Source organism: Ruegeria sp. BG11, assembly GCF_056538565.1.
Map to the genome: position 1 here is coordinate 280,468 of NZ_JBQFTH010000002.1, position 56,732 is coordinate 337,199.

Annotated in this window: 51 protein-coding genes (2 of these 51 only partly in view); 17 read left to right on the forward strand and 34 right to left on the reverse strand. The window is 59.3% G+C overall.

Annotated elements, in window-relative coordinates:
• The 5 genes from ACR0JF_RS05545 to ACR0JF_RS05565 form a co-directional block, all read left to right on the forward strand.
• Positions 1-368, forward strand: the end of a protein-coding gene (locus tag ACR0JF_RS05545) for an ABC transporter permease (RefSeq protein ID WP_170660395.1). 478 nt of this gene lie to the left of the window's left edge; the window shows 368 of its 846 coding nt (coding positions 479-846); its start codon lies beyond the left edge, outside the window; its stop codon occupies positions 366-368.
• A 56-nt stretch (positions 369-424) separates the two neighbouring features.
• On the forward strand, positions 425-1,414 hold the full coding sequence (locus tag ACR0JF_RS05550) for an ABC transporter substrate-binding protein (RefSeq protein WP_170376562.1): 990 nt from the start codon (positions 425-427) through the stop codon (positions 1,412-1,414).
• 158 nt (positions 1,415-1,572) lie between these two features.
• Positions 1,573-2,286: an ABC transporter permease gene (locus tag ACR0JF_RS05555; protein WP_170660394.1), complete on the forward strand. Its 714-nt coding sequence runs from the start codon at positions 1,573-1,575 to the stop codon at positions 2,284-2,286.
• Positions 2,279-3,013, forward strand: coding sequence for an ATP-binding cassette domain-containing protein (locus tag ACR0JF_RS05560; RefSeq protein WP_170660393.1), 735 nt, complete (start codon positions 2,279-2,281; stop codon positions 3,011-3,013). The genes ACR0JF_RS05555 and ACR0JF_RS05560 overlap by 8 nt, the downstream gene beginning before the upstream one ends.
• Before the next feature lie 20 nt (positions 3,014-3,033).
• Complete coding sequence (locus tag ACR0JF_RS05565; protein WP_170660392.1) at positions 3,034-3,849, forward strand: substrate-binding domain-containing protein; 816 nt, start codon at positions 3,034-3,036, stop codon at positions 3,847-3,849.
• Between the two features lie 52 nt (positions 3,850-3,901).
• On the opposite strand, the gene ACR0JF_RS05570 is transcribed toward ACR0JF_RS05565, so the two are convergent.
• The 10 genes from ACR0JF_RS05570 to ACR0JF_RS05615 form a co-directional block, all read right to left on the reverse strand.
• Complete coding sequence (locus tag ACR0JF_RS05570; protein WP_170660391.1) at positions 3,902-4,774, reverse strand: helix-turn-helix transcriptional regulator; 873 nt, start codon at positions 4,772-4,774, stop codon at positions 3,902-3,904.
• Positions 4,775-4,900 (reverse strand): hypothetical protein, encoded by a 126-nt coding sequence (locus ACR0JF_RS05575; protein WP_256439764.1) that lies wholly within the window; start codon positions 4,898-4,900, stop codon positions 4,775-4,777.
• A gap of 13 nt (positions 4,901-4,913) precedes the next feature.
• On the reverse strand, positions 4,914-6,176 hold the full coding sequence (locus ACR0JF_RS05580) for a c-type cytochrome (RefSeq protein WP_170660390.1): 1,263 nt from the start codon (positions 6,174-6,176) through the stop codon (positions 4,914-4,916).
• Entirely contained in the window at positions 6,177-7,382 is a 1,206-nt protein-coding gene (locus ACR0JF_RS05585; RefSeq protein WP_170660389.1) for a formate dehydrogenase subunit gamma, read from the reverse strand.
• A 71-nt stretch (positions 7,383-7,453) separates the two neighbouring features.
• Entirely contained in the window at positions 7,454-8,050 is a 597-nt protein-coding gene (gene fdh3B / locus ACR0JF_RS05590; protein WP_170376582.1) for a formate dehydrogenase FDH3 subunit beta, read from the reverse strand.
• A gap of 16 nt (positions 8,051-8,066) precedes the next feature.
• Entirely contained in the window at positions 8,067-10,961 is a 2,895-nt protein-coding gene (locus ACR0JF_RS05595) for a formate dehydrogenase subunit alpha (protein WP_170526480.1), read from the reverse strand.
• Positions 10,962-11,094: 133 nt separating this feature from the next.
• A complete protein-coding gene (locus ACR0JF_RS05600) occupies positions 11,095-11,283 on the reverse strand; it encodes a ubiquinol-cytochrome c reductase iron-sulfur subunit N-terminal domain-containing protein (protein WP_170376587.1) in 189 nt (62 codons plus the stop codon).
• A 58-nt stretch (positions 11,284-11,341) separates the two neighbouring features.
• Positions 11,342-11,953 (reverse strand): molecular chaperone TorD family protein, encoded by a 612-nt coding sequence (locus ACR0JF_RS05605; RefSeq protein ID WP_170660388.1) that lies wholly within the window; start codon positions 11,951-11,953, stop codon positions 11,342-11,344.
• Positions 11,954-11,956: 3 nt separating this feature from the next.
• On the reverse strand, positions 11,957-12,529 hold the full coding sequence (locus ACR0JF_RS05610) for a DUF3306 domain-containing protein (protein WP_170660387.1): 573 nt from the start codon (positions 12,527-12,529) through the stop codon (positions 11,957-11,959).
• The gene (locus ACR0JF_RS05615) at positions 12,526-13,080 is read right to left on the reverse strand and encodes a DUF3305 domain-containing protein (RefSeq protein ID WP_170660386.1); all 555 of its coding nucleotides are present in this window, start codon (positions 13,078-13,080) and stop codon (positions 12,526-12,528) included. The genes ACR0JF_RS05610 and ACR0JF_RS05615 overlap by 4 nt, the downstream gene beginning before the upstream one ends.
• Before the next feature lie 262 nt (positions 13,081-13,342).
• Here ACR0JF_RS05615 and ACR0JF_RS05620 point away from each other — a divergent pair, with 262 nt between their 5' ends.
• Positions 13,343-15,298 carry a 4Fe-4S binding protein gene (locus tag ACR0JF_RS05620; protein WP_170660385.1) on the forward strand — a complete coding sequence of 652 codons (1,956 nt, stop codon included), beginning with the start codon at positions 13,343-13,345 and terminating at the stop codon, positions 15,296-15,298.
• Here the strand turns inward: ACR0JF_RS05620 and ACR0JF_RS05625 are convergent.
• The gene (locus ACR0JF_RS05625) at positions 15,292-16,020 is read right to left on the reverse strand and encodes a hypothetical protein (protein ID WP_170660384.1); all 729 of its coding nucleotides are present in this window, start codon (positions 16,018-16,020) and stop codon (positions 15,292-15,294) included. The two genes, ACR0JF_RS05620 and ACR0JF_RS05625, sit on opposite strands and share 7 nt — an antisense overlap.
• A gap of 108 nt (positions 16,021-16,128) precedes the next feature.
• Here ACR0JF_RS05625 and ACR0JF_RS05630 point away from each other — a divergent pair, with 108 nt between their 5' ends.
• The 3 genes from ACR0JF_RS05630 to ACR0JF_RS05640 are packed head-to-tail and all read left to right on the forward strand — an operon-like array spanning position 16,129 to position 18,361.
• Positions 16,129-17,190 carry an Mrp/NBP35 family ATP-binding protein gene (locus ACR0JF_RS05630; RefSeq protein ID WP_170660383.1) on the forward strand — a complete coding sequence of 354 codons (1,062 nt, stop codon included), beginning with the start codon at positions 16,129-16,131 and terminating at the stop codon, positions 17,188-17,190.
• Entirely contained in the window at positions 17,187-17,885 is a 699-nt protein-coding gene (locus ACR0JF_RS05635; RefSeq protein ID WP_170660382.1) for a biotin/lipoate--protein ligase family protein, read from the forward strand. The genes ACR0JF_RS05630 and ACR0JF_RS05635 overlap by 4 nt, the downstream gene beginning before the upstream one ends.
• Complete coding sequence (locus ACR0JF_RS05640) at positions 17,882-18,361, forward strand: DUF6505 family protein (RefSeq protein WP_170660381.1); 480 nt, start codon at positions 17,882-17,884, stop codon at positions 18,359-18,361. Before ACR0JF_RS05635 ends, ACR0JF_RS05640 begins: the two co-directional genes overlap by 4 nt.
• A gap of 6 nt (positions 18,362-18,367) precedes the next feature.
• Here the strand turns inward: ACR0JF_RS05640 and ACR0JF_RS05645 are convergent, their stop codons facing one another.
• From ACR0JF_RS05645 to acs, 8 genes are all read right to left on the reverse strand, one after another.
• Positions 18,368-18,868 carry a flavin reductase family protein gene (locus ACR0JF_RS05645; RefSeq protein ID WP_170660380.1) on the reverse strand — a complete coding sequence of 167 codons (501 nt, stop codon included), beginning with the start codon at positions 18,866-18,868 and terminating at the stop codon, positions 18,368-18,370.
• A gap of 89 nt (positions 18,869-18,957) precedes the next feature.
• Positions 18,958-20,370 (reverse strand): exonuclease domain-containing protein, encoded by a 1,413-nt coding sequence (locus ACR0JF_RS05650; protein ID WP_170660379.1) that lies wholly within the window; start codon positions 20,368-20,370, stop codon positions 18,958-18,960.
• A 2-nt stretch (positions 20,371-20,372) separates the two neighbouring features.
• Positions 20,373-20,891 (reverse strand): hypothetical protein, encoded by a 519-nt coding sequence (locus ACR0JF_RS05655; RefSeq protein WP_170376630.1) that lies wholly within the window; start codon positions 20,889-20,891, stop codon positions 20,373-20,375.
• A gap of 84 nt (positions 20,892-20,975) precedes the next feature.
• Positions 20,976-22,799, reverse strand: coding sequence for a DUF294 nucleotidyltransferase-like domain-containing protein (locus tag ACR0JF_RS05660; RefSeq protein WP_170660378.1), 1,824 nt, complete (start codon positions 22,797-22,799; stop codon positions 20,976-20,978).
• 102 nt (positions 22,800-22,901) lie between these two features.
• Positions 22,902-24,686 carry a sodium:solute symporter family protein gene (locus tag ACR0JF_RS05665; RefSeq protein ID WP_170376637.1) on the reverse strand — a complete coding sequence of 595 codons (1,785 nt, stop codon included), beginning with the start codon at positions 24,684-24,686 and terminating at the stop codon, positions 22,902-22,904.
• 15 nt (positions 24,687-24,701) lie between these two features.
• Positions 24,702-24,986, reverse strand: a complete 285-nt coding sequence (locus ACR0JF_RS05670) for a DUF4212 domain-containing protein (protein WP_170376639.1) — start codon at positions 24,984-24,986, stop codon at positions 24,702-24,704.
• A gap of 181 nt (positions 24,987-25,167) precedes the next feature.
• Positions 25,168-25,851 carry an adenylate kinase gene (locus ACR0JF_RS05675; RefSeq protein WP_170660549.1) on the reverse strand — a complete coding sequence of 228 codons (684 nt, stop codon included), beginning with the start codon at positions 25,849-25,851 and terminating at the stop codon, positions 25,168-25,170.
• Between the two features lie 7 nt (positions 25,852-25,858).
• Positions 25,859-27,823, reverse strand: coding sequence for an acetate--CoA ligase (acs, locus tag ACR0JF_RS05680; RefSeq protein ID WP_170660377.1), 1,965 nt, complete (start codon positions 27,821-27,823; stop codon positions 25,859-25,861).
• Positions 27,824-28,238: 415 nt separating this feature from the next.
• On the opposite strand from acs, the gene dctP reads away from it, so the two are divergent.
• From dctP to ACR0JF_RS05695, 3 genes are read left to right on the forward strand one after another with little or no spacing between them, the layout of a single operon-like run.
• Positions 28,239-29,255 carry a TRAP transporter substrate-binding protein DctP gene (gene dctP, locus ACR0JF_RS05685; protein ID WP_170660376.1) on the forward strand — a complete coding sequence of 339 codons (1,017 nt, stop codon included), beginning with the start codon at positions 28,239-28,241 and terminating at the stop codon, positions 29,253-29,255.
• Positions 29,256-29,313: 58 nt separating this feature from the next.
• Positions 29,314-29,943 (forward strand): TRAP transporter small permease, encoded by a 630-nt coding sequence (locus ACR0JF_RS05690; protein ID WP_170660375.1) that lies wholly within the window; start codon positions 29,314-29,316, stop codon positions 29,941-29,943.
• Between the two features lie 3 nt (positions 29,944-29,946).
• Positions 29,947-31,350 (forward strand): TRAP transporter large permease, encoded by a 1,404-nt coding sequence (locus tag ACR0JF_RS05695; protein WP_170376654.1) that lies wholly within the window; start codon positions 29,947-29,949, stop codon positions 31,348-31,350.
• A 262-nt stretch (positions 31,351-31,612) separates the two neighbouring features.
• Here ACR0JF_RS05695 and ACR0JF_RS05700 read toward each other — a convergent pair whose 3' ends face one another.
• Complete coding sequence (locus ACR0JF_RS05700) at positions 31,613-32,656, reverse strand: ornithine cyclodeaminase (RefSeq protein WP_170660374.1); 1,044 nt, start codon at positions 32,654-32,656, stop codon at positions 31,613-31,615.
• Positions 32,656-33,576: an arginase gene (gene rocF / locus ACR0JF_RS05705; protein WP_170660373.1), complete on the reverse strand. Its 921-nt coding sequence runs from the start codon at positions 33,574-33,576 to the stop codon at positions 32,656-32,658. The genes ACR0JF_RS05700 and rocF overlap by 1 nt, the downstream gene beginning before the upstream one ends.
• An 87-nt stretch (positions 33,577-33,663) precedes the next feature.
• Here rocF and ACR0JF_RS05710 point away from each other — a divergent pair, with 87 nt between their 5' ends.
• Together ACR0JF_RS05710 and mprF are read left to right on the forward strand one after the other, a co-directional pair.
• Positions 33,664-34,092, forward strand: coding sequence for an Lrp/AsnC family transcriptional regulator (locus ACR0JF_RS05710; protein ID WP_170469819.1), 429 nt, complete (start codon positions 33,664-33,666; stop codon positions 34,090-34,092).
• Positions 34,093-34,179: 87 nt separating this feature from the next.
• Complete coding sequence (gene mprF, locus ACR0JF_RS05715; protein WP_170660372.1) at positions 34,180-36,783, forward strand: bifunctional lysylphosphatidylglycerol flippase/synthetase MprF; 2,604 nt, start codon at positions 34,180-34,182, stop codon at positions 36,781-36,783.
• Between the two features lie 3 nt (positions 36,784-36,786).
• Here the strand turns inward: mprF and ACR0JF_RS05720 are convergent, their stop codons facing one another.
• From ACR0JF_RS05720 to ACR0JF_RS05735, 4 genes are all read right to left on the reverse strand, one after another.
• The gene (locus tag ACR0JF_RS05720) at positions 36,787-38,349 is read right to left on the reverse strand and encodes an efflux transporter outer membrane subunit (RefSeq protein WP_170660371.1); all 1,563 of its coding nucleotides are present in this window, start codon (positions 38,347-38,349) and stop codon (positions 36,787-36,789) included.
• An 11-nt stretch (positions 38,350-38,360) separates the two neighbouring features.
• The gene (locus ACR0JF_RS05725; protein ID WP_170638894.1) at positions 38,361-39,506 is read right to left on the reverse strand and encodes an HlyD family secretion protein; all 1,146 of its coding nucleotides are present in this window, start codon (positions 39,504-39,506) and stop codon (positions 38,361-38,363) included.
• A 21-nt stretch (positions 39,507-39,527) separates the two neighbouring features.
• Entirely contained in the window at positions 39,528-39,884 is a 357-nt protein-coding gene (locus ACR0JF_RS05730; RefSeq protein WP_170660370.1) for a DUF3302 domain-containing protein, read from the reverse strand.
• A 108-nt stretch (positions 39,885-39,992) separates the two neighbouring features.
• Positions 39,993-40,757: a DeoR/GlpR family DNA-binding transcription regulator gene (locus ACR0JF_RS05735; RefSeq protein ID WP_170660369.1), complete on the reverse strand. Its 765-nt coding sequence runs from the start codon at positions 40,755-40,757 to the stop codon at positions 39,993-39,995.
• Between the two features lie 178 nt (positions 40,758-40,935).
• Between ACR0JF_RS05735 and glpD the strand changes: the two genes are divergently transcribed.
• Complete coding sequence (gene glpD / locus ACR0JF_RS05740) at positions 40,936-42,525, forward strand: glycerol-3-phosphate dehydrogenase (protein ID WP_170660368.1); 1,590 nt, start codon at positions 40,936-40,938, stop codon at positions 42,523-42,525.
• Positions 42,526-42,561: 36 nt separating this feature from the next.
• On the opposite strand, the gene ACR0JF_RS05745 is transcribed toward glpD, so the two are convergent.
• The 3 genes from ACR0JF_RS05745 to metG form a co-directional block, all read right to left on the reverse strand.
• Positions 42,562-45,699 (reverse strand): efflux RND transporter permease subunit, encoded by a 3,138-nt coding sequence (locus ACR0JF_RS05745; RefSeq protein WP_170660367.1) that lies wholly within the window; start codon positions 45,697-45,699, stop codon positions 42,562-42,564.
• 3 nt (positions 45,700-45,702) lie between these two features.
• Entirely contained in the window at positions 45,703-46,881 is a 1,179-nt protein-coding gene (locus ACR0JF_RS05750; RefSeq protein WP_170660366.1) for an efflux RND transporter periplasmic adaptor subunit, read from the reverse strand.
• A gap of 247 nt (positions 46,882-47,128) precedes the next feature.
• Complete coding sequence (metG, locus tag ACR0JF_RS05755; protein ID WP_170660365.1) at positions 47,129-48,847, reverse strand: methionine--tRNA ligase; 1,719 nt, start codon at positions 48,845-48,847, stop codon at positions 47,129-47,131.
• Positions 48,848-49,104: 257 nt separating this feature from the next.
• On the opposite strand from metG, the gene ACR0JF_RS05760 reads away from it, so the two are divergent.
• Positions 49,105-49,839 carry an OB-fold-containig protein gene (locus ACR0JF_RS05760; RefSeq protein ID WP_170660364.1) on the forward strand — a complete coding sequence of 245 codons (735 nt, stop codon included), beginning with the start codon at positions 49,105-49,107 and terminating at the stop codon, positions 49,837-49,839.
• Positions 49,840-49,864: 25 nt separating this feature from the next.
• Here ACR0JF_RS05760 and ACR0JF_RS05765 read toward each other — a convergent pair whose 3' ends face one another.
• From ACR0JF_RS05765 to ACR0JF_RS05790, 6 genes are all read right to left on the reverse strand, one after another.
• On the reverse strand, positions 49,865-51,085 hold the full coding sequence (locus tag ACR0JF_RS05765; RefSeq protein ID WP_170660363.1) for an MFS transporter: 1,221 nt from the start codon (positions 51,083-51,085) through the stop codon (positions 49,865-49,867).
• Positions 51,086-51,168: 83 nt separating this feature from the next.
• On the reverse strand, positions 51,169-51,762 hold the full coding sequence (locus tag ACR0JF_RS05770) for a YceI family protein (protein WP_170660362.1): 594 nt from the start codon (positions 51,760-51,762) through the stop codon (positions 51,169-51,171).
• 60 nt (positions 51,763-51,822) lie between these two features.
• Positions 51,823-52,434 carry a hypothetical protein gene (locus ACR0JF_RS05775; protein ID WP_170660361.1) on the reverse strand — a complete coding sequence of 204 codons (612 nt, stop codon included), beginning with the start codon at positions 52,432-52,434 and terminating at the stop codon, positions 51,823-51,825.
• Between the two features lie 48 nt (positions 52,435-52,482).
• The gene (locus tag ACR0JF_RS05780) at positions 52,483-53,064 is read right to left on the reverse strand and encodes a retropepsin-like aspartic protease family protein (RefSeq protein WP_170660360.1); all 582 of its coding nucleotides are present in this window, start codon (positions 53,062-53,064) and stop codon (positions 52,483-52,485) included.
• A 39-nt stretch (positions 53,065-53,103) separates the two neighbouring features.
• Positions 53,104-53,724, reverse strand: coding sequence for a MarC family protein (locus ACR0JF_RS05785; RefSeq protein WP_170469775.1), 621 nt, complete (start codon positions 53,722-53,724; stop codon positions 53,104-53,106).
• On the reverse strand, positions 53,721-55,574 hold the full coding sequence (locus ACR0JF_RS05790) for an ABC-F family ATP-binding cassette domain-containing protein (RefSeq protein ID WP_170660359.1): 1,854 nt from the start codon (positions 55,572-55,574) through the stop codon (positions 53,721-53,723). The genes ACR0JF_RS05785 and ACR0JF_RS05790 overlap by 4 nt, the downstream gene beginning before the upstream one ends.
• Before the next feature lie 108 nt (positions 55,575-55,682).
• Here ACR0JF_RS05790 and ACR0JF_RS05795 point away from each other — a divergent pair, with 108 nt between their 5' ends.
• Positions 55,683-56,732, forward strand: the 5' portion of a protein-coding gene (locus tag ACR0JF_RS05795; protein ID WP_170660358.1) for a multidrug effflux MFS transporter. Its footprint extends 153 nt past the window's final position; only the first 1,050 of its 1,203 coding nucleotides appear in the window; the start codon lies at positions 55,683-55,685; its stop codon lies off the right edge, out of view.

Genomic DNA, 56,732 nt, shown 5'->3' on the forward strand with positions numbered 1-56,732 from the left:
CGATCCTCGTGAATACGGTGCAAGGTCTGCGTGAGGCGGACGCGATGCAACGCGACCTGATGCGGACCTATGCGGCCAGCTATACACAAACGCTGATTAAACTGCGACTGCCTGCGGCGATGCCGTTCATATTCAATGGCCTCAAGATCGCCACCACACTTGCGCTGATCGGGGCGATTGTCGCCGAGTATTTCGGCTCCCCCACACGCGGCATGGGCTTTCGGATATCAACCGGGGTGGGCAGCCTTTCGATCGACCTCGTCTGGGCCGAAATCGCAGTGGCGGCAGTCGCCGGAACAGTGTTCTATGCTTTGGTCGCAGGGCTCGAAAAAATGGTAACCTTTTGGCATCCCTCACAACGCAGATAACAAGACCAACCAGACCCCGAAAACGGGGCGCAATTCGTAACAAGGAGAAGATGAAGATGAAAAAGCTACTCAGCGGGGCGGTTGCCGCCTTTAGCCTGGCCGCCAGTGCATCACTGGCCGCCGATGAGGTGACGTTGCAGCTCAAATGGGTCACGCAGGCGCAGTTTGCAGGCTACTACGTCGCGAAGGACAAGGGGTTCTACGAGGAAGAAGATCTGGACGTTACCATCCTGCCGGGCGGTCCCGATATCGCGCCCACTCAGGTGATTGCGGGTGGCGGTGCGGATGTGACTGTCGAATGGATGCCGGCCGCATTGGCCGCGCGCGAAAAAGGCTTGCCGCTGGTCAATATCGCTCAGCCTTTCAAAAGCTCGGGCATGATGCTGACCTGCTGGAAGGACGCGGGTATTTCTTCACCCGAGGATCTGAAGAACCGCACCCTCGGCGTTTGGTTCTTTGGCAACGAATTTCCGTTCATGAGCTGGATGAGCCAGTTGGGCATCGACACGGGCGGAAAGGCTGAAAACGGTGTTGAAGTGCTGAAGCAGGGTTTCAACGTTGATCCCTTGCTGCAGCGTCAAGCCGATTGCATCAGCACTATGACCTACAATGAATACTGGCAGGTCATTGATGCAGGCGTGAATCCGGATGAGCTGGTGACCTTCAAGTACGAGGATCAGGGCGTTGCGACTTTGGAAGATGGTCTCTACGTGCTGGAAGAGAACCTGAGCGATGAAGCCTTTGTTGAGAAAATGCAGCGCTTTGTGCGGGCCTCGATGAAGGGCTGGAAATATGCCGAAGAAAACCCGGATGAGGCCGCTCTGATCGTTCTTGATAATGACGCAACCGGTGCGCAGACCGAAGAACATCAAAAACGCATGATGGGCGAGATTGCTAAACTGACCGCAGGATCGAACGGGGCGCTGGACCCGGCTGATTTTGAGCGGACGGTGAGCACACTGCTTGCAGGTGGTTCCGATCCGGTCATCACCGCGAAGCCGGAAGGTGCATGGACACATCAGGTGACCGACGCAGCGCTCAACTAAACCACCAAGACTTTTCTTAAACAAAGACGCGGTCTCAAACGGGGCCGCGTTTTCTATTCTGACTGTCGGTTTCGTGTATGTACTCTTGGTGAATCTATAGTAGTATTTCCTTGTAATTTAACGCAAATCATCCATCTTGGCGCGTTTAGAAGGATAAAATGCAAGGATTTGCAGAAGAATTCAGTCACGCCTTCTCTCTCATCCTCGATGGGGATGCGGAGCTATGGGCGATTGTCTTCCTGTCTCTGAAAGTATCCGTATTCGCGGTGCTGATCTCGGCGCTGATTGGGATGCCCGTTGGGGCAGCGCTGGCCGTGGCGCGCTTTCCCGGCCGCCGAGCGTTGATCGTGCTGATGAATGCTCTGATGGGGTTCCCGCCGGTAGTGGTCGGCCTGCTAGTCTACCTGATGCTGTCCCGTTCGGGACCTTTGGGAGTGTTGGAACTGCTCTATACGCCCACCGCCATGATCATCGCGCAGGTGGTTTTGGTCACGCCCATCGTCGCCGCACTGACCCGGCAAGTGGTCGAGATGCTGGCCGAGGAGTATTCAGAACAACTCCGTTCACTTGGAGTGTCGCGTTTGGCCTCGGTTCCGGTGTTGTTGTGGGATGCGCGCTTGGCTTTGATCACCGCGCTTCTGGCCGGGTTCGGACGTGCCATTGCCGAGGTGGGCGCCGTGATCATCGTTGGCGGCAACATCAATCACGTAACGCGGGTCATGACGACGACAATTGCGCTCGAGACTTCGAAAGGGAACCTGGCTTTGGCGCTGGCGCTGGGTACGATCCTGATCGGTATCGCGGTGGCTGTGAACGCCATGGTCAGCGCTGCCAGCCTCCGCGCCGAACGAGAAGGGTTGCGCCATGCGTGATCTGACCTTCGAGATGACACAGTCCCTGCAGGTCCGCGATCTGGTCATCCGACGCAACGGACAGGTCTTGTTGGATGTGGCCGATCTGACGCTGGGCGGACCTGGTCCAACACTGTTGCTGGGTCCGAACGGCGCGGGCAAAAGCCTGCTTTTGCGGTGTCTGCATGGGTTGATCTCACCAGATCAGGGACAGGTTGTTCAAGATGGCACTCCGCTAAATGCCTCTCATACAGCGCGGCAGGCAATGGTGTTTCAACAACCCGTTCTTCTGCGTCGATCGGTGTCCGCCAATCTGGACTTTGTGCTAAAACGGCAGGGGCTGGCGCGTCGCGCGCGCAAACTTCGGATTGCCGAGCTGTTGGCCGAAGGTGGCCTTGAGGGCAAGGCCCGCCAGCCCGCGCGGTCTTTGTCGGGCGGGGAGGCGCAACGGCTGGCGATCCTGCGGGCTTTGGCGATGACTCCTGAGACCCTTTTTCTGGATGAGCCGACCAGCGCACTAGACCCAAGCGCTGTGCAGATGATTGAACGTATGATCCTGCGAGCCTCGGCGCGTGGGGTGCGGATCGTTATGGTGACACATGATATCGGACAGGCGCGGCGGTTGGCTGCGGATATTGTCATGATGCAGGGCGGGCGTGTGGTGGAACACGGACCTGCCAAACAGGTTCTGGATGCCCCAGAAAGCGACGCATCACGTCGCTATCTCTCGGGCGCATTGGTTACATAACAAAAACATTGGAGCATGTGATGAGACGGGCAATTTTGCGCGCTGCGGCGCTTGGGCTTGGGATGATGGCCGGCATAGCCACAGCGGAAGAGCCATTTATCGTGGTGCAATCCACGACCTCGACCCAGAATTCGGGGTTGCTGGACTATCTGTTGCCGGGCTTTGAGGCGGAAAGCGGTATTGATGTCCGCGTCGTGGCCGTTGGCACTGGTCAGGCCATTCGCAATGCGGTGAATGGCGATGGGGATGTGTTGCTGGTCCACTCCAAGCCTGCGGAAGAGAAGTTCGTCGCAGATGGTTGGGGCGTTGAGCGTTTGGATCTGATGTATAATGACTTTGTTCTGGTCGGGCCAAAATCGGACCCGGCGGGCGTCAAAGGAGGGGCGGATATCCTCTCCGCGCTTTCTGCGATCGAGGCGGCAGAGGCCGTATTTGCCTCGCGCGGGGATGACAGTGGAACGCACAAAGCTGAGATGAGCCACTGGGCGGATGCTGGTTTGGATCCGACAAGCGCGTCGGGCGAATGGTATCGCGAGACCGGATCCGGCATGGGGGCCACGCTGAACATCGCCAGCGGCATGGGGGCTTATGCGCTGACCGACCGAGCGACTTGGCTGTCCTTTGGCAACCGAGGCGATCTGGAAATTCTGGTCGAGGGCGATCCGCGGTTGTTCAACCAATATGGCGTAATCCTGGTGAATCCCGAGCGGCATCCGAAAACGCGCGCCAATGCCGGGCAGAGGTTCATTGATTGGCTGACGGGGCCGGACGGGCAGGCGGCGATTGCGGATTTCCGGCTGGAAGGGCAGCAGGTGTTTTTCCCTAATGCGCAGTAGATTGGCCTGCGGCCAATGCCTTCGGCGAGAGTATTTTTGAAAAGATGAAGCGCTAGCCGCTGGCGCCGTTGTGGTGGACCTGGCCCAAGCCGGTCAGGTCGTACCCACCAAATTCAGAGGCGCGGGTGCGGAACTGATCCGAGCGTATGAAGCGCAGCAGTTTCTGCATTGGCTCGTCGAAAAAGGCCCTCCGCCAAATTGCCAGATCCAGCCGTTCCGAGTGGGTCGGCACGAAGCGCAGGTTGTAGAGGCTGGCCAATGCGCCCAGACCAAAACCGGCCTCGGCCTTGTTGTCGTGCAGAGTGATGGCCAGTTCTTCCTCGGTGCGGGCGCAGGTGGGTAGGGCGGTCAGGTCGTCTCGGGTCAGACCATGGGTTGTGAGTTCGGCATCGAACAGACGTTGGCTGGCGGCGCTGTTCTGGCGCAAGACGACGCGGCGACCTCTGAGGTCGTCAAAACCTGCAATGTCTGAGGTTTCCGGAGACAGCAAGAGTCCGCGTTGTCGTTGCGCAATCTCGATCAGGACCACAGGGGCCTCGCCCAAAGCATCGCGCAGGGATTGGGTGTTGAAGCCTTCGTCCTCATGGATATGCAGCGCTGCTGCCTGTGCGCTGCGACTGCCAAGGCGGATAAGACCGTCGAATGAGCCGTCGTAATACGTCGCAAGGCCAGATCCGCTCTCCCGCAGTGCCCAGTCCAGCAGTGGATCATGGCTGCCGGCAACGATTGGGGGCAGGGGCGGTTCCGCCACCTGTGGACCGAAGCGGGAGGCGTTGAGCCATGCAATCACCTCGGACCGGGGAAACAGCAGCTTGCCCATGGCGCGGACGCAAGGCACCTCGCCCGAGGAAGCGAGATCATAGGCTTTCCGCTCGCCGATCCGCAACAGGTCGGCCAGCTCCTTCGTCGTCAGGTATTCGGACATTCAGTCGAGGCGCACAGCAGGGCCAGAGGTCGCCTGTTCCGCGCTGAAACCGATCTGGTTCAGCGCAAAGGGGGCGGCAACAGTGATGACGACCATTGCAGTTGCGGCGGCAAGAAAGGCTTTCATCGTTTCCTCCGGTTCAGTTCGGATCAACCGTTGCGCGGCGCAGAAATGCGATCAGGTCGTCCCGGTCCTGTTCTTGCGTGATCCGCTGCATCGGCATCTTTGATCCTGGAATGTAGTGATCCGGCCCCTCATCGAAAAGGGCATTTATCGTCTCGTCATTCCAAATGATATCAGAGTCTTGCAGCGTTTCCGAGTAGAAATAACCGGGCAGGGTTCCGGCTTGCCGTCCGAACAACTCGTAGAGTGTCGGACCTGCACGGCGTTGCCCGTCCGGTGTCAGGCTGTGGCAGATCGAGCATTTTCGGGCGAATTGCCGTTCGCCGTTGCTCATCTGATCAGGGTCTTTCAAAAAGCTGGGTTCAGCAGTGGCCATCTGCTCCTGATCCCTCAGGGCGGAGACCGGCCAACTATACATGGCCTCATCAATTCCCCCCGCGTGGATGTTTTGCCCGTCAGCCGAGAACGCCAGCGCCCAGACCGGCCCACGCAACGTGGCGCGAAAATCTTGGGCAATACGCCAGTCCACAGTGTCGATCACCATGATGTAGCCTTCGCCATCGCCGACGGCCAAAAGGCTGCGATCGGGGCTGAGGGCCAGCGCCAGAATGGGGCGTCGGTCCAGGGTGAAATCCCTCTCTTCACCCGTGCTGAGGTCGCGGATACGGGTCCCGCCGTCCACAGCGCCATAGGCGATCCAGCCGTCTTGTTCGTTCAGGGCCAGTTCATTTATGCCGAAGCCATGTTCGACCACGCGCCGGGTTTCCTGACCGCTAGCCACGTCCCATTCGCGTAGGCTGCCATCCACGCCGGCCGAAAACAGCCGGGTTCCATCCTGTGAAAACACCACCGCGTTCACGCCGCCACCAGTCGGGCCCAGCATTTGTGGGGTCGAGCCGTCCACCGGCCACAACCCTATAGTGCCGTCCCAGCTGGCTGTGGCGACATGGGCTTTTGAGGCTGCAAGGCCCACGATTTTGCCTTTGTGCTGGCCAACAACCTCTCCGCCCGGCCAGCGGCGCAGGGTGAAGTCGTCTCCGGCGGAGTAGATAGCGGTGCCGTTGAAGACGACGGAGTTGACGGCGGCTTCATGGCCCTCCAACCATTCGGGCATTTGGTCTGACCACAGGCCTACTGAATTGTCGAAACTGGCCGTGGCAATCCGCCCGTCAGGTGCGGTGGCGATGCCCATTATAGGCCCGCCATGGCCCTTGAGCGTAAAGAACTCGGACCATGCGGGCAGGGGGATCAGGGCCAGCGCGACGGCGAGCCAGCGCATCTATTCAGCGGGAGAGGCCGCTGCTTTACCCGCCTCTTTTTCCTGCACCTCTTCCAGCCAGAGCGAGTGATGCTCACGCGCCCACTGCTCTTCAACCTCGCCGGTACCCATGGCGTCAAACGCGCCCTCCATCCCGACCGAGCCGAGGTAAATATGGGCGATGATGATGGCGATGAAGACATAGGCGACCATGACGTGCCAGACTTGGGCGTATTGCATTTCCTCCTGCGGCGACATTTGGACGGGAAGGTTTAAGCCAAGTGCCTGTGGAATGCCGGTGGAGTTGGCGATCGAGAAGGTTTTGGCGAACATGGGCAGTTCGAACGGGAATAGCAGCGACAGGCCTGACAGGCTGATTGAGATACCCAGTAGGATACAGGCCCAGAAGATGATTTTCTGGCCCGCGTTGAACTTCTTGGCGGGCGGATGGCTGCCTTTGGTGAATAACCCCCCTCCGGCGGCCAGCCATTTCAGGTCGGTTTTGTTGGGAATGTTATGGGCGATCCAGTTCACGGTGACGATGATCAAGCCCAGCATGAAGGCCCAGGCGAGATTGTTGTGAAGCCATTTACAGCCCTGCGCGATTGTGGCGAAACCTTCCTTGCCGAAGATCGGGATTAGGAAGTCGCGGCCATAAAGCGTCAGAAGACCGGTGATACCAAGGATCAGGAACGAGCCGGCAAACAGCCAGTGCCCGAACCGTTCAAAACTGTTGAAGCGTAGAACAGTGCGGCCTGTCTTTTCGCCATCAATGCGGATTTTACCGCGGATCAGGAAGAACAGCAGAATGACGGCTGCCATCCCAGCAATGATGTAGCTGCCGTATTCACGCAGTGGACCCGTTCGGAAGTTCCACCACCACATGCCGCCATCCTGAATCAGGACACCGGCGGCAGGGCCTTGCGAGGAAACCGTTGTATCGGCCGAGCCAAAGCGAATAGCCCGATATACATCGCTGTCCGAGGCAACGCCGCTTGTTCCAAATTGGCCCAGCAGACCCTCGACATTGCCCTGACCGGTGTTTTCCGAGCGATAGGCGTTGTCCACTTTCTCACCCCGCTGTCGCGCCAGAATATCTTCGAGCGTCGTGGCACCGCCAGTCGAGGCGCGCGCGTCTTCGGCAGGGGCCTCGGTCTCGGTGCTTTGGGCCAGGGTAAACTGAGTCAGCCCAAGGGTGAACAGAAGGGCTAAGAGTAGACGGAACATCTGAACCTCGGTCAAAATGCCAAATGCAGGTGACCCACATGTGCGGGTCACCTGTTTCTTATGCAGACGGATCAGCCGTCTTTCTGGTCGTAGGCAGTGCCCCAACCCCACGCGCCCGAGCCAAACCCGCGCGCGACGACGCGCTCGCGGTAGATGGCCGAGACCACGTCGCCGTCACCGGCGAGCAGGGCTTTGGTGGAACACATCTCGGCACAGATGGGCAGTTTGCCCTCGGCGATCCGGTTGCGACCATATTTGGCGAACTCTGCGGTCGAGTGCGTTTCTTCGGGGCCGCCGGCGCAGAAGGTACATTTGTCCATCTTGCCGCGCGATCCGAAGTTGCCCGCCTGCGGGTATTGCGGCGCGCCGAAGGGGCACGCGTAGAAGCAATAGCCGCAGCCAATGCACAGGTCCTTGGAGTGCAGGACGACGCCTTCTTCGTTCTGATAGAAGCAGTCGACCGGGCACACCGCCATGCAAGGCGCATCCGAACAATGCATACAGGCCACCGAGATCGAGCGTTCGCCCGGGTTGCCGTCATTGATCGTTACCACCCTGCGGCGGTTGATGCCCCATGGCACCTCGTGTTCGTTCTTACACGCGGTGACACAGGCGTTGCACTCGATACAGCGTTCAGCGTCGCAGAGAAATTTTGCTCTTGCTGCCATTTTTCTCTTCTCCTCCTTACGCTGACCAGATCTTGCAGAGAGTCGCTTTGGTCTCCTGCATCTGGGTCACTGAATCATAGCCATAGGTCTGGGCAGTGTTGGTGCTTTCACCCAGCACATAGGGATCGGCGCCTTTGGGATATTTATCCCTCCGGTCCTCGCCCTGGAAATGGCCGCCAAAGTGGAATGGCATGAAGGCCACGCCGGCACCGACCCTGTTGGTCAGCATCGCCATCACCTTGACCTTGCCGCCCTCAGGACCTTCGACCCAGACCTGTGATCCGTCCCGAATACCAAGGTTGTTGGCATCGCGCGGATTGATCTCGACGAACATGTCCTGCTGAAGCTCGGCCAGCCACGGGTTGGACCGCGTCTCATCGCCGCCACCTTCATATTCGACCAGACGACCTGACGTGAGGATTATCGGGTAATCCTTTGAAAAGTCGTTCTTTTGGATCGAAGCGTAAAGGGTGGGTAGACGATAGGCCTGACGGTCCTCGTAGGTTGGATAGTCCTCCACCAGATCGCGCCGGTTCGTGTAGAGCGGCTCGCGGTGCAGTGGGATCGGATCCGGGAAGGTCCAGACAACCGCGCGTGCCTTTGCGTTCCCGAAGGGCGCACAGCCATGAGCGATCGCGACCCGCTGGATACCGCCGGAAAGGTCGGTTTTCCAGTTGGTCTCTGGTCCCGCAACGGCGTCGATTGCCGCGCGTTCCTCAGCCGTCAGGTCTCCATCCCAGCCAAGGTCCATCAGCATCTGCATCGTGAATTCGGGATAACCATCCTGAATTTCCGATCCGACGCTATAGACCCCTTCGGCCAGCAGGTTGTCACCATCGCGTTCCACCCCGAAACGGGCGCGGAAGGTCAGGCCGCCTTCGGCCACCGGTTTGGACATGTCATAGAGGTTCGGTGTCCCTGTATGACCCATCTCAGGCGTTCCCCAGCAAGGCCAGGGCAGACCATAATACTCGCCGTCGTTGGGTCCACCAATGGCTTGCAGCGTGGTTCTGTCGAACGTGTGCTGGTTGGCCATGTGGCTTTTCAGACGTTCTGGCGACTGACCGGTATAGCCGATGGTCCAGAGGCCCGAGTTGAACTCACGCGTGATGCTTTCAACATTCGGGGTTTCCGGGTCGTCCATCTCGATGTTGCGGAACAGACGATCCGCCCAGCCGAACTTATTGGCGAATTTGGCCATGATGACCTCGTCCGGCAAGCTTTCGAACAGGGGATCCACCACCTTGTCGCGCCATTGCAGCGAGCGGTTCGAGGCCGTGACCGAGCCACGTGTTTCGAACTGGGTACAGGCTGGCAACAGGTAGACGCCATCAGTGCGGTCCTGCAGAACGGCCGAGACGGTGGGATACGGGTCGATCACGACCAGCATGTCCAGCTTCTCCATCGCCGTCTTCATTTCCGTCATCCGGGTCTGCGAGTTGGGCGCGTGGCCCCACAGAACCATGGCGCGGACGTTGTTGTCCTGATCCATGTTGGCGGGATCTTCCAGAACACCGTCGATCCAGCGTGAGACCGGGATGCCGCGCTCGTTCTGGAGCGGTTTATCCTTGCCTTCCTTGTCCTTGATCGTGGCGAACTGACCGGCCAGCCATTCAGGATCTTCACCCCAGACGCGGGCCCAGTGACCCCATGCCCCTTTCGACAGACCATAGTAGCCGGGCAGGGTGTGGGACAGAACACCAAGGTCTGTCGCGCCCTGCACGTTGTCATGCCCGCGGAAGATGTTGGTGCCACCGCCCGTGGTGCCCATGTTGCCGAGCGCAAGCTGAAGCACACAGTAGGCGCGGGTGTTGTTGTTGCCGTTGGTGTGCTGAGTACCACCCATACACCAGACAACGGTGCCGGGACGGTTGTTCACCATGGTCCGGGCGACGCGGCGCAGCTGCGAGCCGGGTGTGCCGGTGACGCGCTCAACCTCGTCCGGGGTCCACTTGGCAACCTCTTCCTTGATCTGGTCCATCCCCCAGACACGGGTGCGGATGAACTCTTTGTCTTCCCATCCGTTGTCGAAGATGTGCCACAGGATACCCCAGACCAATGCGACGTCGGTGCCGGGACGGAAGCGGACATATTCATCCGCATGCGCTGCGGTGCGCGTAAAGCGCGGATCGCAGACGATCAGAGGCGCGTTGTTCTGCTCTTTCGCACGCAGGATATGCAGCAGCGAGACGGGGTGCGCCTCGGCAGGGTTACCACCGATGATAAAGATGGCCCGGCTGTTGTGCATGTCGTTATACGAGTTGGTCATGGCGCCGTAGCCCCATGTGTTCGCAACGCCAGCAACTGTGGTCGAGTGGCAGATACGGGCCTGATGGTCCACGTTGTTCGTGCCCCAGTAGGCGGCGAACTTGCGGAACAGATAGGCCTGTTCGTTATTGTGCTTCGCAGAACCCAGCCAGTACACGCTGTCCGGCCCGGATTCCTGACGGATGTTCATCATGCCGTCGCCGATCTCATTGATCGCCTCGTCCCAGCTGATGCGCTTCCACTCTCCGCCTTCCTTTTTCATCGGGTACTTCAGGCGGCGTTCGCCATGGGCGTGTTCGCGGACAGCAGCCCCCTTGGCGCAGTGTGCACCCAGATTGAACGGGCTGTCCCAACCGGGTTCCTGACCGACCCAGACACCGTTTTGCACTTCGGCAACAACTGTACAGCCGACCGAGCAGTGAGTGCAGACGGATTTGATATTCTCAACGGCTTGGTTTGCCGCTGTCTGGGCGCTGGCTTGCGTCACGGTTCCACCCGTGGCGCTAATCGCGGCAAGGCCGCCGATCGTCAGGCCCGAGCCACGCAGGAATGCGCGGCGATCGACGGTTTTCTCGCCGACCTGGGACAGGATACTTGTCCGCTGGGGGCGTCTCGCAACCCCGTTGGTCTTTTTCCTAAGCATTGTTTTCCTCCCTTGCGCGCCGTGTCAGCCACGGCTGGCTTGGTACTTCGCGAACCGACATCAGGGCCAATCGCAACCGTCCGTCGGGTAGATGACATCGTCCGGCGGCGAGGCCGGGCGCAGTCGAGGCGGCTTAGAAGCGCGCGCTTTCCAGATACGCGCGGGTATGCGCGGTGTCCTGCATGCGGGTCTCGTCCGTCGGCAGCTCGGCTGCTTCGGCTTGACCGCTCAGGCTGGCGGCGGCGACAGCAGCGGGCGCTGCGGTTCCGGCCAGTTTGAGGAAGTCGCGGCGGGTTGCGCCTTCTTCCTTGGTCTTGCTCATGGGTGTCTCCTCTCCCATTTGCGATCTAGCACCTGCTTGGGCGCTGGTGAGTGGCGGGTTATACCGCCGTCATTCGGAAGGCCTCACGCTCGATCTCCATGAACACCCGACCGGCCGTCCCGACCGAGGCATAGAGAACCGAAGCTTCGGCAGCTTCCAAATCCGAATAGAAATGTGCGGCCCAAGGGCCGATATGTTTGTTCCAGAACGCTTTTTGATCGTCGAGTGGGGCAGCGGTTCCGAACCGGCCGACGATCATGCCAGCCATAATCTCCATCAGCGAGGCGATGTTATCTTCGGGCTCGAACACGTTCTTGGCACGGGTTATGCCGCGCACGGCCATATCGTTGCGCAAGTGAGCCAGAGGCTTTTCATTCAGGAACCCGGTCAAGTAAAAGCTGGCATAGGGCAGGAGCTCACCGCGCCCCAAACCTATGAACAGCGCGTTGAACTCGCGTTCTGCGGCCGCGGGTTTTGTCACCTTTGCCACCCGTGCCATGGCTTGAATGGCCTGCCCCAGATCGGTGTCATCGCCGCTTAGTCCGGCCATCTGATCCAACAGCAATTGATCCGGCGGGCCAGCCAGCAGCAGGCCCAGGAAGTTGTAGAAATCCGCGCGCAGCCGATCCTCGGCCGAGATATCCATGTGTTGCGCGTTGCTTGCGGTCATTCGTTATCCTTCGAATTCAAATCTCATGCGGCGCGGGGCCGGGGTATATGGCTCGTCCTCAGGCTCTTCCGCTGCGGCCAGAGCCATCGGTTCCGGGGCTGGTTCAGGCTCGGCGAGGGTGACAGGTTCTTCTTCCTCGACAGGCTCGGGGGTGTCGATTTCAGGCTCATCCTCTTCGGCTGCCAAAGCCTCGATATGCGCCAACATCCCTTTGCCGACCTGATAGGCGGTCTGGAGGTTTTCGATTACACAGGCGGCATCGGTAAAGTCCTCGCCGTAGTCAACCAGCCCATCCACGTTGGCCAGCACCGGGTTCAGCCGCCACAACCGACGCAGGGCGCGGCGGCGCAAGCGGTCGGGGACTGCCTTGGCCATGAAGCCCGACACATCATCGCCAACTTGCAACTGATCGGGGTCGGGCAAGTTGAACTCGGCCAGAATTTCGGCGTCGCTCTTTTCTTCCAACTCGGCCTGTTGCGCGGCAATGGTTTGTTGTTCCACCGCGATCGCTTCGGCCTCAGTTTCGGCCTGAACGGCTGCCTTGCGGCGGGACCAGAAATCGTGGGGTTGGGTCATTGCAGCACCTTCCTCGGTGCGCGGTAGACGTCCGAGGTCTGCCGAATACGCGCATCGCCTTTGCCGTCGTCCACAAGGTCCGTGCGTTTCTTGTCACGGCGGCGCTTGATGAAAACCTCATCACGGTGGTGTTCTAAGGTGAAATCCCGAACCCAGGCGATCAGGCCTTCAGTCATTGGGATTTTCTCAACGATCTCCTCGCCAGTATCTGCATAATCCTGCCCCTCGAACGGCGAAGCAGTGATTAGCGCCGCATCCATCGGGCGGTTGCCGTCCAGATCATTGCGCAGAACCAGATAAACGGAAGGCTGCCCATCGGAGAGGTTAACCATATAAGCTTCTGTCTCATCGGCCCAGAGGGTCAGGGGCAGGGTGGCGGCGTGGTATTCTACGGCATCGCCTTCGCGCCGAAGCTCGACCCAATCAGCAGGGCCAGCGCCGGGCAGCACGGCAACCGCGCGCCAGTTCCACTTCGCCCAGCGAGTAACGCCGGGTGTTTTGCGCACGATGACGCCAACAGGCATTTCAATACGGCTTGCGGCCTTGGCCACTGGCTCCTCCCCGTAAGGCTCTCCCCTGCCTTACCCTAGGTCTACTATGGTACACATAGGGCGGCTCTGCCAAGTCTCAATCGCGTGAAAAACCACGTGTACGACTAAAGTTTAACAAGTGAAATTCCGAGCGTTTGTGTCAGGAAAAACAGGCGCTCCCAAAGAATTTAATGTGCGATCCTTAGTGTTTGACAAAGACTGGATTGCCAGCCGAGCGATACCATCTAAGGTAACAAGTCAGGAAGCTGTCCGGGGGAGGGACATGGCCACCAAACTTATTCTATGTAACTGCGAAGGCTCACAGCAGGTGGACGCCGACCGCATTGGCGCGGCCACCGAGCTGGAGTGCAGCAAAACACACACCGCACTTTGCACACGAGAGCTGGGTGTCGTTGCAGAGTTTATGAAGGGGGATGACCAACTGCTGATTGCCTGCGGGCAGGAGCAAGAGGTGTTTCGCGATCTGGCCGAGGATCTTGAGGTTGAGCCACCCGCCTTTGTTGATCTGAGGGACCGCGCGGGCTGGTCAGACCAATCTGGCGACGCGGCCCCCAAGATGGCGGCCCTGGCGGCTGAGGCGTTGCTGCCGATGCCTATCTCGCCCAGTGTTGATGTAGTTAGCGAGGGCACCTGTTGCATCGTCGGCCCTGCCGAGGTCGCCTTTGATCTGGCCGAGCGTTTGTCGACCACGCTGGCGGTGACCGTTGTGACGGGTGATGAGACCTCGCCCATGAGCCGCACCTTTGATGTTGTACGTGGGCAAGTTCGCTTGGTTTCGGGCGCATTGGGCGGGTTTGCCCTGCGGATCGACGGGTTGCAGCAGATCGCGCCCGGTGGTCGTGGCGCATTTGGCTGGACCGATCCGCGCGACGGGGCGCAGTCGGCCTGTGACATCCTGATTGATGTGACCGGAGACACGCCGCTGGTTCAAGCCCCTGCCAAGCGCGAAGGCTATTTGCGGGCTGACCCGCGGGACCCGCTGGCTGTCTCCAGACTGGCGTTTGATGCAGCGCAGCTTGTGGGGACGTTCGAAAAACCCCTCTATGTGCGTCTTGAGGAAACTCTGTGTGCCCATTCGCGGGCCGAGCAGGTGGCTTGCACCAATTGCCTCGATATCTGCCCGACCGGAGCAATCACGCCCGCCGGAGAGCATGTTGCCATAGATCCCATGATCTGTGCGGGCTGTGGGGCGTGTGCGGCGCTGTGCCCCTCGACCGCGATTACCTATGAGGACCCGCCTGTATCAGCAGTTCTGTCGCGCATGCATGTCCTGGCCCGGACCTATCGCCGGGCCGGAGGCTCCGCGCCGCGTCTTCTCGTGCATGACGCCCACGGGGCTGAGATGATCCGCCTTGCCGCGCGGTTCGGACGTGGACTTCCTGCCGATGTCATTCCGATGGAGTTGAGTGTCATTTCCGGTTTCGGCCATGCCGAAATGCTGGCCGCTTTGGCCCACGGCTTTGCGCGGGTCGACATCCTTCTGGCCCCCACGACCGAGCGGGATGCGATGGACCGCGAGCTGGAGCTTGCACAGGCGATCGCGCCGGACGCAGGGCTTGGACTGATTGATGAGGCCGACCCGGATGCGATGAGCGATCTGCTCTATGCGCAAGATGTACCGGCGGCACTGACCGATCCGGTTCTGCCGTTGGGCAACCGCAGGCAAATCGCCCGGTTGGCGGCGCAGGCTCTGAACCCCAAGGCCGAAGAGCCTCTGGCCTTGCCCCAAGGCGCACCCTATGGAGCCGTCGCTGTGGATACGGATGCGTGTACGTTGTGCCTCAGCTGTGTGTCGCTTTGCCCATCTGGGGCCCTGATCGACAACCCGGATAAACCTCAGCTTAACTTCCAGCAGGACGCCTGTCTGCAATGTGGTCTGTGCCGAAACATCTGCCCCGAAGATGCCATTGCGCTGGTTCCCCAACTGGACCTGAGCGATGCCGCGTTGTCTCAGCAGGTGTTGAACGAGGAAGAGCCCTTTGAATGCGTAGAATGCGGTGCCCCGTTCGGTGTGAAGTCTACGGTTGAGCGGGTCATGGAGAAGCTGTCGGGGATACACCCGATGTTTGCCTCGTCCGAGCAGGCGCGGATGATCCAAATGTGCGACAATTGCCGGGTGGGCGCGCAGTTCAACATGCAGGACAATCCGTTCCAGTCCAAGCCGCGGCCCAAGGTTGTGACGACGGATGACTATTTCTCAAAACGGAAGGATCATTGATGCTGCAGCGGCGCGCCCAGATCCGCTGCGCTGATGACCGAGACAAAGGCCAGAATGGCGTCCAGATCGTCCAGCGTCATCTCAACAGGGTGTATTGGCGACGGACGCGAAGGATCGAAGGGGGGCGTCAGGCCTTCGATCTGCGTGAAGGCCGGGTGGGGGTTCAGCGCGAAGAACGCCTGAAACCTCTCATCCCAATCCGGCAATGTGCGCAACACAGCGAAAGACGGGGTCGAGCCGAGCCCATTCATGCGGTTCTGCGGGCCGATCACATGGCACCGGCCGCAATGGGTCATCGAAAGCTCCTCACCCAATGCGGTGTTGCCGTCGATGACTTCGGAGGCCTCGGCGCTGGCAACTTCGAAACTGGCACTAAAGGGCGGGCCTTGATCCGGGGCATAGCTTTCGATCGTGCGCTTGCCGATATCCGACAGGAGCCAGTCACGAAAGCGCTCCTGTTTCGGGTCGCCCTGAATGCGCAGGTGATAGACTATCTCGCCACGTGCAAAGACCGGATCGCCCTCGGCATCGGTATTCAACGACATAACGCCCTCAGCATCGCTGATTACTCGTATCCCGGTCTTGAGTGAAAAGCGCGGAAGAATATGTTGCAAAAGGCCCGAGTTTGAAACTTCGGTCGGGCTGGCCAGGCCAATCGCGTCTTGCGCCCCGGAAGGGGTGGCGGAGAGCGTCAGGCTGAGGCACAAAAGGAAAAAGCGCATGCTCAAGCCTAATCGCCAAAAGGCAAATGCGTCAAATGAACGAAAAGAGACGGAGACACATGCAATGAAAAGCAACCATGCGATGGGGCAGGTTATGGGGATGATGGCATGAGTGTCCGTGACGCGGTTCTTGCAAATTTGAAAAAGATCACTGACCCGGTTTCCGGTCAGGATATCGTCAGCGCGGGCGTCGTGCGCGCCCTGAACGTCGAAGGCGATACCGTGCGTTTCGTACTTGAGATCGACCCCAAACAGGCCGAGCGTATGGAGCCGGTTCGCGCCGCCGCTGAGCAGGCCGCGCAGATGGTCGAAGGGGTTTCGAAAGTGTCGGCGATGATGACCGCGCATTCCGACAAGGCTCCGCCGGATCTGAAGCCGAAACCAAAGCCCTCTCAGACCGGTCCGCAGGCTGTGCCTGGTGTGGATCGTATTATCGCCGTTGCCTCTGGCAAGGGCGGTGTTGGGAAATCGACTGTATCCGCGAACCTCGCCTGCGCCTTGGCGGCCGAAGGGCGGCGTGTCGGGCTGCTGGACGCGGATGTCTACGGGCCGTCACAGCCTCGGATGTTGGGTGTCTCGGGACGCCCGGCCAGCCCGGACGGCAAGACCATTCTGCCTCTGCGCAATCACGGCGTCACAATGATGTCGATGGGCCTGATGACCAACGAAGGGCAGGCGGTTGTTTGGCGCGGCCCCATGCTGATGGGTGCGCTGCAGCAGATGATGAACCAGGTTCAATGGGGCACGTTGGACGTGCTGATCGTTGACCTGCCACCGGGCACTGGTGACGTGCAACTGACGCTCAGCCAGAAGTTCCAGGTGGATGGGGCCATCGTAGTCTCAACCCCGCAGGACGTGGCGCTAATCGACGCCCGCAAGGGGATCGATATGTTCAACCAGCTCAAGACATCGATCTTCGGTATGATAGAAAACATGTCGACCCATATCTGTTCCAACTGCGGGCACGAGGAGCATATCTTTGGCCATGGTGGTGTCGCCTCCGAGGCCGAGGCGCTGGGCGTGCCGCTTTTGGGGGAAATCCCGCTGCATCTGGATATCCGGATGGCCGCGGACGGGGGGGCGCCTATCGTGGTCAGCAAGCCCGACAGCCCACAGGCCGACGCGTTCCGCAAGATCGCGCGCGATCTGATTGCCAAAGGCAACGCATGAGCGAACCGGTCTTTCCCCCCTTGCTAACAGGTCATCCCGCCAAGGGTGGGGAAGACCCGTTCGAAAAGGCCCAGGCCATGTCGGCGCTGGGCTGCGATTCCGGCTCGGTCGTGTACAACATTCAGGCCGATCGCCTGCGCGCGGCCATCGTATTCGCGCCCGAGGTCGTCTTGCGGGACGCCATGGCGATGCTGCCGCTGTGTGCCGTCGGGTTTCAGAACGCGCTGGGCGCTTTGGCCCCGCCAGAAGTGGCGGTGCATCTGGGTTGGGACGGCCTGATCTGCGTGAACGGCGCGAAATGTGGGCAGTTCCATGTTGCCGCGTCGACCAGTGATCCCGATAAGATACCCGACTGGCTGGTCGTCGGGTGGGAGTTGGTACTGCTGCAAACCAGCGACGCGCCCGGCCATACGCCGGACGTCACCGCGCTTTATGATGAGGGCTGCGCCGAGGTTTCGGCAACCCAACTGGTGGAAAGCTGGTCGCGGCATATGTTGACCTGGCTCAACCGCTGGTCCGAGGATGGAAACGCGCCGCTGCACGGCGAATGGCTGGGCCTTCTGCGCGGCGTCGGAGAAACGGTCGAGGGGCAGGGCGTGTTCCTTGGCACGGATGAGCGGTTCGGCATGCTGATCCGCGACAAGGATGAGACCCACCTGCGCCCACTCACAGACCTATTGGAGGCGACACGATGAAACTGGCCCGCGCGATACATTTCGACGAAAGCGACATGAACGTGTTCCACTCGCCCGCGCGAACGGGGGAATGGTGCATCTCGGGCGGGTTTGAGTTCTCGAATTGGGGGCAGGGTGATCTGGAAGGGAAAGCCCGTCAGGCCTTTGCCAATGGCTGGCTGGGGTTGGAGACCTTCGGGCGTGTGACCTTTGTGGCCGTCACCCAGATCGAACCGGCCGAGAAAGATCAGATCGTGGAAAACCTGGCCGAGCATTTTGTGAAATTCTACGGCGCACCATCGGTCGAGGCCGCGATGGGCGTGGCGCAATCGGAGATAGACCATATGTCCGAGCTATGCGACGAACACGCCGCCAACACTCTGCTAACCGTTGCGCGTGAATTGACCGAAAGCGGCGTGCATGAAGCGTTTCGCGTGATCACCCCGCAGGAAACGCAGCTCGAGGCGCTGGCGGTTCATGGTTCGTTTGACGACTAAGGGCTGTCAGATCAGGTCGACAAATCCGCCGAATTGACCGCGCTTGAAGATTAGGCCTTGGCCCGTGCGGTACATGACCTGATCAACATGGCTAACCATGATCAGGTGGTCGCCTGCTTCGTGGCAGGCATGCAGATGGCAGTCAAACCGCGCGAGGCAATCGGCCAGTTGCGGCCGGCCCATATCATCTGCGCTCCAGTCTGCGTGAGAGAAGTCTACTCCGTCCCTAGCAAACCGCAGGCTTTGGTCCTGCTGCTCTTGGGCCATGACATGGATAGAATAGTGCTGGCAGTCCGAAAACGCACCGAACCGGTTGGATTCCTTGGCCAGACACCACAGGACCAGCGGAGGGTCCATTGAGACCGAGGTGAAGGAGTTCACGGTGATCGCACGCGGCCCAAGTGCCGTTTGCGTTGTGACGACCGTTACACCTGTCCCGAAACACCCCAGCGCTTCACGAAACGCGTTGCTTTGATCAGGGGTCGGGATAAAAGTCTTCTCGGTCATTGCACATCTGTTCTCTGCCCGATCGTCAGGTGCCATGACCGTTCCGTATTGTCCATGGTAACTTTGGTTCATCACGTTGAAAAACTAGGTCAGTTCAAGTCCTCCAACAAGCGACCATGTTTGCGGGTCTCGGTGATGATTGCGCCGATGGTGGTGATTTCCCGCGCTTTCAGCATGGGCAGCATCCGCACAAGCGCCTCGGCCGTGGCCACCGCATCCCCCAGCGCCGTGTGACGGAGCGCTTCGGGGATTTCTACGTCCAAACGGTCACATAGCGCGTCCAGTGTATGCGTCTCGCTGGCGCCAAACAGGACAGCAGACAAAAGCACGGTGTCCAGAATTGGGTGATCCCATTCAACACCCATCCGCTTGGCGTGACGGCGCAGGAATGCCATGTCGAATGGCGCGTTGTGGGCAACAATCACTGCGTCCCGGGCGAATTGGTGAAAGATGCGGCCAGCCTCGCCAATGTCGGGCGCGCCTTGCACCATCTGGTCGCTTACCTTGTGAACCTTGGTCGAGGCCGCTGGAATGGCGATGCCGGGATTGACCAGCATGTCGATCCGCTCGCCCTCTACGATGCGTCCTTTCACGACGCGGACCGCACCGATCTGAACGATCTCGTCCTTATGCGGTAACAGGCCGGTGGTTTCGGTGTCGAAGACCACAAAGCATAGATCTTCAATCGTTTGGGCCTCGAAACTACCCGAAGCGGACATGTTCAACAGGTCGAAATCATAGACCAGAGGGCGCGCCGCGTCCGGGGCGATCTGCGCAGCGCTGTCGTCGAAGATCAGCATGTACCCGGGCGCATCTCCCAACGGTTTCACGCGCGCGGAATAGCTCTGCGCTCCGTCGATGCTGGTCAACGTACAGGTGACGTCCTGACCGGTTTTGACCAGCTTCGAATAGGCGGCATAAAGCGCGTCAGGCTGTAGGTAATCCTCAAGCGCGGCATTCAGACGGGGATGTGCGATCTGGGCTAGGACCTCTGCCGCTTGCGCATCATAGAGGACGATCTTGTGGTTCGGGCTGGCGAGCAGCATCGCAACCGGGATTTCGGTCAACAGGGCAGTGAGCCTGTTCTTTTCGGCGGCCAGTTGGGCGGTCTCGGATGCGACAGCCTCGGCCACGCTGAGCGTCTTGTGCGATAGCTGATCCGCCAGCCCAGCGGCGGCCGGGGCAAGGTCGCCCAAGTATTTCGCCGTTTGGACATCCATGTTGCTGCTGACCCCTGCATGCGCGCGCGCGCGCAATTCGGCAGACAGACGCTCGATCGGTTTTGCCACGTTGTCGTCAAACAGCAACCAGACCCCGGCGATCAGCGCCAACAGCCCAAAGGCAATCACGATCCCGGCAAAAAGGAACGGGTCGAAAAGGGCGGGGTTGCCCTCGCGGGCATAGCTGAACCAAAGCGCCAGAGCGCTGACCGTCAGCCCACCAGCCGCTAACAGGCAGAAGAACAGAAAGATTCTCAGACGCAGACTTAACTTGGTCAGCATGATCAAACTCCGCAGGTGGCCTCGATGATCGGATCGCCGGTCCCGGCCTTGATCCAGTCGGCATTCAGAACGCGGCCATCGTCGCCAAACTCGGCCCCGTCGGCCAGGTTGGCCCGCAGGTTTTCGGCGCAGTTTACGACCACAGGGACCTTCGAGACCGGCGCCCAGCGACCAAAGAAATAAAGCTCGACCAGCCGTTCATCCGGCACCTGTTCGTTCTTGCGCACCGAGTCTGTGTCGATGGCAGCAAACCTGTCCACGAAAGGCACGGCATAGGTCCAGGGGCGGTAAATCGCGCGGCTTTCGACCTCTTGGATGATGCTGACACTGTCCGGCAGCGTTTCGCGGGTGCGGTCGTACCACGAGTATTCGCTGGCAATCGTCATTCCGATCATGCCCAACCCTGCTGCAACCGGCGTGGCCCACCGGGGCAACCGTCCGCCGGTCAGCTTGTTTAGCACCAGCACGATCCCGGCAAAGGCAAAGCCCGCAAATATCGTACCGATCAATTCCAGAAACATTGGTCTTCTCCAGCCTTCGGGCGTTCCTCGCCCAGTCGTTTTAGTTCAAATACGGTCGCCGAGGACGACCCTGATCTCTCGTTTTTAACCCAGCATTCCTTTGCCGTGACCAACGGCGGATTGCATGGTTTTCACCACAACAAACGCGTCCCTCAGGTGGCTGCGCTCAAAGTCCGACAGGTTTGTTGGTGGCAGGTAATTGTCGGGTTTTTCCCCGGATTTGACCAGTGCGACCTGATGTTCCAGCCGAGTTTCCGCAATCAGATCATAGGCATCCAGCAAATCACGCGCACCCGAGGGGCTGAGGACACCGGCTGCCTCAGCCGCTTTCAGGCGGGCACGGGTGTTGGCCTCGGGCAGTTTGCCCTGCAGGCTGTAAATCCGCGCCAGATCAACCACCGGCACCACGCCGTTATGTTTCAGATCCAGCGTATTGCGATGCTCGCCCGAGCGGATGGTGGCAAACCCCCGCAACAGACCCAAAGGCGGCGTGTGTTTCAGCGAATTCGAGATCATATGCGCGACAAATATCGAATTCGCATTGGCTGCGTTCAGCGTATCGGCCTGAAGATCGGCGAACAGCTCGAACGAGCCGCCGATAGGGCGTAGGTCAAACATGACCGAGGCCAACATCTGCGCTTCGGGGTTCGGTTTTGCGATCCACCCCTTGAAATAGTCGCGCCAGACATGCAGCGGCTGACACCAGCGCGGATTGGTCGCCATCATGTCACCGGGGCAGTAGAAATAGCCGCAGGTATCCAGCCCGTCCGAGACATGTTTGGCCAGTTGCGTGAAATAGGCCATGTCATCTTCGGTCACCGCATCGTCCAGTATCAGGCAGTTGTCCTGATCGGACACACCTGTCTGCTCCTGTCGTCCTTGCGATCCGCAGGCCAGCCACAGGTATGGCACCGGCGGCTGCCCCAGTTTGGCTTCAGCAAGACTCAGCAGCCGACGCGTGGCAGTGTCGGCGATATCCGTGATCAGCCGTGTTACGATTTCATGCCGGTTGCCACCCGCAACCAGCTGCACCAGCAGCTGGGGGATTTCTGCCGTGACCTTGGCCATTTCCTCGGCAGTGTCGGCATGGGCAATTCGGCGAACAAGTTCGGCCGAGTTCACGGCCTGATAATGGGTCAGGTCTGTCTGCGTAACGACCCCGACCAGACGTCCGCCCTCGCAAATCGGGATGTGGCCGATCCCGCGCTCCATCATGACGTGCAGCACATCGGACCCGATATCCGAAGGTGAAAGGGTGGTTGGGTTCGGCGTCATAATCTGTGAGATTGGAGTATCCGTGGGCATCGCATCGGCAACTAACTTGCCTGAGATGTCACGCAAGGTGGCGATGCCTACCAGATCGTCGGCCTCTGTTACGCATAGCGATGAAATCCCTTTGTCGCGCATCAGGCGCGCGGCGTCGCGAACCGGGGTCGCAGGCGGGCAGGTGGCCGGATTGTGTGCCATCAGGACATCAATGGCACTGGTCGCCAAACTCTGCGGACCGCTGCGGCCCCCGCGCGAGCGATCGAAGAATTTCGAGACCACATCGTGGTTGTCGATCAACTCTCGCACCAATTCAGGTGGCAGTACGATCAGCACAGATGGAGTATGGGCGCGCGCCTTGGTCGCGGCTTTCCCGTCTTTCAGCAGCCCGCGTTCACCAAAGGAATTGCGCAAGCCCAGATGCGAAACGACCTCGTCGTTCTCATCCGTGATTTCAACCTGTCCTTCATAGATCACGAATACGCCGGGTAGTTTGTGGCCCAGATCGTAAACAGGGTAATCCTCATCTACCTCCCAGACCTCGATCTGTTTTGCGACCTCATCCAGCACGTCGGCGGGCAGGGCGTCATAGGGATGTACGGATTCCAGAAACCGGGTGATCTGGTCATGGGACAGGGGCATCTAAAAACTCCGTGGAACAAAAATCCCGCCCGGTGGTGTGCCGGACGGGAGTAGTGGATCGAAAGACGCGGCCATTGGCAAGAACCTCAGGCCGCATCAGGCTCATTTGTTCTGAGCTGCACCCGCACCACGGGGAATGCGTACGCTTTCGACCAGATCTTTGATCTCCTGCGGAGTCTCTTTGGTCATGCCGGCAACAACATACGCAACTGCGAAGTTGATCATTGCACCGATGGCGCCGAACGAGGTCGACTTGATCGGACCCAGAAGCGGATCAGCATCGGTGAACGAGTTGGTGCCAGGAATGAACAACCAGCCCTTGTGCAGGAAGATATAGACCAGAGTGACAACCAGACCAGCCAGCATACCAGCAACCGCGCCGGTGTTGTTGATGCGGGTCGAGAAGATCCCCATCATCAGCGCCGGGAAGATCGAGGCAGCCGCCAGACCAAAGGCCAAGGCCACGGTCTGTGCCGCAAAGCCCGGTGGGTTCAGACCCAGATAGGTTGCAACCAGGATGGCTACGGCCATTGCGATACGCGCGGCCAGCAGTTCACCTTTTTCCGAGATCTGCGGATTGATCGCACCTTTGACAAGGTCGTGGGACACCGCCGACGAGATCGCCAGCAACAGGCCCGCAGCGGTCGACAGAGCAGCCGCAAGACCACCGGCAGCGACCAGACCGATCACCCAACCCGGCAGGTTGGCGATTTCGGGGTTGGCCAGAACGAGGATGTCACGGTTGAATTTGGTCAGCTCGTTTCCGACCCAGCCTTTTTCTTCCGCGATCGCAGTCATCGCTTCGGACTTGTCGTTATAGTACTGGATCTTGCCGTCGCCGTTCTTGTCTTCCCAGTCCAGCAGACCGGTTTTCTGCCACGTCTGCATCCAGTCATAACGCGGATCGGTATCGATTGCTTCGACCGAAACTGCGCCGCCTTCGATGCCACCGTTGGGCCACATCATGTCGGTGATGTTCAGACGCGCCATTGCGCCAACCGCAGGGGCGGTCAGGTACAGCAGAGCGATGAAGACCAGCGTCCAGCCAGCGGACCAGCGGGCGTCAGACACTTTCGGCACGGTGAAGAAGCGCATGATCACGTGCGGCAGACCGGCAGTACCGATCATCAGCGACAGTGTGAACAGCACCATGTTCAGCGTGTTCGAGTGGTGCGCCGTATACTCGGCAAAGCCCAGTTCGGTCACGATCGCGTCCAGCTTGGTCAGCAGCGGCTCACCACTTGCGGTGTCGCCAAACAGACCCAGTGCAGGGATCGGAGTGCCGGTCAGCTGAAGCGAGATGAAGATCGCCGGGATGGTGTAGGCTGTGATCAGCACGCAGTACTGAGCAACCTGGGTGTAGGTCACACCCTTCATCCCTCCAAACACCGCGTATGCAAACACGACACAGGCACCGATCAGCAGACCGGAAGTGTTCGAAACCTCAAGGAAGCGGCCAAAGGCCACGCCAACGCCGGTCATCTGACCGATCACGTAGGTCACCGATGCAACGATCAGACAGATCACGGCAACGACGCGAGCCGTCTGGCTGTAGAAACGGTCGCCGATGAATTCCGAGACGGTGTATTTGCCGAACTTACGCAGGTAAGGCGCAAGCAGCAAAGCCAGCAGCACGTAGCCACCGGTCCAACCCATCAGGAAGGTCGAGTTGTCATAGCCGGTGAAGGCAATCAGGCCCGCCATCGAGATGAACGAGGCCGCAGACATCCAGTCCGCCGCTGTCGCCATACCGTTGGTGACCGGGTGAACGCCGCGACCAGCAGCGTAGAATTCAGATGTGGAACCCGCACGGGCCCAGATCGCGATGCCGATGTATAGCGCAAAACTCGCGCCAACAAACAGCAGGTTGATGGTAAACTGATCCATTGTCCCCGCTCTCCCTTACTCTTCGTCTACGCCGTGTTCGGCGTCTAGCTTGTTCATGCGCCAGGCGTAGTTGAAGATCAGCACCAGAAAAACCAAGATTGATCCCTGCTGAGCGAACCAAAAGCCCAGATCGGTACCGCCAACAGAGATGCCGGACAGCAGCGGACGCAGCAGGATGCCGAATCCAAACGACACCAGCGCCCAGATCGCGAGGCTGATGTAGATGAGGCGCAGGTTGGCCTGCCAATAGCCCTTATCGGCTTCGGCAGTCTGCGCGGAGTTGGTAGATTGATCCGCCATTGCGGGTTCCTCCTTCGCTTCCTCGTTGGGCGGTCCTTTGCTTCGTTCCTCCAGCGCGCCGGACCGCTTCTCGAATGTGACAGATACCCCGTGGCATCTGACAAAACTCCTCTGTTCCGCCAAGGCGGTGCATCGAAGTATTCTGTTTAAGGATCAAGGCCTTACGGCCTGTCTCCCTCCCTTAGTTCACCGCGCTGGCGACGATGTCCTCCAGGTCGCGCGCGATGTCTTCAATCTTGCCCATGGCGTTCGTCCGCTTCAGAACGCTCTGACCGTCGTAATAGGTGATCAGTGGGGCTGTCTGTGCGTGATAGGCACTCAGGCGTGAGGCAACGGTTTCCGCGTTGTCATCCGCCCGGCGCTTGAACTCGGTCCCACCGCAATTGTCGCAAGTGCCGTCGACCGACGGTTTCTTGAACGTGTCATGGTAGCCTTCACCGCAACCGGCGCAGGTGTAGCGGCCCGAGATCCGGATCACCATTTCCGCATCCTCAACCTCAAGGCTGATCGCGGCGCTGATCTTCTGGTCCTTTTCCGCCAGAAGACCATCCAGTGCCTCGGCCTGAACAGTGGTGCGTGGGAAGCCATCGAGGATGACCCCCTTGGCACAGTCGGGTTCATCCATACGGTCACGCAGGATGTCGATGACGATCTGGTCGCTGACCAGTTCACCGGCCTCCATCACCGCTTTCGCGGCCTTTCCGGCATCCGTACCTGCGGCAACAGCCGCACGCAGAAGGTCACCGGTGCTGAGTTGCACCAGCCCGAACTTGTCTTCCAGCATGCGCGCCTGAGTGCCCTTCCCGGCGCCCGGAGGGCCGAGAAGGATGAGAACAGCAGGAGTTGTCATGGTCGCAGCGTCCATCATGCCCTCACTTATTCGCTCGGTTTGCAATCAGGTCGTCGACAACTGACGGATCGGCCAGAGTGGACGTATCGCCCAGCGAGCCAAAGTCGTTCTCGGCGATCTTGCGCAGGATGCGGCGCATGATTTTGCCCGAGCGTGTTTTGGGCAGGCCTGGGGACCACTGAATGACGTCAGGCGAGGCGATCGGGCCGATCTCGGTCCGGACCCAGGTGCGCAGCTCTTTGAGCAGCTCATCCGAAGGCTCTCGGTCATTCATAAGAGTGACATAGCAATAGATGCCTTGCCCTTTGATTTCATGGGGATAGCCCACTACGGCGGCCTCGGCCACTGCGGCATGCGCCACAAGCGCGCTTTCGACTTCAGCAGTACCCATACGGTGGCCCGAGACGTTGATCACGTCATCGACGCGGCCAGTGATCCAGTAGTCACCACCTTCGTCGCGACGGCAGCCGTCGCCGGTGAAGTAGTAGCCTTTGTAGTCCGAGAAGTAGGTCTTCTCGAACCGCTCGTGATCACCCCAGACGGTGCGCATCTGGCCGGGCCAGCTGTCTTTGATGCACAGAACACCTTCTACACCGTTCCCTTCGATCTCAACACCGGATTGCGGGTCCAAAACCACCGGTTCGATGCCAAAGAATGGTTTCATCGCCGAGCCGGGCTTCATCGCATGCGCGCCGGGTAGGGGGGTCATCAAGTGACCGCCGGTTTCAGTCTGCCACCAAGTGTCGACGATCGGGCATTTGCCCTTGCCGACAACCTCATTGTACCAGTTCCAGGCTTCGGGATTGATTGGCTCACCCACGGTACCCAGAACTTTGAGGTCGCTGAGATCGTGCTTTTCGACCCACTCACTTCCTTGTCCCATCAGGGCGCGGATCGCGGTTGGGGCCGTGTAGAACTGGTTGACCTTGTGCTTGGCACAAACTTCCCAGAAACGACCTGCATCCGGGTAGGTCGGTACGCCTTCGAACATCAGGGTTGTGGCACCATTGGCCAGCGGACCATAAACGATATAGCTGTGTCCAGTGACCCAACCCACGTCTGCCGTACACCAGTACACGTCGCCTTCATGATAGTCGAAGGTGATCTCATGGGTCATTGCGGCATAGACCAGATAGCCGCCGGTAGTGTGAACCACACCCTTGGGCTGGCCGGTCGAACCCGACGTGTAAAGAATAAACAGTGGGTCTTCCGCGCTCATCTCGGCTGGGGCGCAATAGTCATCGGCCTCAAGCGCCATTTCGTTGTAGTCGTAGTCACGCCCATCGATCCAAGTGGTCTGACCACCCGTGCGTTTGACGACCAGGCATTTTACGCTGTCCTTGCAGTGCAGCAGCGCCGCATCTGCGTTTGATTTCAGCGGCGTCTTGCGGCCGCCTCGAGGGGCTTCATCTGCGGTGATGACGACTTTGGCGTCGCAACCGTTGACACGGGCCGCCAGAGCGTCAGGCGAGAAGCCTGCAAAAACGATCGAGTGAATCGCACCGATGCGCGCGCAGGCCAGCATGGCATAGGCGGCCTCGGGGATCATCGGAAGGTAGATGATGACGCGATCACCTTTACGAACGCCCATCGATTCCAGAATATTGGCCATGCGGCAGGTGCGGCGGTGCAACTCGGTATAGGTGATGTGCTGGGCCGCGTCATTTGGATCATCCGGTTCCCAGATGATTGCGGTCTGATTGCCGCGGGTTTCCAGATGGCGATCCAGGCAGTTGGCCGAGACGTTCAGAGTACCATCGGCATACCAGTTGATCTTGACCGAGCCGAAATCGTAGTTGACATCCTTGACCTGCGTAAAGGGTTTGATCCAATCGATCCGCTTGCCGTGTTCGCCCCAGAACGCGTCTGGGTCATTTACCGATGCAGAATACATCTCGTCGTATTTCGCAGCGTCGACATGCGCGTGCGCGACGGTTTCTGCAGTTGGCGGATAGGTCTTGGCATCTGCCTGGGCAGCGGTGGTCATGTTGAGGCTCCTCCCTCTAGGCTAGTAACGTTGGGACATATCTTGCCAGTTATTTGGGCATAGTCGATCCCGTTCCTCCCCGATCCAAGTATGGCCGGGTTCAGAAAATAATGAAATAAATTGCCGTATTCTTTGGATTTGTTTGTAAAGAAATTTTTCCAAAGGGGGTGAAATAGTCAACAAAACTTGAAAATATGAGAAAAAACGTTTAAAAACAATGTTGAGTTTGTAACGTGGCTAGCTCGACCGTTAAACGCGAAAACCGGTTTTTTCGCGCGTATGTCTCTAAGCATGAAAGCTTAAAAGATCAGTCTGAAAATCACCTATCAGGAAGCAGGGGTTGGCACACATACATGTTGGCGCTAGCATCCTTTCAAGCGCCTCGGGAGGGGGCGCATCAAAGGGAGAACTTACTATGAAAAAGATGCTGAGCGGTGCCGCCGTCGCCGCCCTTGGCGTTGCCTTCGTGTCCGAGGCCGCAGCCACCGAATGGAACGCCTCGGTCTGGGGCAAGCGCCGCGCCTTTACCGAACATGTCGAAAAACTGGCCGAGCTGGTCTCGGAGAAAACCGGCGGAGAGTTCACGATCAATGTCAGCTATGGCGGCCTGTCGAAGCCGCGCGAGAACCTGGATGGCATCGAGATCGGCGCATTCGAGATTGCGCAGTTCTGTGCCGGTTATCACCGCGACAAGAACCGCGCGATTACCGTTCTGGAGCTGCCGTTTCTGGGAGTGAACAATCTGGAAGAAGAGGTTGCCGTCAGCCATGCGGTCTATGAGCACCCAGCGGTGGCCGAAGAAATGGCGCAATGGAATGCGCGTATTCTGATGACCTCGCCCATGCCGCAGTACAATTTGGTCGGCACCGGCGATCCACGCGACAATCTGGCCGCGTTCGAAGGCATGCGCGTACGCGCAACAGGTGGTCTGGGCAAAGCGTTTGAGGCCGTGGGCGGTGTCCCAACCTCTGTCCCTGCGACTGAGGCGTTTAACGCTATGGAATCCGGTGTGGTCGATACGGTCGCCTTCGCGCAGCACGCACACCTGTCATTCGGTACGATCAATGAAGCGGATTGGTGGACTGCGAACCTCAACCCCGGCACGGTGAATTGCCCCGTCGTTGCGAATATCGACGCGTATGAAGCGCTCTCACCCGAACACCGCGAAGCGCTCGACAGTTCGATTGACGAGGCCATTGCGCATTATCTGGCCAACTATGCTGGGCTTCTGGAGCAATGGGATGGTGTTCTGGAAGAAAAGGGTGTGCAGAAGGTGATGATTGACGATGCGGTCATCGAGGAATTCCGCACCAAGGCGGCAGATCCGATCCGCGAACAGTGGATTGCGGACATGAGCGCGCAGGGCCTGCCAGCGCAGGACCTCTACGATCTGGTTCAGACCACGCTGACGCAACAGCGCGGCGGCAACTGATCGCATTCGCCGGGCGCGTCCTAGCGCCCGGCCTTTCTTGACTAAGGGGATCACCGAAATGGCGGGACAGGCCACGGTGCTGGAGGATGGCAGTCGCCTCAGCCAGATCGATCAGCACTTGCTAAAGGTGGAGCGGGCTCTTGCTTTGATCAGCGGTATTGCGGTTTTTAGCCTGATGGTTCTGGCCGTTGTCTCGGTCAGCGGCCGCAACGCTTTCAATGCGCCATTGCCGGGCTATGTGGACTGGATCGAACAAGCGATGCCACTGATCGCCTTTCTCGGCATCTCTTATGTGCAACGCGACGGCGGCCACATACGCATGGACATCGTGATCTCGCGTCTGCACGGACGGGCGCTGTGGTTGTTCGAGCTGATCTCGGTTATCCTGATCCTTGTGCTGATGCTGGCCTTGGTCTGGGGCAGCTGGTCCCATTTCGACCGATCCTTTGATTTCGGCGCGCCGATGTGGAGCCGCGACAGCTCAATCGACATCGGTATCCCGCTTTGGCCTGCGAAACTGCTGGCCCCGGTGGCGTTCTCGGTCTTGTCACTTCGGCTGGTGTTGCAGATCTGGGGCTATGGCCGCGCGTTCGTTCTTGGGCTTGAGGCACCCGTGGCGGTGCCCTTGATTCAGGACGCTGCCGCACAGGCCGCCGCAGAGGCAGAGCAGTTCGAAGGACAGGACTAGCAGATGGACACGATAGACATCGGCCTTTGGGTAACGGCTGGGCTGCTGGTCCTTGTTGTAACGGGCATGCGAGTGGCCTTTGCGGCAGGTCTGGCCGGGTTGTTCGGCTTGGTTTGGATTTTCTGGGCCAAGTTCGGGTACGATCCCGACCGGTTTGGCAAAGCTCTCACCGTCGCCGTCAAAACGGCGGGGCAGGTGCCGCATTCGAAGGTTGCCGCCCATACGCTCAGCCTGATCCCAACCTTCATCCTGATCGGCTACCTTGCCTACTATGCGGGCCTGACGCGCGCGCTATTCGAAGCGGCTAAACGTTGGATCGCATGGGTTCCGGGGGGGCTCGCAGTCTCCACAATTTTCGCCACGGCAGGGTTTGCTGCCGTCTCCGGCGCTTCGGTCGCCACCTCGGCTGTGTTTGCCCGGATCGCGATTCCCGAGATGTTGAGCGTTGGCTACAACAAGCGCTTCGCCGCGGGCGTCGTTGCCGCTGGAGGTACGCTGGCCTCCCTGATCCCGCCGTCAGCCATCCTTGTGATCTATGCCATCATCGTCGAACAGGACGTCGGCAAACTACTGCTGGCCGGCTTCATTCCCGGAGCGTTTTCTGCCGTGATCTATGGCTTGCTCATTGTTGGAATCGCGGTTGTGTTCAAATCCGTTGGCCCTCCGGTCACCGGTTTCACTTGGAAACAACGGTTCCAAGCACTTCCCGGGGCGATCCCGATTGTTGCCGTCATCCTGATCATCATCTGTTTCGTTTACAACCCATTCGGCGAACAGGCGTGGGGCACCCCAACCGAAGGCGGGGCCATAGGCGCGTTCATCGTCTTCTGTTTCGCCCTGGTTCATGGCATGCGCTGGCCCGAGTTCAAATCGGCTCTGTTAGAGACAGCCAAGCTGACGGCCATGATCTTCTCGATCATCTGGGGCGTACTGATCTATGTGCGGTTCCTGGGCTTCGCAGACCTTCCAGGTGCCTTCTCGGATTGGATCACCTCGCTTGAAATGTCGCCAATGCTAATCCTGATCTGCATCCTTCTGGCTTATGCCGTGTTGGGCATGTTCATGGATGCCATCGGGATGTTGCTGTTGACCTTGCCCGTCGTCTACCCCGCCGTCATGGCCCTGAACGGAGGGGAAACCGTCAGCGCAGCAGACAGCGCTTTTGGCATGTCTGGCCCGATGTGTGCGATCTGGTTTGGGATATTGGTGGTGAAAATGGCTGAATTCTGTCTGATCACGCCACCCATTGGTCTGAACTGCTTTGTGGTTGCAGGGGTCCGGCCGGACCTGAGTGTTCAGGACGTCTTCAAGGGGGTTACCCCGTTCTTCCTGGCAGACGCGGCCACCATTGCGCTTCTTGTGGCATTTCCGGGCATCGTTCTCTACTTGCCGTCTTTGGCAGGCTAGGAGTTTGCGAGGTTCTGCCTCGCGCTCCGGGATATTTTTTGCCAGATGAAGCAGGGATCCGCTCTCCAACATCAACGTCGGAGAGCTTCACCTGGCGCGGTCATCGGCGTCCCCGCCTGTACCGCAAAAACAAGAGTACCGAGCCTAGGTTAACGACCCGTTCCTTCATCTGGCTAAAAATATCCCGGGGGAGTCGCCCGGAACGGGCGGCGGGGGCAGAGCCCCCAATTCGACATTGGCTCGGTGCGGGATCGGAAGGAAGTTAGCCCGCGCGCATGAGCATCCCAAACAGATCGCGGGGATCGTCAGGGTCGGCCAACATATCCAGCGGTTCGAAGAATTCGGTCTCCGCGACCGCACTCTTGATGACACGCAGAGCCGAAAAGTCCTCGATGGCGAAGCCGACACTGTCGAAAAGCGTGATCTGCTTGTCGTCTGTTCGACCGCGTGCCTGACCGGTCATAACCTGCCACAGTTCAGTGACAGGATGGTCATCCTTCAAAGCCTGAATTTCGCCCTCGATCCGGGTTTGCTCGGGGTATTCCACGAATATCTCCGAGCGCAGAAGGATGTCGCGATGCAGTTCGGTTTTGCCGGGGCAATCGCCGCCAATCGCGTTGATGTGGACACCCGGGCCGACCATGTTATCGGTCAGGATCGTGGCATATTTCTTGTCCGCGGTGCAGGTGGTGATGATCTGCGCGCCCTCGATCGCATCTTCCGCAGTATTGCAGGGCACTACTTTCAGGCCTTTGCCTTGCAAGTTGGTTGCGCATTTGGCGGTGGCGTTCGGGTCGGTATCATAGAGCCGCACGGTGTCGATACCGCACATGGCTTTGAAGGCGAGGCATTGGAATTCAGACTGCGCGCCATTGCCGATCATGGCCATTGTGGTTGCACCCTTGGGCGCGAGATACCGACCGACCAAAGCCGATGTCGCCGCCGTCCGCAGGGCGGTCAGAATGGTCATCTCGGTCAGAAGGGTCGGGTAGCCCGTGTAGACATCCGCGAGCAGTCCAAAGGCCGTTACTGTTTGCAGCCCTTCAGACGTGTTCTTTGGATGGCCATTGACGTATTTGAACCCGTAGGCCTCACCATCCGATGTCGGCATGAGTTCGATCACCCCATGCGGCGAATGCGCCGGAATCCGAGGGGTCTTGTCGAAGCTTTCCCAGCGTTTGAAATCGGCCTCGATCTGCTCAGCGATCCTTATGATCATCTTTTCGACGCCGACATGGTGAACCAGCCGCATCATGTTGTCGACGGAAACAAAGGGCACCAGGGCCTTGTCTGAGGGTACAGTCATCAGAAACTCCGAGTGGGGCGGTCAAAGATCCGGCGTCCCATCAGGGATGCAGCCAGATCGACCATGAGTTTTGCGGTGCGTCCGCGTTCATCCAGAAAGGGGTTCAACTCGACCAGATCGAGGGAGCAGACCAGCCCGCTTTCATGCAGAAGCTCCATGACCAGATGGGCTTCGCGTTCGGTGGCGCCCCCGGGCACGGTTGTCCCGACGGCGGGCGCGATTGCGGGGTCGAGGAAGTCGACATCTAGTGAGACATGAAGGATGCCGTTCTCAGCCCTTACGCGGTCCAGAAAGGCCATGAGGGGCGCTTTGATCCCATGCTCGTCAATGCTGCGCATATCGGCCAGCATCGCGTGGTTCTTCTCAAGCGCGGCGCGTTCAGCGGGGTCGACCGAACGCAACCCGATCATCCCAACGCGATTGGTTGGAACCACGGCAGACAAGGGGGGAAAATCTTCGAAGCCGGGCTGGCCGGTGAAGTAGGCGACAGGTGTTCCATGCAGGTTGCCACTGTCGGTACTGCCGGGAGTGTGAAAATCGCTATGGGCGTCCAGCCACAGAACGAACAGAGGCCGGTCGATGCGCTGTGCATGATCCGCCATTCCGGCCACGGTTCCCATCGACAAGGCATGATCGCCGCCCATGAAGATTGGCACACCTTGGGGCGAGACCTCGGCTGCAACCCGGGCCAAAGCCTGCGTCCACCCGATGCACTCGGGCAGGGCGAAAAGGTGCGGGTGGTCCGAGGTCTCGACCGCATCCGGGGCGACATCTCCGTAATCGGTCACCGTATGACCAAGATCCGCAAGCGCGCGATCCAGCCCGGCCACACGGTAGGCATCGGGGCCCATTCGGCAACCCTGCCGACGCTTACCAGCGTCCATGGGGGCGCCAACCAAAACTATGTTCTTCGTATCCATATGCCTCATGTAACGTGACAGTCTGTCTTGCGTGAAGAGAGCAAATTGCTCAATAAGAAAGATGAATATCCGAAAAGGAAGCTATTCATGGACGATTTGGACAACAGGTTGCTCAGCGCGCTACACCGGGACGCAAGGGCGTCGCTGTCTGAGCTGGCCGAGACGCTTGGCGTCACGCGCACGACCGTTCGTAGTCGACTGCAGCGCCTCAAACAATCGGGCGAGATCGTAGGCTTTACCGTTCAGACCAAACGCGATGTGGCGCAAAGCCCGGTCCGGGGCTTGATGATGCTTGAGATCGAGGGGCGCGGGACCGAACGCACAATGGCCCGGATTGGAGCGCTACGGCAGGTGCGAGCCGTGCATTCCACAAATGGAAGCTGGGACCTGATCGCTGAGATCGGTACGGACACGCTGGCCGAACTCGATGAGGTCTTATTCCAGATCCGCCGCATGGAAGGGATCACTCGGTCCGAGACGAACCTTCTGCTGTCCACGCGCAAGGGAAGGTTCTGAAAACGCTGCGTGAAACGGGCCGTTACGCTTTGTCGGCCAAGGAAATTGTGCCACAGTCGGCGGAGATACAGGCAGGATTGATCGAAGATGACCACTGAGCAGCACGAACCACGGGCCGTGCAATTGGCCGAAAAGATCACCGCATTCCTTGAGAAGCCATGGGTCCGCATTGCCATCCCGATCTTTGTCACCCTGATTGCATTGACGGTTCTGCATGAGCTGTCTTCTCATGTGAAATGGGCAGACGTTCAGGCGGATATCTCGGAAACGTCTTGGCGCGTGATGTTTTATGCTCTGTGTTGGACGGCGGTCAGTTTCTTTTCGCTGTCTTTATACGATGTCTTCGCGGTTCAAAGCGTGGCAGACGGGGAGGTCCCTCTGCCGGTCGCCGGGATGGCGGGAGCCAGTGGCTATGCGGTGTCCAACTGTTTGGGCTTTTCCTACATCACCGGAACGGCCATCCGATATCGGATATATGCGTCTCTGGGCCTTGATCTAAGCCGCGTTGCCGGGGTCATCGCCACGTCCTGGGTGGCGTTCTGGACGGGACTGGTTTTGGTCCTCGGCCTGCTTTTGACCTTTCATCCTGACGGTATCTCGAACGCTCTGCCGATCAGCGCGACGGTTGAAACCGTCATCGGGTTGGGACTGCTTGGCGCGCTGGTAGCGGTTTTTGTCTGGCTCTCCACCGGTGGGCGTCGGTTAGAGGTTCTGGGGATCGGCTTCCAACTGCCGGGCGGGAAGCTGGCCTCATGCCTGACACTGGCGGCGATTGGCGATCTGGTCGGGGCTTCCATGGTTCTTTACGTGCTGATGCCGGACGACCTTGGGGTTGGGTATCCGTATTTCTTCACCATCTTCATCGCCGCGATTGCCGTTGGGATTGTCAGTCATGCACCGGGCGGTATCGGGGTGTTTGAGGCGACGCTGATCGCGGGGCTGGGTGCCTCGGGTCGGTCGGATGTTATTGCGGCGCTGCTGCTTTACCGCGTCGTTTACACGTTCCTGCCTTTCGCCATCGCCAGCCTGTCCATCGCAGTCGCCTCGGCGCTGACCCAGCGCCATCGGATCATCGGGGCCGGGACATGGGTGTACCGCGCCATTCGTCCTATTGTGCCGATGGTTGCGGCCGGGGTGACTGCGGCTGCTGGGATCATCCTGCTGGTCTCGGGCGCGTTGCCGACGGACAGCAAAAGCCTGGGTGCTTTGCGCGAGGTTTTGCCATTGTCCTTTGTCGAGGCCTCGCATCTGGCCGGCAGCGCCGTGGGTGTTCTGCTGCTGCTTGTGTCGCGCGGGCTGTTCCGCAAGCTCTACCGCGCGTGGGTGGTCGCGATGTTGCTGATGGTCGCGGGCTTTGCCGCGTCTCTGGCCAAAGGGTTGGATACGCAAGAAGCGTTGGGCATGTTGGCCACGATCGCCGTATTGACGCTGTTCCGCGGAGCGTTCTACCGTGTTAGCGGAGCGTCGATCTTCCGGTTGAACATCCCTTGGCTGGTCAGCGTTATGGCGCTGCTCGCTGTCATTTTCTGGATCGGCCTCTTCGCCTATTCCCACGTGCAATACCAGAATGCCTTGTGGTGGGAGTTCGCGTGGAATGGCGATGCCTCCCGCTTCCTCCGCTCCAGCCTCGTGGTGGCGGTCATCCTCGGGATTGTGGCCGTTACGTCGTTGTTCGGGCGCGAGATCCCGGCGCCTGTGCGGACGGAAATCCCAGAATGCGTCGAAAGACTGGTGATGGAAAGCGAAGATACCGAAGCCCAGATTTCCCTGACAGGTGACAAGCAATTCTTAATTGCACCTGATGAGTCTGCGTTCATCGCCTATGCCGACACGGGCAATGCCATCATCTCAAAGGGTGAGCCTGTTGGCGATGAAAAGGCTGGCAAGCAACTGGTCTGGCAGCTGCGTGAAATGGCGGATCGAGAAGGTAAGCTCTGCGCCTTCTACAGCGTCTCGACCAAATACCTGCCGACGTTTTTGGACCTCGGCCTGTCAATACTGAAGATCGGCGAGGTCGCGCGCGTGCCGCTGAAAGACTTCTCGCTGGACGGCAAATCCCGCAAACGCTTCCGTCAGGCCAAGAACCGGGCCGAGCGCGAAGGCTATGTGTTCGAGATCATTCCAAAAGAAGACCTTGCACCCGTTCTGCCGGAGCTGAGGGCGATTTCCGACCACTGGCTTGAGCAAAAAGCAGGGGCTGAGAAAGGCTTCGCCTTGGGTGGATTTGATGATGACTACCTGTCCTACTTCGATCACGCCGTTTTGCGGAACGGAGAAACCGGTAAGATCATGGCCTTTGCCAACCTGTTTCAAGGTGGCCAAAAATCCGAACTTTCCCTAGATTTGATGCGCTACGAGCCGGAAAGCCCAAGCTTCGTAATGGATGCCTTATTTGCCGAGATGATGTCCTGGGGGGCCGAGCAGGGTTTCCACTGGTTCTCACTTGGCGCGGCGCCGTTTTCGGGGATCGAGAACCGGCAGCTCGCCTCCCTTTGGAACCGGATCGGAGGGTTCGTCTACGAACATGGTGAGCAATTCTATCACTTCGAAGGGCTACGCGCGTTCAAACAGAAGTTCGATCCGGAATGGAGTCCGAACTATCTCGCCAGCCCAGGAGGGCTTGCCGCGCCGCGTATCCTGTATGAGGTGAACATCCTGATCTCGGGCGGCCTGCGGGGGCTGACCAAATAGCGTCTAGTTCAAGCTAGCGCGGGTTGGTGTTTCCTGCAGCAGGTCGCCCCAATCGGTGCGGTAGGCCATCTCGGCCAGAACGGTGTCGGGCAGGAACTCTCTGTTCTCGCGAATTTGCCAACCGCCTCCGAGGCCTTTGTAAACGGCGACCAGATTGCTTGAGACCTGTTGGCGCGCCTCGATCAGATTGGCCTGAGACCGCAACAGGGCCGTCTGCGTGTTCAATATGCGGGAGTAGTCGGCGATCCCGTCGGTGTACTGATTGACGGCGATCTCTGCCGCCTTGCGAGAAGCATCGACGCTTTGCTGATAGAACCCGACCTGCTTGCGTGCCTGTGCATAGGCAACCATGGCGCTTTCGACCTCGGAATAAGCAGTCAGAACGGTGTTTTGGTAGTTGGCGATCAGCGCCTGATAGGCGGCATCCTGCGCCCGGACGTTGTTCTTGATGCGGCCATAGTTCAGTACGTTCCAAACAACCCCAGCACTGGCAAGGCCCGTAGTGCTGTTCGAGCTGAACAGGTTCCGTCCGCCCGAGGCCTGCAACCCGACCGAGCCGGACAGAATAAACTGCGGATAGAGATCCGCCATGGCAATGCCGACCTCGGCCGATTGCGTGGCTGCGGCCAGCTCGGCAGCTCTCACGTCCGGACGACGGCGAAGCAGCTCAGCAGGGACACCGACGGCCACGTTGGACCGGGCCGAGGGGATGCGACCGGAATTGCCCAGAAGGCTCGACATACGCGACGGGGTGGTTCCCAGCAAAACGGCCAGTGCGTTCTTGGTTTGCTGAAGATCGCTCTCAAGCTCGGGCACGAGGGCCTTGGTATTGTTCAGCAGAGCGGTGGATTCCTGCACGTCTAACTCGGTGGTGACCCCGTTGTTGAACCGCAATTGGGTCAGGTCTGCCGATTCCTGCTGTAGCTTGATGTTCTCGCGCGCGACGCCCAGCGACTCCTGCAAGGCGCGGATGTTGACGTAGAGCGCTGCGACGTCACCCGTCAGCGTCACCAGTGCGTCATCATAGTTCGCCACCTGCAACGCCAAGTTCGACCGCGCCGCCTGAACACCGCGCCTTTGAGCACCCCAGACGTCCAATTCCCACTGCGCATCAAACCCGGCCTGAGAGGTCGAGAATTCGGTATCCAGCGGAATGATCCGGTTGATATCGGCGATTGGGCCAAGATTGTCGCTGATCTGCCGCCGCTCGGTTGAGGCCCCAAGCACCTGTGACTGCGGATACAACTCGCCAAAGGCGATACCCAACTGTGCCCGCGCCTGCAAAACCCGCGCGCCAGCGACCTGCAGAGACAGGTTTTGGGCATAGGCCTCAGCGATTAGTCTGTTGAGAGTGGGGTCATTGAACGTCTCCCACCATTTCACGACCGGCGCGCTGCGTGAGGTAAGGCCGCTTTGCCCGGTGCTGGGGCTGTTCACCTCGATCCATTGTTTCACGACCGGAGAGTCCGGACGCACGAAATCAGGACCAACCGGCGCGCAGGCCGTCAGAAACGCGGCGCAGAGGGCTGTTCCCATCAAGTGTCGAAAGGGCGTGGCCCGTGTCATGATGCGCGTCCTCAAATGTCTAGCGGTCGAATGAAATTGGCGAAGGAATACAGGCGGATGTTGATGCGCCGCAGAAACTCGAAGCTTTTGCCCTGACCGGTGTAGATCGCCACGGCGGCATGACCGCCAGCGGGCAGGATGTGCTCCTCCGGCAGATCGACGGTGATCTGAACAGCAATTCGACCGGGTAGCTTGGGCAGCTCAAAGCCGGGCAGGCGGCCCGAGGGCAGGTACTGGCCTTGACGGGTGGCCCACCAAATCGCCTCGACCTTGCCGGTTAGGATTTCACCGGGATAGAGGTCCAAGGCGACTTCAACCTCTTGGCCTACTTCAACAAATTTCAGGTTCTGCTGGCGGAAGGTTGCCAGAAGATAGGGGCTGTCTTCGGTGACGAAACTGGCTATCGCACCCAGACGAATGTCACCCACCACCAAACCCGGACGGGCCTGTTGTGAGACGATCATGCCGTTTTCCGGTGCGTAGATCGTGGTGTTGTCCAGAAAATACTGGGCCTCGGACAGCTGCGCCTGTGCCTGCAGGATGCCCGTGTTCACGCCATCAATCTGCGAGGCCAGTGCCAAATTTGCTTTCTCAAGATTGGCTTCCGCCTGTTTGACCGAGGCGGTGTCCTCGGATACCTGTTCGTTCCAGCGATCCAACTCATCCTGACGCGCACCGCCCGCTGGCACCAGATTTTCGTACCGCGCCTGTTCGGTCAACGCGTAGGCCAGTTGCGCATTGGCGCGCTCGACGGCTTCGGTTTTGGCAATGACGTCCTGTTCCAAAATCTTGGCATTCTGCTCGGCAGCAACCAGTTGTGCCTTGGCATTGTCGACGGCCAGCGAAAAGACGGTGTCGTCAAAACGATAGAGCGGGTCGCCCTTGGTGATCTGAGTGTTCGGCTCGACTAAGACTTCGGTCAGAATCGTCGGCTGGGTTAGTTTTGGCACGATCTGAATTGTCGATCGCACCACATGGCTGTCGACCGAGAAGGGCTGAAAGAAGCGCAGCGCGACCAGGAAGATCAGCAGCAAATGTGCCCCAACCCAGAACGAGACAATTCCCCAGGCAATGTTGAACTTGAGCCACTCCATTTTGAAGAAGATGAACCAGACGAAAATGATGTAGAACAGCGTAATGCCGAGGGCGACGAACATGTCTGAGTTTTTCCTTTGGCCTTAGCTTTTCTTCGTTTCGTCAGGCGCAGCCTGGTATTCTTCTTTGACCGTACCGCCCAGGCGTTCGATATCCTTGCGGATAGCGTCTTTCTCCTCCTCCGGACCGCGTCGCATGTCGACCGTCACGCCATCGTGGAACGCCCACATGAAGGCATGAACCCACGGGACAACGGCCAAAAAACCCATCCATCCCATGATCTTGACCGCTTCGGCATGTGGATGATTGCGCTTGATCGCGATCCGTCCGGGCAGCCCCATAAGAAAAAGAAACAGTGCCATCACCGCTGCCAGAAGCAGGATCAGTGCCACGAATGTCAGATAGTCGTAGTAGCCTAGCGGCTGCCCCAAAAGTCCCATGCTCGATGCCTCCTGTCGGGAAGGTTATCTCATCCTCAGACGTAGGCCCCTGTCTCGTCAATGACTTTGTGTTGGGACCTGACGTTTCCGTGGTTGAGACACGGCGGATCAGTCAGGACAGACAATCAACCCCGTGCCCCATTCGGCACATTTTGCCGAGAGATCGGGGGTGAGCGGTTGATCGGTGTAGAAGCCATCAATCTTGGCCAGGGAAGTGATGCGGGCAGGGGCAAGTCGCTGGAATTTTGAGTGGTCGGCCACCAGCAGTGTGCGTCGGGCCTGCGCGATGATCGTCTGGCTGACATGGACTTCCTGAAAATCGAAATCCAGCAGATCACCATCGGGGTCCAGCGCGGAACAGCCGATCACCGAATAGTCAAACTTGAACTGACGGATGGTCGAGACGGTAAGATTGCCCACCAACCCTCCGTCCGAGCGGCGCAGGACACCACCGGCCACAACAATCTCGCAATCCGGGTTTTCGACGAGAATATTGGCGACGTTCGTATTGTTGGTCACCACCATCAGGTCCTTGTGGTTTAGCAACTGCCGCGCCACGGCCTCGGTTGAGGTGCCGATATTCATGAAGACCGACGCGCCGTCCGGAATGTCATTGGCGCAGGCCTTCGCCATTCTGACCTTGGCGTCTGCATTCAGAGTGCGGCGGTCCTCATACCCGATATTTGAAACTCCGGAGCGTAGGACAGCCCCGCCGTGGACGCGGTCCAGCTTGCCGGCATCAGCCAGCTCGGACAGGTCCCGGCGGATAGTCTGGACCGTCACGCCAAACCGCTCGGCCAAACCATCGACGGTAACGCGGCCCTCGGTGCTGGCGATCTCAAGAATGTCGGATTGGCGGAAAGAGAGCGACATATGGATCCCATTCAGGTTTGCTGCTTTCGTTTTTCTTCTTTTGACTAAAATAAGCAAGCCGCTATGCAGAATTTTCATATTTGTGTTGCAAAACGAAAATAAACGAACATAAACGTTGATTGTGCGAATGCAGTGCTGATTAATGCGCACAACCAGATTGGATAGGGAATCACAAGCCATGCAAGCGACGGACGATCAGATCAGCGACCTGTTCATCATCGGCGGCGGGATCAACGGATGCGGCATCGCGCGGGATGCGGCGGGCCGGGGTCTGTCTGTCACCTTGGCCGAGATGAATGATCTCGCTTCGGCAACGTCGTCAGCCTCGACCAAGCTGTTTCATGGCGGACTGCGCTATCTGGAGTATTTTGAGATCCGGCTGGTGCGCGAGGCGCTGATCGAGCGTGAGACACTATTGCGCGCTATGCCTCATGTCAGTTGGCCGATGCGCTTTGTGCTGCCCTATCACAAGGACATGCGCTTTGATTCTGAGACGCCGACATCGAAGCTGCTCAGCACCGTCATGCCCTGGATGCGCGGGCGTCGCCCCGCGTGGCTGATCCGTCTGGGTCTGTTCATGTACGACAACCTTGGGGGGCGTAAAATTTTGCCGGGAACGAAGTCGCTGGATCTGCGCAGCGCTCCGGAAGGTGGTCCTTTGCAGGATAAGTTCGAAACAGCCTATGAATACTCGGACTGCTGGATTGAAGATGCGCGGCTGGTGGTGCTCAATGCGCGCGACGCCGAATCCCGTGGTGCGCGGATCATGGTGCGGACCGAAGTTGTCTCAGCCGAGCGTGTTGACGAGTTGTGGCATATCACCATCCGCGACCGGCCGACCGGGGAAAGCCAACTGATCCGTGCGAGAATGCTGATCAATGCAGGCGGTCCGTGGGTAGGGGATATCATCCAGACCAAGATTCGGGTGAACTCGCGCGAGGGGGTTCGTCTGGTGCGCGGCAGTCACATCGTGACAAAGAAGCTCTACGATCACGAAAAGTGTTACTTCTTCCAAGGCGAAGATGGCCGCATTATCTTTGCCATTCCTTACGAGCAGGATTTTACCCTGATCGGTACGACGGATCAGGACCATTCGGATCCCTCTGAGCCTCCGGTCTGCACCGAGGCCGAGCAGAAATACCTATGCGAGTTCGCAACCAAGTATTTCAAGAAACCGGTGACGCAAGACGATATCGTCTGGACCTATTCTGGCGTACGGCCGCTCTATGATGATGGGGCCAGCAGCGCGACGGCGGCGACGCGGGACTATACATTGAAGGTTGATGCGCAGGGTGGAGCGCCTGTTTTGAACGTGTTCGGAGGCAAGATCACGACCTACCGTCGTCTGGCGGAAAGCGCGCTTGAGAAAGTTGCCGAACACTTTCCGAACCTTCCCGGACCCTGGACAGCGGGCGTGTCTTTGCCTGGTGGAAACTTTCCCGTCGATGGCGTGCAGGACCTTAAGCAGGCGTTGATCCAGGACTATCCGTTCCTCACTGAAAAATGGGCGGCTCGTCTGATCCGCGCATACGGGACAGAGGCGCGTACCGTGTTGGGGGAGGCAAAAGACGTCGCTGATTTGGGTGAAGACTTCGGTGCAACCCTCACCGCGCGAGAACTCGAATGGCTGATGGACAAAGAATACGCCCGCAGCGCCGAGGACGTGGTCTGGCGTCGCAACAAGCTGGGCCTGCGGTTGAGTGCTGACCAGATCGCGCGCATTGACCAGTGGATGTCAGAGCGTTTGAAAACGGACGACGCAGCTTGAAAACAAAAAGCCCCGCCGATTTGGCGGGGCTTTATCTTAAGCGGTTTCCTCGGACGGGCCGGGATCATTCTTGCTACCCTTGATCCATTCTCGCAGCCCCTGCATCAGGGCGTAGAGGACTGGCACAAGGATCACGCCGACCAGTGTGGCGGCCAACATGCCGCCGAACACGGCGACACCAATGGCCTTCTGGCTCGCCGCCCCCGCGCCATTGGCGGCTAGCAGCGGAACAACCCCCAGAAGGAAGGATAGCGCCGTCATCATCACGGCCCGGAAGCGCTGATAGGCGGCCTCGGCTGCGGCGTCCTTGATCGAAAGGCCTTTGGCGCGTTGCTCCATCGCGAACTCAACGATCAGAATGCCGTTCTTTGAGGCAAGCCCCACCAGCATGATCATCCCGATCTGCGTATAGAGGTTGATGTCACTGCCCACGATCGCCACGGCCGCGACCGCACCGAACAGGGCGACAATCACCGAAAGCAAGATCGACACCGGCAAGGTCCAGCTTTCGTATTGGCCAACAAGGAACAGGTAGCCAAACAGGATCGCCAGCCCAAGGATGACGATGACCAGACCGCCCGAGGCCAGCTGTTGCTGGGCCGTGCCGGTCCATTCGAACGCATACCCGGGCGGCAGGGCGGTTGCCGATTCCTCGGTCATCACATTGATCGCGTCACCCGTGGACAGACCCGGAGCGGGCACCGCCGTCACCGTTGCCGACCGGAACAGGTTGTGCCGCTTCAGCAAGACCGGTCCCAACACGTTTTCGACGTCAATCAACGTGCCCAGAGGCACCATCTCACCCTGTTGCGAGCGGACATAGAGGTTCGAGATATCCTCGACATTGTCGCGATAGGTACCATCAGCCTGAATCATCACGCGGTAGACACGGCCGAACAGGTTGAAGTCGTTCACGTAGTAGGACCCCAGCTGCGCCTGCATCGTCTGGAAAATCTCGGCGACCGAGACCTGCAGGGTCTTGGCCTTTTCACGATCCAGATCAACAAAAAGCTGCGGAACGTTGGCGCGGAATGTGGTGTATGATTGGCCGATCTCGGGCCGTTGGTTCGCCGCGTAAACGAACGAGCCAACAGCCGAAGCCAGATCCTGAGGTGTGCCGCCACCGGTCTGCTGCACCTCCATCTCGACACCGGCCGACATGCCGAGGCCCTGAATGGGCGGCGGGTTGAAGGCCACAATCGAGGCCGCGGATTCACCGTTCGCAATCGCAAGCACCTTGGCGAGGATGGCGTCCGCACTCAGGTCTTCTTCCTGCCGGTCGGCCCAGTTTTCGAGGTTTACGAAGATAGCCGCGCCGTTGGTCGTGGTGCCGTTCAGCAGCGAGAAGCCGTTGATCAGAACGGTGCTGGCAACGCCCGGAATTTCGCGGATCTGTTCGTCCACACGGGCCGAGATCGTCTCGGTCCGTTCCAACGTTGCCGCATCGGGCAGTTGGATATCCACGAACAGATAGCCATTGTCCTCAAGCGGGATAAACCCGCTGGAGGTGTTGGACATAATCGTCCCGGTTCCCATACCCAAGGCGACAATCACACCCAGAGCGACAATCGGCAGGATCAGCAATTTACGCACGATGGCGACATAGCCGTTTCGGACGGTCCCGATCAGCCCTTCGAACAGCGCCAGCAGCCCTTTGGGCGGGCCGGAGCGTGCGCGTAGAACCAAGCCACACAGGGCAGGCGACAGGGTCAGAGCGTTGATGGACGAGATCACAACCGCCGTCGAAATGGTCACTGCAAACTGCGAATAGAGCCTTCCAGAGATGCCAGGCATGAAGGTCACCGGTACGAACACGGCCAGCAGAACCAACGTTGTTGCGATGACAGGACCGGTGATCTGGCCCATCGCCTTGCGGGTCGCCTCGGCAGGGGGCAGCCCCTCATCCGCGATGATCCGCTCGACGTTTTCGACAACCACGATGGCGTCATCCACCACGATCCCGATGGCCAGAACCAAGGCGAAAAGCGAAATCGTGTTCAGCGACATTCCGAAGGCCAGTAGGAAGGCGAATGTCCCGATCAATGAGACCGGGATCGCCACCGCTGGAATGATCGTTGCTCGCCAACTGCCCAGGAACACGAACACGACCGAGATCACCAGAATGAAGGTCAGGATAAGTGTCGAGACCACATCGTTCAGCGAGGCTTCGACAAAGTCGGTGGTGTTGAAGGGGACACTGTATTCCACGTCTGTGGGGAAGGACCGGGAGAGGCGGTCAAGCTCGGCCTGCACTCGCTCGGACACAGCAAGCGCGTTGGCACCGGGGGCTTGATAGATGCCGATCACGGTCGCTGGCACCGCATCGAAATAGCCTGACGCCGCATAGTATTCGGCGCCCAATTCAACGCGTCCAATGTCACGTACGCGCACAATAGAACCAGCGTCACCCGTTCGAATTACGATGTCGCCGAACTCTTCGGCCGATGTCAGGCGGCCCTTGGTTTTGATCGTGTATTGAAAGGTCTGTCCCTCGGGCACCGGAGGCGCACCGATGGAGCCTGCGGAGACTTCGATATTCTGTTCGCGAATGGCATTGATCACATCGCCGGGCGTGATCGACAGAGCGGCCATCTGGTCGGGATCCATCCAGATCCGCATGGCATATTCCAGATTGGTCAGAACATCCGCCTTACCCACACCTTGAACCCGCGCCAGAGCGTCTTTCAGGTTGATCGAGGCATAGTTGGACAGAAACACACTGTCATAGGTCCCGTTGGGCGAGGTCAGAGTGACCAGCAACAGCATGTTGGTTGACGCCTTTTGCGTCACCACGCCGGATGAGGTTACCTCGGACGGAAGTGACGACATGGCCTGCGCCACGCGGTTCTGCACGTTAACCGAGGCGATATCGGGGTCAGTGCCGACCTCAAAGGTAACGTTCAACGAATAGGAGCCGTTGTCGGATGAGGTCGACGTCATGTAGATCATGTCGTCCACACCATTGACCTGCGCCTCGATGGGCGCGGCGACGGTGTTTTCCACGGTCTCGGCATTGGCGCCGGTATAGGTGGTCGAGACGCTGACCACCGGAGGTGTAATGTCCGGGAACTGGGCGACCGGCAGAACCATATAGCCGATACTGCCCATGATCGTCAGGACGAGAGAAATGACAAGCGCCAGCTTCGGCCGGCTGATGAACAGGGCTGAGAACATGCCTTATTCTCCCGGCTGCTCGGACGCAACAACCGCGTCCACCGCCACGCCGGGCCGCACGCGTTGCAGGCCCTCGACAATCACGCTTTCACCTTCGCGCAGACCTTCTGAGACGATGATGGCCGTGCCCACGGAGTCGCCGGTCGTGATATATCGCTGCTCGACCATCTGTTGGTCGTTGACGACCAGTACGAACTCGCCGCGCTGGTCACGCTGCAACGCGGCCTGAGGGATCAGAACCTGCAGGGTTGGCTCCAGCGCCTCGATCTGAACATTCACAAACGCGCCGTCGATGATCAGGCGATCTGCGTTTTCAAACTCGGCCCGCACCGTAATGGCGCCGGTCAGCGGGTCGATGCGGTTGTCGACAAAGACGATCTCACCGGTTTCATCCAGCTCGGTTCCGTTCGGCAAAATGACATGCACATTGGGGCTTTTGTTGCTTTCTGCCAGAGAGGCAGCACTTTCACCAACCTGTTGAAGAACCGAGGTAAACTGTTTCTCATTCAAGGAGAAATTCACGTAGATTGGCGCTTCGCTGACCAAGTTGACTAGCGGTGGGTTCGTGGGGCCAACCACGTCGCCTACGCTCGTGGTGACCCGACCGAGGCGACCGGTAAAGGGCGCGTGGATCTCGGTATAACTGAGGTCCAGCTCCGCCTGTTGAATGGCGGCGTTTGCGGCTTTGACCTCGGCCTCGGCGACAAGTTCGTTGGCGCGCGCGATGTCGCGTTCCGACTCTGGCGTTGCATCACGCCGGAACAGCTCCTCTTTCCGCGCCAGATCGACCTTGGCCAGCTCCAAATTAGCTTCGGCGCGATCAAGATCTGCTTTGCGGGCCTCAAGCGTCGCCTCATAGAGGTCCGGTTCGATCTTGAACAGAAGATCGCCCTCGGTCACTAGAGCGCCATCTTCGACCTCCTGACTATCTAGGAACCCGCTGACGCGCGCGACAATGTCGACCTTATTAATGGCTTCTGCACGGCCGATGAAGCTTGCCTCATCGGTGATCTCTTCGGTGTAGGCTGCGGCAATCGACACTTTTGCGGCGGGTGCTTCACTTTCTTCTTGCGCAAGTGCCGGATAGCCAAAACCGATGCATGACAAAATGACCAGAGGGCGGCACAGTGCGGTGACAGCACCACGAGACCGGTTGCGGGGCTGCTTCAGAGCGACGGACATGTCAAAAGCCTCATACATTTCAAAAAACTGAGCCTATTCGCAGCCTTAAAAAGCGACGAGTCGGCAGAACTTGAGGGCAGGATGGCCGTTTTGCAAATATATCTCAAGGTGATTGAAGGGGTGGAGTGGTTGGCGGGTAGCGAAAATCCCGTGCAACCAGGCCGGTTTACGGGTGTCGTGCAGATTGCAGGCCCCAATAGAAAGGGGGCCGTCGAGGCCCCCGTTTCAGAACTTCATGCAGCTTGTGTCAGTCGCGCGTACCCGCAAATTTCTCCTGCCACTCTTCACGGTCCTCGTCGGCGATCTTGGCGAACAGGACATCAGGTACCGAGAACGCATGACCTGCGGGCAGGGCGTTCAGCGCGGCCTCGACATCTTCGGGCCAGCTTGTATCCAGCGTATTCATTGCACTCAGCATCTTGGCTGAAGCGTCGGGAATAAAGGGCGCGCTCAAAACCGCATAGAGGCGGATCAGGTTGAGACCAAGGCGTACCTGTGCGGCCGCTTGCTCGGGGTCTTCCTTGAAAGTCGACCACGGGGCTGCGGATTGCAGGTATTCGTTACCGGCCACCCAGATCGCCCGCAGCTCTTGCGCGGATTTGCGGACTTCCATCGCCTCCATGTGGCCTTCATAGGCGCGAACGCGGCGAGTGATGTCCGCGATAAGCTCTTGTTCGCGCGTGCCAAATGTACCGCCTTCGGGCACGGCTTCGCCAAATTTCGAGCGGCAGAACTTGGTGATGCGGCTGACGAAATTGCCCAGCACGTCGGCCAGGTCCTTGTTGACCGATTGCTGGAAGTTCTCCCAGGTGAATTCGCTGTCGCTGCTTTCGGGCGCGTGGCTCAGCAGCCACCAGCGCCAGTAGTCGGCCGGAAGGATGTCCAGCGCCTGGTCCATGAAGACGCCACGGCCCTGGCTGGTCGAGAATTGGCCACCGTCAAAGTTGAGGTAGTTGAACGACTTGATGTAATCGACCATCTTCCAGGGCTCGCCTGAGCCGAGAATAGTTGCCGGGAAGGACAGCGTATGGAAGGGGACATTGTCCTTGCCCATGAACTGCACGTAACGCACGTCTTCCGCGCCCTTGTCCGTGCGCCACCAGCGTTCCCAATCTGCATCCGTCTTGCCATTGGCGTCGGCCCATTCCTTGGCGCAGGCGATGTATTCGATCGGCGCGTCGAACCAGACATAGAAGACCTTGCCCTCCATCCCAGGCCAGTCCTGATCGCCTTTCTTGACCGGAACACCCCAGTCCAGATCGCGGGTAATGCCGCGATCCTGCAGGCCATCTCCGTCGTGCAGCCATTTCTTGGCAATGGATGTGGTCAGGATCGGCCAATCGGTCTTGCTGTCGATCCAGGCATCCAGCTGATCCTTCATCGCCGATTGGCGCAGATACAAGTGCTTGGTCTCGCGCACCTCAAGGTCGGTCGAGCCGCTGATGGCGCTGCGAGGTTCGATCAGGTCCGTCGGGTCCAATTGCTTGGTGCAGTTCTCGCACTGGTCACCCCGCGCGCGGTCGTAGCCGCAGTTGGGGCAGGTGCCCTCGATATAGCGGTCAGGCAGGAACCGGCCATCGGCATTCGAGTAGACCTGTTTTTCACTGACCTCACGGATCAGACCGGCCTCATCCAACTTGCCAGCGAAGTGCTGCGTCAGGTGGCGGTTCTGTTCGCTGGACGAGCGTCCAAAGTGATCGAAGCTCAGGCCAAAGCGTTTGGCGATATCGGCCTGCACGGCATACATATCGGCGCAATACTCGGCGACGGGCTTGCCCGCTTTGGCAGCGGCCAGCTCAGCCGGGGTGCCGTGTTCGTCAGTGGCGCACAGGAACATGACCTCGTTCCCACGGCCACGCTGGTAACGTGCGTACAGGTCGGCAGGCAATTGCGAGCCGATCAGGTTGCCGAGGTGCTTGATCCCGTTGATGTAGGGGATCGCCGAAGTGATGAGAATCCGAGCCATTTTGCGTGTCCACGTAACTGTCTGCGCGCCCGTCTACCTTATGTAACCGGTCAGCAAAAGACCGGGTTTGTCATGGATGGCACGAAAACCATGGTTGCGGTGAAAAAAGGCCCCACGACCAAATTGTCGATTGTATTCGGGCAAGGGCGCGCGATACCCTTTTGGTGGCCAATTTAATTTCGGCCTTTTGATTTATTGTTGCACGACGTTCTGCGCCCTTTTCAGGCGAAAGAACTTCGATTTCATGGTATTTGTTTATGTTCGATTTTCTTCTCCAAAGCGCATTAACGCCCTTTACTATGGCGCTTGCGCTGCTGTTTGGCCTGTTGGGGGGCGAGGTCATCGCCGCGCTTTTTGGTGGAAGTCTTCTGGCAAGCGAAGGTCTGGTCGAACTAAAGGCCCCCGGTCTGAGTGTTGCGGATTTCGATCTCGATATCGAAGCTGGCATTGATCTGAGTGCGTTGGAACTGGCCGAGATTGAGGCCGAGGCTCCGGCGGCCTCTGCAACAGGAACTCTGACGCGGTTGGGGATTGGCGATGTGCCGGTCATGATCTGGCTGGTGGTCTTGTTGGCCGGTTTTGCGATGTCTGGGATTGGCGTTCAACTGATCGTCGAGGATCTGTTGGGCTCTGATTGGCCTGTTGGGTTGGCCACCATCCCGGCGGGTATTTTTAGCCTTTGGTTTGCGCGCGGTTTCGGCCCGGTTTTTACTCGTTTGTTGACAAAAACCAAAACGGACGGAATGCCTGAACGGGAGCTGGCACGGCGCAGGGGGGTAGTGACCCAAGGCTCTGCGTCGCGCGGACGACCGGCTGAGGTGCGTGTCATGGATCGGTTCGGCAATGCGCATTATGTGAAGGCAGAGCCGTTGCAGGACCGGGACACGCTTGAGCAAGGCACGGACGTTCTTGTTCTGCGGGACAGATTCCTTGACCGTTTCGTGCTGGTCGGACTGTCCGATAGAACAGATCTCCAATCCGTAGAACCATAGCACCAAGGGTGTCTCGTCGCTGCCTCTATTCCTCGCGCGAGCGTTTCAACAAACGCCCAATCGTGAAGGATGTTCTGGGGGCATAGACATAGTTCGTTCGCTCCTCTGGGGTGGGGCGAGAACGCATCCGGGCCAGACCGAAGGCGATCAGACCCAAATGACCAACAGCGACAAAGGCGAACAGGGCGCCCGGGCCGAATTTCTCTATCAACGTGGAGGAGATGTAGGGCGAGGCAATCGCGCCCAGAGCGTACCAGAACATCAGCGCCGCAGACAGCTCGACTCGTTGCTCAGTGGTGGCAAAGTCGTTGGCATGGGCCGAAGAGACCGAGAAGATCGGGAAGGTGGTGAACCCGAACACCCATGCCGCCAGCATCACCCCGAGCGTCCCAGTGTTGCTGGCCATCATGGTTATTCCACAACTCAAAACCGCAGCGGCAGACAACCAGATCAGCACCCAGCGCCGGTCATATTTATCCGCAAGCCATCCCATCGGGTACTGCGCCATCGCGCCACCCAAAACAAATGAGGCGAGGAAGAAGGCGATCTGATCAATGCCCAGCCCGACCTCTTGCCCGTAGACGGGGCCGACCATACGGAATGAGGCAGAGCTGAGCGCCGCAACAATCACTCCGGCAACCGCCAGAGGCGAACTGCGCCAGGCCAATTTGGGGCGCAGGCGCGGAGCGTCTGGGGTTGCGGGTTGGCTGGCGCGTGTCAGGGTCAGCGGCAGCAAGGAGGCACAACACAGGATCGCCAGCAGATTGTACGAGACGTAAGAGGCAGGCGGCAGGACCGCGATGATCAACTGCGCGCACAGCGATGCACCCATATCGGCGATGCGATAGGTGCCCATGGCGCGCCCCCGGGTCTCATTGGTGACTTTCGCGTTCAGCCAGGCCTCGATCACCGTGTAACACCCGGCGACACAGGTGCCGGATGCGATCCTCAGGAACGCCCAGACATAGGGGTTTTCGGTCAGGGTATGGCCAATCAGGCCCATCGCGCCCAGCGCTGTGCAGACGGCGAAGGCACGGGAATGCCCGACGCTGCCCATCAGGCGCGGTGCCCACCAGCAACCAACAAAGAAACCGATGAAATGCGCCGAGCCCAACAGACCGATTTGTTCGGTGGTGAAGTTCAGGGTGATGCCGGAAATGGCATCGAGCGGCCCAACGCCGCCGGTCGACAGTTGCAGCAGAATGACAGAAAGGAACAGGGCGGCAAAGGAAATGATCGTGCGCATGATGGTTCTACCTTGGCGAGGCTTTCAGACAATGCGCGTAGCTAATCGACGTCAAGGAGTCGTTTTTGAACTTTCGCCTTTGGTCAAAGGCGGCTGATCTCGGCTCGAATGTCCAGTGTGACGGTGTCATTCACCAGATCGGGATAGCCCGAGGCGCCAAAGTCGTGCCGGTTCAGCGCGCCCTTCAAGCTGATCGACAGGCGATCCAGATCACCCGCCGCTGTGCCCTGCGGACGGTAGAGGCTGGCTTGCAATGTGATCGGACGCGTCACCCCCCGAACTGTTAGGTCCCCGGTGATACGGGCCCCGTCCGAGATGCGCCCATCCTGCCCAAGTTCGATCTCGGTTGAGACGAAGGTGATGGTCGGATGGCTTTCGGCGTCCAGAACACTGGGGCTGAGCATCGGCGCGCGCGCGAAGGGCAGTCGGGTCTTGGCTTTGCTCACGTCCAATGCCACCTGCACCCGGCTGTTTTGCAGGCGGGTCGTATCCACTTGAACATCCGCTGTCCGGATCGGCATGGTACCGCTTTGCGCGACGCCGGACAGATCGAAGCTGAAACCAACCTTCGTATCGCTTTCCGACAGGGCATAGGGGCTGAGCGCTGCATGCAGCGTTTGGGCGAATGGTAGGGTCGCCAGCCCCGTAAGAACGGCACGTCGGTTCAAATCTCTCATGACCGGACGCTAGGGCGCGCGGCCCCTTGGACCAACAAAAAAATGCGTGATTAGGTGTGTTCAGTCCACGGCGGCGATCTGGTCAAGCTGCAGCCCGACGCGCGGTTTGATCTGCGTGGCGATCCAACTGACCGGAGGCAGGGCGCGGGCGCGGCGGCGGGTCAGGGTCCAGCGGCGCGCCTCGCCCTGATGCGCGGCGGCCATGTGCCAGCGGGTCTCGATCCCTTGCGCGCCTCCATCACCGGGCGTCAGCAGCAGACCCAGCGGGGCCCGCCCCATGGTGCCGCCCTGTTCGGCGGCCAGATGCATCCGGCGCACGGGCGTCAGCCCCGGCGCGCCGGGCAGATCCCCGACGATCAGCGGGATGGCTCCGCTGCGCAGCGCTTCTTCCATGCACCACAGCAGGTCTTCGGCGCGGGTGGGGCGGACAAAGATGAACCGGGCGGGATCGGCAAAGGGCATCATCCCGTCTGGATTCAGCTGCCCGGGCTCCCACGCTGGAGAAATCCATAGGACCGGCCCCTGCATCTGACCGGCCAACCACATGGCAAAGCTGCGCCGCGCGGGGCCGCAGCCTTCATGCACGCGCCCCAGTTGCAGGGTGATCCCATCCTGTAGCGTAACCCCCGGCGCGGCGCGCGCGGGCTTTTGACCAAGAAGCTGAACAGACATGAGCAACTCATATCATGTTCTCATTTTGTTCTCAAGCGCTACACATGCCTAGCGCGAAAGGATCATACGTCCATCGGTGAACTGGATGTTCGAAAAACGATGCAGGTAGTCCATGCCCAGAAGCGACTTGTGTAAATCACCTTCGTTGATCCAGGCCGAGACATTCTGGTCGGTGATTGGCCCCACCGTCAGCGTGTCCAGCCGCACCGGAGCGGTCCGGACCTCTCCATTGGCGGTCAGGGCGCGGCCAAAGTAGTTCAACTGGTTCGGGTCGATCCCCGCGCGTCTGGCGTCTTTGTCGCTGAGAACAATTTGGCTGGCACCGGTATCGACCAGAAAGGTGATCGGTTCTCCGTTCACCTGAACCGGCAGATAGTAATGCCCGTCCGCCGAGCGGGGGACCTCGATCGACTCACCTGTCACCGTCATCTGCGGAGCAGGGCCGACCGTCGTGCGGATATCCTCCCACAGGCCAACCACGGCCACGACACCCACGAAGATGAACACCCAGGCCATGACCTGCTGCAGGGTTTTGTTCAGCGATTGGCGGTTCTGTGCCAGGAACCAGAACACAACAGCTGTGCCCAGCACGCTGAGGTAGACCAAACGCATTACATTGTCGGTGTCCATGCCGAAATCCTTACTCGCTACACAGCAGTATATGGGGGGTCAGGACGCGAATCCAAAGGCCTTGAGGCCATCCAGAATGAACTGAACCGACAAAGCCGCCAGCAACATACCCAGCAGCCGGGTCAGAACGTTCAGCCCAGTCTTGCCCAGAATGCGGCCGATCAACCCGCCAGCCAGGAAGAAGATCAGGACAACAGACATAACCGCCAGCATGACGATGCAGGCCTCGACAATGCCCAGCACGCCGGGATGCTGGCCGGCCAGCAGGATTATCGTCGCGATCGAACCCGGCCCCGCGATAAGCGGAATGGCCAGAGGGAACACGGACGGGTCGGGATGTTCCTCTTCTTCGGCCCGGTCTTCGCGGCGTTTGGTGCGGCGGTCGAACAGCATGTCCAAAGCGGTCAGGAACAGCAAGGCCCCACCTGCAACACGGAAGGCGGCCATTGAGATCCCGACAAAGCCCAGCAGCGCCTCGCCAAAGGCGGCAAAGGCGATCAAGATAAAGACGGCAGTGAGGCAGCTACGAAAGGCAGTTTTGCGCCGAGTCTTCGCATCCATGTCCTGTGTCAGCGCCACGAAAATCGGCGTGGTGCCAAACGGGTCGATCACCACGAACAAGGTGGTGAAGGCTGTAATGAAAAAGGCCAGATCCATCATGCGGCATTCTCGGCTTGTTCAAGGCGTTCCGCTGCGGCCACCCATAGGGCCTCGGCTTTTTGCATGGCTTCCGAGACCTCGGCGAATTTGCGGTTCCAGGTCTCCAGATCGTTGATCCTGTCATCCTCGTACAGCGCTGGATCCGCCAGCTTGGCCGAGAGTTTCTCGTGCATATCCGTCAGCTTTTCAATCCGGTCCTCGCATTTACGTAGATCGGCGCGCAGGGCGAGCATCGCCTCGCGAGACGGGCGTTTGGGCTTTGCAGCCTGCGGCTTTGTTTTGACTGGCTTGTCCCGCGCCAGCAGCATGGTGCGATAGGCCTCAAGGTCGTCGTCGAACGGCTTGACCGTCCCGTCCGAGACCAGCCACAATCGATCTGCTACCAGAGACAGCAGGTGCATGTCGTGGCTGACCAGCACAACCGCACCGGAATAGGCGGTCAGCGCCTCAACCAGCGCCTCGCGGCTTTCGATATCAAGGTGGTTGGTCGGCTCGTCGAGGATCAGCATATGCGGCGCATCAATGGTGGCGAGCAGCAGCGACAGGCGGGCTTTTTGCCCACCGGACAGGCGGCCAACCTCTGTCTCAGCTTGGTCGGCGTTCAGGCCAAACCCGGCCAGGCGCGAGCGCCATTTGCCCGGCGCTTCATCCGGGCGCAGACGGCGCAAGTGGTCCAGCGGGGTTTCGTCCACATACAGCTCATCCACCTGATGCTGCGCGAAGTAACCGATCCGCAGCTTGTTACTGCGGGCCATTTTGCCGGCCATCAGGGGCAGACGGTCTGACAAGAGTTTGGACAGAGTCGATTTACCCTGACCGTTCTTACCCAGCAGCGCGATCCGGTCGTCCTGATCAATGCGCAGGTTCAGGCGACGCAGAACCTCGACCTCGCCATAGCCGGTTACACCACCTTCGATCTGAATGATGGGCGGCGACAGTTCCTCGGGCTCGGGGAAGGAAAACGCGCGCAAAGCGGCCTCTTGCGGGGTAGAGACCAGCTGGATGCGTTCTATCATCTTCAGGCGGGATTGGGCCTGAACAGCTTTGGACGCCTTGTAGCGGAAGCGATCCACAAAGCTTTGCAGATGCGCGATGCGGGCTTTGGCCTTGGCGTTCTCGGATTCCGCCTGCGCCAGACGTTCCGCGCGGCGCTCGGCGAACTTGTCGTAGGGCACTGCGTAATAGGTAAGCTTGCGATCTTCCAGATGCAGGATCGACCCCACGGCTCTGTTCAACAGCCCACGGTCGTGGCTAATGATAATGACCGTATGTGGATATTTCGCCAGATAGCTTTCCAGCCACAGCGCGCCTTCGAGGTCCAGATAGTTGGTCGGTTCGTCCAGCAGCAGCAGATCGGGCTGGGAAAACAGCACCGCCGCCAGCGCCACGCGCATCCGCCAACCGCCCGAGAAATCGGAACAAGGGCGCAACTGGTCGTCGTCATCAAAGCCCAGACCTTTGAGGATCGAGGCCGCGCGCGCCTCGGCCGACCAGGCGTCGATATCGGCCAGACGGGTCTGGATCTCGGCAATGCGGGCGGGGTCCTCAGCGGTCTCAGCTTCGGCCATCAGGGCGCCGCGTTCGGTATCGGCGGCCAGAACGGTATTGATCAGCGACACGTCGGACGAGGGCACCTCTTGCGCCACACCGCCAATCCGCGCGCGTTTCGGGGTCGAGATATTGCCCGATTCCAGTGCCAACTCACCCCGGATCAGGCGGAAGAGGGTGGTCTTACCGGTGCCATTGCGGCCAACAAGGCCAACCTTATGCCCATCCGGGATGGTTGCGCTGGCCCCGTCGAACAGAGGGCGGCCCTCAACGGCGTAAGTGATGTCTTCGATCCGTAGCATGACGCGCTCTTAGCAGAGCCGTGATGCCGCCGCCAGCGGCTAAGCATGTTCAACAGACCAGCGATGTGTTAGCGCTTTCTCGTTTGCCAATTTGAAACGGTTTTGACCATGCGCGCCGCCCAGACGCCTCCAACTTTGATCACGCTGATCTTTGCTACGGCGCTGTCGGTTCTTTCGCTGAATATGTTCCTGCCTTCGCTGGCGCATATGAGTGAAGATTTCGCGGTCGACTATGGTCTCGTGAATTTGTCAGTTGCGGGGTATCTTGCGGTTTCGGCCGTACTTCAGCTGATCATGGGGCCGCTGTCGGATCGTTACGGACGCAGACCTGTGCTGTTGACCTCTATGACGATCTTTGTTTGCGCTTCAATCGGTTGCGCGCTCGCCGAGTCGATCTGGCTATTCCTTGGCTTCCGCCTGTTGCAAGCCGCTGTGGTGGCGGGCTCAGTCTTGTCCAGCGCGTCGATCCGGGATCAGTACCCACCGAATGAAGCCGCCAGCAAACTTGGCTATGTCGCTATGGCGATGGCCCTCGCACCGATGCTCGGGCCGATGCTGGGCGGGGCGCTTGATATGCTTTTCGGGTGGCGGGCCGGGTTTGTTTTGTATTCTCTGTTGGGGGCGGGACTGTTGACCTTGCTTTGGTTCGATATGGGTGAGACCAATACCAATCGCTCCTCAACGTTTGCTGCACAGCTGAGAGAATACCCGCACCTGTTCCGTGCCCGCAGGTTCTGGGGCTATGCCCTATGCGCGGCGTTCTCAATTGGGGGGTTCTACAGCTTTATCACCGGTGCGCCCTTAGTGGCTGCAGCGTGGTTCGATCTGAGCCCCGCGATGCTGGGTCTAGGCATTGGCATCATCACCGGCGGCTTCATGGCGGGCAATTTCATCACCGGTCGCATTGCTGCACGGACCCGGCTGACCACGATGATCCTAATCGGGCGAATTGTGGCCTCGACGGGCCCTTTCCTGGGGTTGCTTTTGTTTCTGGGTCAGATGGGCTCGGTCTGGGTATTCTTCGGTTCGGCCATCTGCGTAGGGTTTGGCAACGGGTTGACCAACGCCAACGCGTCGGCTGGCGTCATGTCGGTGCGCCCGAAACTGGCAGGCAGCGCCGCAGGTCTTTCGGGCGCGATGATCGTCGCGTTGGGGGCT

Bases quoted from the DNA above. Each gene is read 5' to 3' on its own strand.
- ACR0JF_RS05550 (WP_170376562.1), top strand. From the start codon at position 425: ATGAAAAAGCTACTCAGCGGGGCGGTTGCCGCCTTTAGCCTGGCCGCC.
- ACR0JF_RS05555 (WP_170660394.1), top strand. From the start codon at position 1,573: ATGCAAGGATTTGCAGAAGAATTCAGTCACGCCTTCTCTCTCATCCTC.
- ACR0JF_RS05560 (WP_170660393.1), top strand. From the start codon at position 2,279: ATGCGTGATCTGACCTTCGAGATGACACAGTCCCTGCAGGTCCGCGAT.
- ACR0JF_RS05565 (WP_170660392.1), top strand. From the start codon at position 3,034: ATGAGACGGGCAATTTTGCGCGCTGCGGCGCTTGGGCTTGGGATGATG.
- ACR0JF_RS05570 (WP_170660391.1), bottom strand. From the start codon at position 4,774: ATGTCCGAATACCTGACGACGAAGGAGCTGGCCGACCTGTTGCGGATC.
- ACR0JF_RS05575 (WP_256439764.1), bottom strand. From the start codon at position 4,900: ATGAAAGCCTTTCTTGCCGCCGCAACTGCAATGGTCGTCATCACTGTT.
- ACR0JF_RS05580 (WP_170660390.1), bottom strand. From the start codon at position 6,176: ATGCGCTGGCTCGCCGTCGCGCTGGCCCTGATCCCCCTGCCCGCATGG.
- ACR0JF_RS05585 (WP_170660389.1), bottom strand. From the start codon at position 7,382: ATGTTCCGTCTACTCTTAGCCCTTCTGTTCACCCTTGGGCTGACTCAG.
- fdh3B (WP_170376582.1), bottom strand. From the start codon at position 8,050: ATGGCAGCAAGAGCAAAATTTCTCTGCGACGCTGAACGCTGTATCGAG.
- ACR0JF_RS05595 (WP_170526480.1), bottom strand. From the start codon at position 10,961: ATGCTTAGGAAAAAGACCAACGGGGTTGCGAGACGCCCCCAGCGGACA.
- ACR0JF_RS05600 (WP_170376587.1), bottom strand. From the start codon at position 11,283: ATGAGCAAGACCAAGGAAGAAGGCGCAACCCGCCGCGACTTCCTCAAA.
- ACR0JF_RS05605 (WP_170660388.1), bottom strand. From the start codon at position 11,953: ATGACCGCAAGCAACGCGCAACACATGGATATCTCGGCCGAGGATCGG.
- ACR0JF_RS05610 (WP_170660387.1), bottom strand. From the start codon at position 12,529: ATGACCCAACCCCACGATTTCTGGTCCCGCCGCAAGGCAGCCGTTCAG.
- ACR0JF_RS05620 (WP_170660385.1), top strand. From the start codon at position 13,343: ATGGCCACCAAACTTATTCTATGTAACTGCGAAGGCTCACAGCAGGTG.
- ACR0JF_RS05625 (WP_170660384.1), bottom strand. From the start codon at position 16,020: ATGCGCTTTTTCCTTTTGTGCCTCAGCCTGACGCTCTCCGCCACCCCT.
- ACR0JF_RS05630 (WP_170660383.1), top strand. From the start codon at position 16,129: ATGAGTGTCCGTGACGCGGTTCTTGCAAATTTGAAAAAGATCACTGAC.
- ACR0JF_RS05635 (WP_170660382.1), top strand. From the start codon at position 17,187: ATGAGCGAACCGGTCTTTCCCCCCTTGCTAACAGGTCATCCCGCCAAG.
- ACR0JF_RS05640 (WP_170660381.1), top strand. From the start codon at position 17,882: ATGAAACTGGCCCGCGCGATACATTTCGACGAAAGCGACATGAACGTG.
- ACR0JF_RS05645 (WP_170660380.1), bottom strand. From the start codon at position 18,868: ATGACCGAGAAGACTTTTATCCCGACCCCTGATCAAAGCAACGCGTTT.
- ACR0JF_RS05650 (WP_170660379.1), bottom strand. From the start codon at position 20,370: ATGCTGACCAAGTTAAGTCTGCGTCTGAGAATCTTTCTGTTCTTCTGC.
- ACR0JF_RS05655 (WP_170376630.1), bottom strand. From the start codon at position 20,891: ATGTTTCTGGAATTGATCGGTACGATATTTGCGGGCTTTGCCTTTGCC.
- ACR0JF_RS05660 (WP_170660378.1), bottom strand. From the start codon at position 22,799: ATGCCCCTGTCCCATGACCAGATCACCCGGTTTCTGGAATCCGTACAT.
- ACR0JF_RS05665 (WP_170376637.1), bottom strand. From the start codon at position 24,686: ATGGATCAGTTTACCATCAACCTGCTGTTTGTTGGCGCGAGTTTTGCG.
- ACR0JF_RS05670 (WP_170376639.1), bottom strand. From the start codon at position 24,986: ATGGCGGATCAATCTACCAACTCCGCGCAGACTGCCGAAGCCGATAAG.
- ACR0JF_RS05675 (WP_170660549.1), bottom strand. From the start codon at position 25,851: ATGGACGCTGCGACCATGACAACTCCTGCTGTTCTCATCCTTCTCGGC.
- acs (WP_170660377.1), bottom strand. From the start codon at position 27,823: ATGACCACCGCTGCCCAGGCAGATGCCAAGACCTATCCGCCAACTGCA.
- dctP (WP_170660376.1), top strand. From the start codon at position 28,239: ATGAAAAAGATGCTGAGCGGTGCCGCCGTCGCCGCCCTTGGCGTTGCC.
- ACR0JF_RS05690 (WP_170660375.1), top strand. From the start codon at position 29,314: ATGGCGGGACAGGCCACGGTGCTGGAGGATGGCAGTCGCCTCAGCCAG.
- ACR0JF_RS05695 (WP_170376654.1), top strand. From the start codon at position 29,947: ATGGACACGATAGACATCGGCCTTTGGGTAACGGCTGGGCTGCTGGTC.
- ACR0JF_RS05700 (WP_170660374.1), bottom strand. From the start codon at position 32,656: ATGACTGTACCCTCAGACAAGGCCCTGGTGCCCTTTGTTTCCGTCGAC.
- rocF (WP_170660373.1), bottom strand. From the start codon at position 33,576: ATGGATACGAAGAACATAGTTTTGGTTGGCGCCCCCATGGACGCTGGT.
- ACR0JF_RS05710 (WP_170469819.1), top strand. From the start codon at position 33,664: ATGGACGATTTGGACAACAGGTTGCTCAGCGCGCTACACCGGGACGCA.
- mprF (WP_170660372.1), top strand. From the start codon at position 34,180: ATGACCACTGAGCAGCACGAACCACGGGCCGTGCAATTGGCCGAAAAG.
- ACR0JF_RS05720 (WP_170660371.1), bottom strand. From the start codon at position 38,349: ATGACACGGGCCACGCCCTTTCGACACTTGATGGGAACAGCCCTCTGC.
- ACR0JF_RS05725 (WP_170638894.1), bottom strand. From the start codon at position 39,506: ATGTTCGTCGCCCTCGGCATTACGCTGTTCTACATCATTTTCGTCTGG.
- ACR0JF_RS05730 (WP_170660370.1), bottom strand. From the start codon at position 39,884: ATGGGACTTTTGGGGCAGCCGCTAGGCTACTACGACTATCTGACATTC.
- ACR0JF_RS05735 (WP_170660369.1), bottom strand. From the start codon at position 40,757: ATGTCGCTCTCTTTCCGCCAATCCGACATTCTTGAGATCGCCAGCACC.
- glpD (WP_170660368.1), top strand. From the start codon at position 40,936: ATGCAAGCGACGGACGATCAGATCAGCGACCTGTTCATCATCGGCGGC.
- ACR0JF_RS05745 (WP_170660367.1), bottom strand. From the start codon at position 45,699: ATGTTCTCAGCCCTGTTCATCAGCCGGCCGAAGCTGGCGCTTGTCATT.
- ACR0JF_RS05750 (WP_170660366.1), bottom strand. From the start codon at position 46,881: ATGTCCGTCGCTCTGAAGCAGCCCCGCAACCGGTCTCGTGGTGCTGTC.
- metG (WP_170660365.1), bottom strand. From the start codon at position 48,847: ATGGCTCGGATTCTCATCACTTCGGCGATCCCCTACATCAACGGGATC.
- ACR0JF_RS05760 (WP_170660364.1), top strand. From the start codon at position 49,105: ATGTTCGATTTTCTTCTCCAAAGCGCATTAACGCCCTTTACTATGGCG.
- ACR0JF_RS05765 (WP_170660363.1), bottom strand. From the start codon at position 51,085: ATGCGCACGATCATTTCCTTTGCCGCCCTGTTCCTTTCTGTCATTCTG.
- ACR0JF_RS05770 (WP_170660362.1), bottom strand. From the start codon at position 51,762: ATGAGAGATTTGAACCGACGTGCCGTTCTTACGGGGCTGGCGACCCTA.
- ACR0JF_RS05775 (WP_170660361.1), bottom strand. From the start codon at position 52,434: ATGTCTGTTCAGCTTCTTGGTCAAAAGCCCGCGCGCGCCGCGCCGGGG.
- ACR0JF_RS05780 (WP_170660360.1), bottom strand. From the start codon at position 53,064: ATGGACACCGACAATGTAATGCGTTTGGTCTACCTCAGCGTGCTGGGC.
- ACR0JF_RS05785 (WP_170469775.1), bottom strand. From the start codon at position 53,724: ATGATGGATCTGGCCTTTTTCATTACAGCCTTCACCACCTTGTTCGTG.
- ACR0JF_RS05790 (WP_170660359.1), bottom strand. From the start codon at position 55,574: ATGCTACGGATCGAAGACATCACTTACGCCGTTGAGGGCCGCCCTCTG.